Source organism: Nostoc sp., assembly GCF_036917235.1.
Taxonomy (GTDB): domain Bacteria; phylum Cyanobacteriota; class Cyanobacteriia; order Cyanobacteriales; family Nostocaceae; genus Nostoc.
Genome location: NZ_JBALDU010000027.1, coordinates 1 through 57,671, shown reverse-complemented (window position 1 = coordinate 57,671; position 57,671 = coordinate 1). Strand labels below are relative to the sequence as shown.

Here is a 57,671-nt window from a genome sequence, read left to right as displayed (position 1 = left end):
TAATTCTCTATTAAGGCTGTTTTCTTGTTCTACCTGTGTCAGCTAATACCTTGCTATTGGGTTGCAGCCTCGCATTTTATGGCAATTTATTACTGAGAACAAGAGAAATAATTATACCAAACTATTTTAGTCAATTGTATTAGGTTGTATTAAGTAGATAACTCTTCTAGCCCAATCCATTCGGTAATAGATTGCCATTGGCCTACGTAAACAGTAGTACTGCTACGTTTTTCTTTTGGAGTTTTTCTAGGTAGTTTACCCATTACAACATCGCTGAATGAACTGGATTGGTTCCAATCGTAAACAGGCATTTCCTGCCAGCAGTGGCGACAAAACCAGTAAGTCTCTGCACCACGTATATGTTCTAAAAGTAAGCTTGAGCAGCAAGGACAGTAATTCATATTTTTCTCAAATCCTGTTCATAAAAGTGTTATTGCAATTCAGGGCAGCTACTTGAGAAGCCCGTAAATATTTAAAACAAACTGTCTATATTTTGACTATAGTCTTCAAATATAAGGAACTTGTGAGGATAGTTAAAATACTTAATTATTTAGCAAAACTTATATATATTTCTTAAGTAATACTTTCAGGCTGATTTAGCGGTTTTTTCACAAAATCCTCAAATTATATTCAGATAAATTCCAGGAAGAACGCTATGATTGACAAATTAACCATAAGATTCAACGAGCAACTGCTTAAATTAGCTAGCTTAAATCATGTTATTAATTATTCTCTACAATCGATTAGCCCTGATAGTTTTTTAGTCGAAGCTATTGTCTTGATCGGTCAGAAAATATTCAGCCAATTGAAATAGAGCAAGTCCGCAGCCAAAGTTAAACAAAATAACTTAAAATTATCGGTTGAGGCACAATCGGCTCAAATGATGCAAGTTAATCAGGAACTTCAGCAAGCCCTCGAAGAACTCCAGGTTGTGAAAGAAAAACTGCACCAAGCTTACGAGGAGTTAGAACAACGAGTGACGGAAAGGACAGCAGAACTTGTGATGTCTAACGTCCTGTTGCAACAAGAAATTATTGAACGCCAAAGTGCAGAAGCTGCATTACGGCAGAGCGAAAACCTCTATCGCCAGCTTGTGGAAAGCCAAACTGATGTAATTATTCGCATTGATTTGCAGGGGCAGATTACCTTTGCCAATGTAGCAGCTTGTCAAACCTTCGGCTGGAAACAAGATGAGTTTTGTGGTCAGTCATATTTCCAGTTTCTTCATCCAGATGACTTGCCTCAAGTGATGGAAAGTATCACAGCTTTAGGATCTTCATCCCATCCCTTGACTAATTATGAGCGATGTGCATTGACAGTCAACGGTATTCGCTGGTTTCAATGGAATGCGATCGCAATTCATAATGACAAAGGAGAGGTTGTTGAAATACAACTGGTAGGCAGAGATATTACCGAACAGCGAGCCGCGCTACACGAGCGCCAACTTGCCGAAGCAGCACTACGTCAAAGTGAGGAGAAATTTCGCACTTTTTCCGAAAATACCCACGCCACGATCTGGATTCGTAGCGCAGATTCATTCTACCCTTTGTACATTAGTCCTGCTTATGAGAAGATTTGGGGTCGATCTTCCCAAGGTCTATTTGAGCAGCCAACATCTTGGGTAGACACAGTTCATTCAGACGATCGCGATCGCGCCACCCAATCAATCGAGCAACTGCTTAGTGGAAGTCAATCCATTTCAGCAGAATATCGGATTTTGCGACCTGACGGATCGATCCGCTGGATTTGGAATCGGGGTTTTGCTGTCTATAATGACCAAGGACAAGTTAACTACTATGGTGGCATTGCTGAAGATATCACCGAGCGCAAGCTGGCTGAAGAGTCACTGCGGGAAAGTGAAGCGCGATTGAGTTTAGCGACCGAAGCCGTCCAAATAGGCATATGGGATCGGAACCCGATCACCAATACTTGTGTTTGGTCTGCCAATATGGGGCTACTTTATGGTCTGCCGAGCAATACCTTGTGTCCAACTGTTGAAGACTATTTCAATTTAATCCATCCAGCAGACCGCGAATCTGTAGCTGCGACTTTAGCTCGGATGATTGAGGAAGGAAAAGGATCTATAGAGTATCGAATTATCTGGCCCGACGGCAGCCTACACTGGTTAAACTGCAAAGGTCAGGTCTACTATAACGAAATCGGTCAGCCGATCCGGATCATCGGTACAAATAGGGATATCACCGAGCGCAAGCTGGCGGAACAAAAAATCTCCGAACAAGCCGCTTTACTTGATATCGCTACCGACGCCATATTAGTTCGAGATTTCCAGTCTCAAATCTTATTCTGGAATAAAGGTGCAGAGCGGATGTATGGTTGGCTTTCTACAGAGGTTATTGGCAAAGACCTCCACGATATTTTATACCCAGCCGGAATTCAGCAGCAATTGAAAGAACCCATAAAAAGCGTAATTGAGTGTGGCTCGTGGCAAGGTGAGTTACATAAAGTTACAAAATCTGGTCAGAAAATTATTGTGGAAAGCCGTTGGACACTGATGCGCGATCCTGCGGGAGAACCCAAATCTATTCTGACTGTTGACACTGACATCACCCAAAAGAAACAACTCGAAGAGCAGTTTTTTCGCACCCAGCGATTGGAAAGCCTTGGTACTCTTGCAGGTGGTATTGCCCACGACTTGAACAATATATTGACACCAATTTTGGCATCGGCTCAATTATTACAGGGAAAATTTTTCCAAGACGAAGAGCGTTCTGGGCAATTGCTGGCACTGGTAGAAAGCAACGCCAAACGCGGAGCAGCTTTAGTGAAGCAAGTCTTATCCTTTGCACGGGGATATAAAGGAGAGCCGACAATTATTCAAGTCCAGTATCTGATTTCAGAAATTATCCAAATTGCTAAACAGACATTTCCCAAATCTATTGAATTTTCCATCATTATTCCAGAAGAAATTTGCGCGATCGCTGGGGATACTACACAACTACATCAAGTGTTAATGAATCTGTTAGTAAATGCCCGCGATGCTTTGCCAGATGGTGGCAATATCAATATTTTTGTGGAAAATAAGTTTATTGATGAAGCTTATACCAGAATGAATCTTGATGCCAAGGTTGGGCATTATATTGTGATTACCGTTGCTGATAACGGAATTGGGATACCGCCAAAAATATTAGATAGAATTTTTGAGCCATTTTTCACCACAAAAGAGGTCAACACAGGTACGGGACTAGGACTTTCAACAGCGTTAGGTATCATTAGAAGCCATGACGGTTTTATGAAAGTGTCTAGCAATGTCGGTAGAGGCAGCAAGTTTGACCTGTTTTTACCAGCTGTGGAAGCAACCCCAGTATTCAAGATAGAAGACCTGGATTTGCTTCCAGGAGAGGGAGAATTTATTTTAGTTGTAGATGATGAAGCCCAAATTCGGGAGATTGCCACAATCATCCTAGAAAATCACAACTATCAGATACTTACTGCTAGTAATGGCATAGAGGCGATCGCACTTTATGCCCAACACAAGCATCAAATCAATGCTGTGTTGATGGATCTAATGATGCCAGAAATGGATGGAATTACCGCTATTCGCACCTTACGAAAAATGAACAAGCAGCTTCAAATCATTGCCTGTAGCGGGCTTAACTCAATGGAAGTGTTTGCTCAAGCTGCTGATGTTAATGTGCAAGCAGTTTTATCAAAACCCTATACAGCCAGAGAATTATTGAACAGTTTACACCACTTATTGAGAGGCTAGTACCGCACTCCTCTTCTCTGCGAGACGCTACGCGAACGTCTGAAAATGTCTTTAATTTTGAATTTTGAATTGTTAATCATGGGGTGATGTTCTAGTAGCGATCGCTCCAATTTTACTTTACAAAAAAAGGTGGATGTAGGGTTGCAGATTCTCATCCCATAGCTAGACGCAAAGATTTTTATAGTAATTTAGCATCATGGGGGAAATGTACCTCACGAAATCGAAAACTGGAAAGAGAAATGAGGTTATTACCTAGCTAAATTTCTGGAATTCGTCATCATGTATGAACTAATTCAAGCTCTGTCCAACGGTGATGAAAAAACTGCTCTACATCAGTTGATTTATGCGTTGAGTATTTCAGGTAAGCATTACTTCCTAAGAAATGAGATTTTGCAAGCTTTTGCTGATTACTGTCATCAATCCCAAAAGCCAGCTTATTTTTACTACTCTTCTTCTGTTGGCAAACTAATACAATACACCCACGAAATAATTATTGAAGAGGAAAGTACTTGGTTTGTGATTCGACCGAGGATTGCTAATCAACAAGTTTGGCAACTGACAGCTGACTTTAGCAGGTTCGAGCAGATGACACCTCAAGCGCTGTTAGATGTGAGAGATCGTCTAGTCAACCGCTACCAACCCCATATTCTGGAAATCGACCTCCACCCCTTCTATGAGAATTCTCCAAGAATTGACGATGCGAGAAATATTGGTCAAGGTTTAGCCTTTCTCAACCGTTACCTGTGCAATAAATTGTTGACTGACTCTGAATATTGGGTAGAAATGTTATTTAAAGCATTACATAGGTTGCAATGCAATGATATTCGCCTATTGTTGAGCGATCGCATTTCTTCTGGTATTGAGTTAGCCAAACAAATTAAGCCAGCGCTGAAATTGCTGAGTGAGCGATCGCCTGATGAACCTTATGAAAAATTTAGCTTCGACCTCCAAGAACTCGGCTTTGAGCCGGGTTGGGGTAACACTGCGGCGCGAGTCTCTGAAACTTTAGAACTTCTCGACCGACTCATTTACTCCCCAGAACCCGGCATTTTAGAAACATTTGTAGCCCGCGTCCCCGCCGTCTTTCGCGTCGTCCTCGTTTCCGTCCACGGCTGGGTGGGACAGGAAGATGTTTTGGGAAGAGATGAAACACTCGGTCAAGTTATCTACGTCCTCGAACAAGCTCGCAGCTTAGAAAAAGAACTGCGCGAACAAATCAAACTTGCTGGACTCGACCAGCTAGGCATTAAACCCCATGTAATTATTCTGACTCGATTAATTCCTAACTGTGAAGGCACATTTTGTAACCTGCCCTTAGAAAAAGTCCAAGATACCGAAAATGCTTGGATATTGCGCGTTCCTTTTGGTGAATTCAATCCAGAAATTACCAACAATTGGATTTCTAAATTTGATATTTGGCCCTATTTAGAGCAATTTGCTGTAGATGCAGAAAGAGAATTACTAGCTCATTTCCAAGGCAAGCCTAATCTAGTTGTTGGCAATTACAGCGACGGGAACTTAGTGGCCTTTCTGCTATCTCGCCGCATGAAAGTCACCCAGTGTAACATTGCTCATTCTTTGGAAAAGCCTAAATATCTATTTAGTAATTTATATTGGCAAGATTTAGAAGATAAATATCATTTCTCGGCACAATTCACCGCCGATTTGATTAGCATGAATGCAGCTGACTTTATCATCACATCGTCCTATCAAGAAATTGTCGGCACGCCTGATACGATAGGTCAATACGAGTCTTATAAGTGGTTTACGATGCCACAACTGTATCATGTAGTTGATGGCATTGATTTGTTTAGTCCTAAATTTAACTTAGTGCCGCCAGGAGTAAATGAAAGTCTTTTCTTTCCCTACAGCCAAAAAGAAAACCGAGATTCTAAACTTTGCACAGAAGTCCACGACTTACTCTTTACCCGCGAAGATCCACAAATTCTTGGTCATTTAGAACGCCCCAATAATCGACCAATCTTTGCTCTTGATACCATCAATTCAATCAAAAATTTCACTGGTTTAGCTGAATGTTTTGGTAAAAGTCAGGCGTTGCAAGAGCGTTGTAACCTGATTTTATTAACGACTAAACTGCATCTACATGAAGCTAGCAACCCAGAAGAAGCAGAAGAAATTCAAAAACTCCACGACATTATCGACCAATATAATCTTGATGACAAGATTCGCTGGGTGGGAATGCGTGTCCCTAGCAGCGACATCGGCGAAGCCTACCGAGTAGTTGCCGATTCTCAGGGAATTTATGTCCATTTTGCCCTTTTTGAATCCTTCGGTCGGAGTATTTTGGAAGCGATGATTTCTGGCTTACCAACTTTTGCGACTCAATTTGGCGGTTCTTTAGAAATTATCGAGAACAAAGAAAACCAATTTAATGTTAATCCTACAGACTTAGAAGGAACAGCAACGAAAATTTTAGACTTCCTTGAGCAATGCGATACTCATGCTGAATACTGGTACGAAGTTTCAGAAGGGATGAGTCAACGAATTCATCACAAATATAATTGGCATTTACATAGCAATCAATTACTACTGCTTGCGAAAATGTTTAGTTTTTGGAACTTTGTTGCTCCCGAAAATAACGAAGCTAGAGATCGCTACATGGAAACCTTATTTCATCTCATTTATAAACCCAGAGTTGAAAAGATTTTGGAAAAGCATAAGGGAGGGAGTAGGGGAGTAGGGGAGTAGGGGAGTAGGGGAGTAGGGGAGCAGGGGAGCAGGGGAGCAGGGGAGAGTTAGAACTAACTGGATTCATCCACCTCAGAACTCCGTTCATCCACCTCAGAACTCCGTTCATCCACCTCAGAACTCCGTTCATCCACCTCGGAACTCCGTTCATCCACCTCGGAACTCCGTTCATCCACCTCGGAACTCCGTTCATCCACCTCAGAACTCCGTTCATCCACCTCAGAACTCCGTTCATCCACCTCAGAACTCCGTTCATCCACCTCAGAACTCCGTTCATCCACCTCAGAACTCCGTTCATCCACCTCGGAACTCCGTTCATCTAGCTCAAAGACTCAAAATCCCCACTCCCAACTTATGCAAACAAAAGGTCGTTCTCGCCATTTTATCTACACAGACTGGATATTAATCGAAACCCAGTTTGACCCTGAGCAATTGCACTCCAAAGAAACCGTCTTTACAATCGGCAATGGATACCTGGGAACAAGAGGCAGTTTTGAGGAAGGTTATCCTCATACATTGCCAGCTACTTTTATCCACGGTGTCTACGATGACGTACCTGTGGTATACACTGAACTGGTAAATTGCCCTGACTGGCTACCCTTGATAGTGATTGTAAATGGCGATCGCTTCCGTCTCGATCGAGGTGAGATATTAAGCTACGATCGCCAGCTTGATTTACGCCAAGGACTACTGATTCGGGCCTTGCGTTGGCGCTCTCCCAATGGAAACACCATAGATATCAGCTTTGAACGCTTTGCTAGTCTTGCAGATCCGCACGTGTTGGCGCTACGCTGCCATGTAACACCAATAGATTTTGATGGGTTAATCGAAGTTCAAGCTAGCATTAATGGCTATCCCGAAAATCAGGGTTTCAATCACTGGGAAGAATTAGATCAGGGCAAGACTAACCAAGGAATCTGGTTGCAACGCCGCACGCGCAACTCTCGAATTGAACTCGGTATGGCAGCTAAGGTGACAATATTAGGCACTGAAGCATCTTTGCAAGTCAATACCGCACCTGGTTATCCTACTTTGAGTACGACCTTCTTGGCTAAAGCGCAGCAGACTGTGACGGTGGAAAAACTTGTGACAGTTTTTACCTCACGGGAAATTGAAGCACCAGTTCCAGCAGCTCAAGAAAAACTCGCACAACTGCCAGACTACGCAACATTACTAAAAGCCAATGAGCAAGCATGGGATGAGGTTTGGCAGCAAAGTGACATCCTGATTGAGGGGGATAGCACAGCTACTTTTGCTGTTCGCTACAATCTGTTTCAACTGCTAATTGCTGCCCCACGGGATGATGACAGGGTGAGCATTCCTGCTAAAACCCTTTCGGGGTTTGGCTATCGCGGTCATGTTTTTTGGGATACAGAAATTTTTATGCAACCCCTATTTCTGTTTACTCAACCAGCGATCGCCCGCAATTTACTCAGTTACCGTTGGCACACTTTACCCGGAGCTAGACGCAAAGCAGTCCATTACGGCTATAGAGGGGCAATGTTTGCCTGGGAAAGTGCTGATACTGGAGATGAAGTAACACCACGTTGGGCTATCGGTAGTGATTTTTATGGTGAAGACGTGCGGATTTGGTGTCGCGATCGCGAAATTCACATCAATGCAGATATCCCCTACGCAATTTGGAACTACTGGCAAGCGACTGGTGATGATGACTGGATGCAAAAGTGCGGTGCAGAGGTGATTTTGGATGCCGCCATTTTTTGGGGTAGCCGGGTTGAATTCAATTCTGAGCGCGAACAGTATGAAATTCGAGGAGTAATCGGAGCGGATGAATACCATGAATTAGTCCATAACAACGCCTTTACAAACCGGATGGCGCAGTGGCATTTAGAAAAAGCGATCGCCGTCTATGATTGGCTGGCTCATAAATTCCCGGAACGAGCCACCGAACTAGAACAGAAACTAAAGCTGACCCCAGAGGAGCGATCGCACTGGCAAGAGATCGTCGCCAAAATATTGTTTTTCTATGAGCCATCAACAGAACTAATCGAGCAGTTCGAGGGATTTTTCCAATTGGAAGATATCAACTTAGCAGATTATGAACTACGCGATCGCTCCATGCAACCGATCTTGGGTATTGATAAAACCAACAAATCTCAAATACTAAAGCAGCCAGACGTATTAATGCTCCTATATTTAATGCGGGAATCAGCAGATTTTCCCTATAACGAAAAAGCATTACAGACAAACTGGGACTACTACGCACCCCGCACCGATATTACTTATGGTTCGTCCCTTGGCCCAGCAGTTCAAGCCATTTTAGCTTCCGATTTGGGCAAATCAACCGTAGCTTACGAACAATTTATGCGGGCGTTAATGGTGGATCTAGAAGATAACCGAGGTAACACCAACGATGGAATTCACGGTGCTAGTGCTGGTGGGATTTGGCAAGCTGTAATTTTTGGATTCGGCGGCATCCAACTAACTGAAAATGGCCCCGTAGCTAATCCCCACCTACCCCCTGGCTGGACGCGCCTGAAGTTTAAACTGCACTGGCGCGGGAAATGGCATGACTTTGATTTGAAGGGATTGGGGACAAATGAGCAGGGGAGCGGGGGAGAGGGAGAAGTTGCAGTAAGTTTTTCTCCTCTGCTCCTTTCCTCCTCGGTCACTGAGCGTAGCCGTTCGCGCAGCGTCTCGCAGAAAAGTGCTGCCCCTCTTCCTCTTGTGCCCGATGCCCCATCTCCCATACCCAACATCCAAGGATTCATCTTCGATTTAGATGGTGTGCTAACAGATACAGCAAAACTTCACTATCTAGCTTGGCAGAAGCTAGCTGATGAAGAGGGTATACCATTTAATCGGGAAGCTAACGAAGCTTTGCGCGGTGTATCCCGTCGTGCTTCCCTGATGCTGATTATTGGGGATAGACCGTATTCGGAAGCACAAATCGAGGAGATGATGGAGCGTAAGAATCGCTATTATGTCGAATTGATCCAAAACATGACACCCCAGGATTTGTTGCCAGGTGCGATCGCCTTGTTGAATGAATTGCGGCAAGCTGATATTAAGATCGGTATTGGTTCAGCGAGTAAAAATGCCCGCCCAGTGTTAGAGCGATTGGGCATTGTGGACAAAGTAGATGCGATCGCAGACGGTTACAGCGTACAAGAACCCAAGCCAGCGCCAGACTTATTTCTCTATGCAGCCAAGCAGCTAGGAATCGAACCAGGGCAATCTGTGGTTGTAGAAGATGCCGCAGCCGGTGTTGAAGCCGCTCTAGCTGCTGGGATGTGGGCAGTAGGACTCGGCCCTGTTGAACGAGTTGGAGCTGCTCATATTGTTTTACCCAGCCTAGAAGGTATTAAATGGGCAGACCTTCGAGAGCAATTGAGTAACATTTCCAGACAAAAACAGTGAACAAACGAGAACTGCTTGATTACTTACAGCAGATTTCAAGGAAGGTGAAATACGCAAAGATTCGTCTTCAAGCAAGGATTTCACGCTAGTAGGTTGGGTTTCGTTCCTCAACCCAACCCAACATTTTATCCTTGTTCGCGTTGGGTTTCACAGCCATTCAACCAAACTTATATTGATAGATTTTATTACAATTAATCACCCGAACTTGATATAACTTCTGTTCGTCGTACTTTTATGCAGAAGCAAGCTAGCATGAGCGATTTCATAACAGAAGATATTGGTGTTAGCAAAACTTCTTTTGGAGAAGCAATTAGTCAAATCCGCTACTCCGAGTTTTCTAAATTCTGCTGTAATTGTCGTTTTAAGCTGCAACTTTTTCCTCAAATGGTTTAAAGGTTTTTTTTCTAGCACCGCAAATCGGACATTCCCAGTCTTCAGGAATTTCTTCAAAAGGTGTACCAGGTGCAATTCCCGAATCAGGATCGCCAGCAACAGGATCGTAAATCATGCTGCATTGTCTACAAATCCATTTCTGAGTTTTAGGATCTTCACCAGCAACTCTGGTTGCTGTTTGTCCACCGTTTAATACTTCTAAGGCTTCAGTGTAGCGATCGGCGTGATAATTTTCGATGAATTTTAACAAGCCAAAACGGTGGGCAGCTTCTCGAAATGTGTTGGCATGATCGGTAGATTCTTGAACTTGTTTGAGAAATTCTTCAGCTGCCGGATTATCGCGTTGGCTCTGCCCGCCGTAGGCATCGCGTTGTGCATCTGCGGCAAACTTTGGATACATTGTGGTATATTCGTAAGTCTCGCCTTCAATTGCCAAAGATAAACAGCGAGATACAATTTCCCGCTTTTGTTCATCAGTTAAAGCAACTGCATCTTCTACCACAAGTTCTGGATGTAGTAACTTAAAATGTGCAAAAGCGTGTTCAGTTTCTTGATCTGCTGTTTCTTTAAAAAGTTTCGCCAAGTCTGTAAACCCAAGTTGACGCGCCACCTCAGCGAAAAACAGATACTTACGATTTGCCATCGATTCACCACCGAAGGCAGCTTCTAAGTTTTGAAGTGTAGTAAAGTTGGACAAATCCATAATTTTTTAATGCCTGATAAGTGATATTTAGTGCAAAAGCACAGACTCTACAACCGGATAATCAGCCGTTATTTGTATAAGTTATAAATGCTTTATACAAACTTTGTCATCCCATATTTAGCAATCCGTTTTAATCGGAAGCTAGCACGGCTGTGTTCTCCTATTTGGACAATTATAAAACCGAAAAATTGTGCGACTGACAAATTATATTTTTGATTTAGAGATGACTGTGATTGCTTTAATTTGTCTGAAGTTCTAAAAATGGATAGTCGATGTATCCTGTAGCGTCAGGGGCATAAAATGTTTTTGGATCTGGAGCATGGCTTAAATTTCTATTACGGCGTTGCACATTACTGACTGAGGTTTGAAAACGGGGATCTTTAGAAGAGCTTTTCCTCACGCGATTCCACCGTTGACACGGATGTTTTGGCCAGTGATCCACCTAGCTTCGTCGCTAGCGAGAAACGCCACTACATCGGCGATTTCTTGCACGTCTCCCAGTTTGCCAAAAGCAGCCATTTGGGCTAAACGATCTATCTGTTCTTGTGTTTTGCCTTCTCGGAATAGTTCTGTATCGGTGGGGCCAGGAGAAATAACATTAACTGCGATCGCTTTTGCACCCAATTCTTTAGCTAGTACCCGCGTGATTTGTTCAACAGCACCCTTAGTTCCTACATAGGCACTATAAGTTGGCAGCATCATCACTGTAGTTGATGAGGAAAAGTTAATAATCCGTCCCCCTTCTGCCATGTGTTGCGCCGCTTGCTGGCAAGTAAAATAAGTGCCTTTGACGTTAATGGCAAAAATCGCGTCGAAATCTTCTTCTGTCACCTGAGTAATTGGTTTATAGAAGGCGATTCCGGCATTATTGACCAAAATATCGAGTTTGCCAAAGCGTTCAAGTGTTTGCTCAAATAACCGTTGGATGTCGGGTACTTTGCTAATATCAGCTTGGATAGCGATCGCTTCTACTCCCAACTTTTCAATTTCTGCAACAACTTCTTGTGCTTTGCCTGCATTCCCCGCATAGTTAACGACAATAGATGCACCGTTACCAGCTAACTTGAGTGCGATCGCTCGTCCAATTCCCCGCGATGCACCAGTGATAATTGCAACCTTCCCTGTCAAAGATGCCATAGATTAAATCGAGTTTAATTTTGCTTAACTAAAGTGATTATCTACTGTTAAAGGTACTGTACCAAGGTTAAATTTAGCGATCGCTGCTAAAACTGCCGACTTAATTCCAGCCAAAATCCCGCCAGCGAATTCAAGTAACTCTCTGGCGGGAGAAATGAAAATACTGCGTTGCTGAATTAAGGGATGATTCTTGTGGGGTGGGCATCCTGCCCGCCCGGAAATACAAGGGACGCTCATGTTGCCCATCCCACAAAAATAGTAAAATCATCCCGCAAATATGCAACCCCGAAAATACTTTGCAAAAGGTGAGGATACGTGCCCAACATCTTTTATAAATTGTCTGTCTTCGTTAACCAAAAGCTCATCTGGTTTATCATATCTGCGTAGATTAAATTATTTGAAGAAGGGATTTTCTGAACCTATCTCGGATTCATTCTCAATTGGACATATTGGCTCAGATAAGAGTGTTCCATTAAATGTATAAGTAGTGCCGTTGGAATTGATAGCATTACCACTTATCCTCCGATCTGGAACCAAGTCTTTTTTTACTTGACCGCTAAGTGCGATACTTTCTTCTGAATTTGGATTTGTTACTGCTTGCCAATTTCTCTGATCGCGACCTAGATTTGTACGGCTATAAGTAGCATCTATTCGACCAAAGCGAAGGCTTCTACCATTGGCGTTAAATTCCAAACAAGCAGTAAAATTATCTCCCTGACTCGACTGAAAATTGACATCGTAGCTTTTGTCCTCCACTCCAGCTTGTACTGGCGCAGCCAACAACATTATCTGTCCAAGTAAACAAGTTAAAACTAAACCGCACTTAGATTGGATGATTTTCACTGACATAATTGTTTACCTCTGTTACGTAATCAAGTAATTGCTTACTTTTACTCATTGGTGACAGGTTAAGGTTATTAACCTGTCACCAATGAGTAGTAGTGATTAAATTTAGTCAAAATTGAGGTTACAAACGTAAATTTCCAGCCTGTGATGCCTTTGCATAGCGTTTCATATACGAGACTAGCTACGCCTACGCATATTTAAAAGCATCCTTCATCCTTCGCGATAAAATTTAGTATAAAGCTTAATGAGATACTTGTAGCAGAGATAATTTACAGCGTAATCACTATTGACAAAACGAGTTATATCTTAAAATGTCACCAATGCTTTCTTTTGAGGAGAAAAAAATGGAAGTGAGTTCAGAGTGTATTGCATAGATAGACACCTAGAGACTACTTTACAAGTTCTCCAACAAAGAGCGATCGCTATAGTTTACACTCTTGGGTGAAGATTGGTAGGAGACAAGATTGAGACTTATCCCCTGCTCCTCGATCGCTGAGCGAAGTCGTTGGCGCAGCCTCTCGTAGAGAAGTGCTACTCCCCTTAATTAAAATTCTGGAGCTATCGCAACACCATCCCTGAGATTAAGCAACCCTGAAATAATAACTTTATCTTCTGGCTGTAATCCTTCAATAACTTGGTAATTGTTACCTTTAATCTCGCCTAGCTTCACTCGCCTTTGCCGAGCTACTTGTTGGGATACACCTTGGGGAGATGTCTTTTCAACTACATAAACAAAAGTGTCTCCGCCTACACGAGTCATTGCTGTTGTGGGAATTAAAACTCCGGGGCGTTGATTCCAGAACACTCTAGCTCTGACTAATTGATCTGCACGTAGCTGACTGTTAGTGTTGTCAAAAAGTGCTTTAATCAGTATCGTTTGTGTTTCATTGCTGGCATTGGGTGCAATAAAAAATATCCTACTTCTACCAAGCTTTTGACCTTGTGTGTTCATCACCTCTACTGGCATACCCTTACGCAATTGAGGTCCTTGCTGTAGTGGTACAGAGATATTCACTTCTAAAGGTCGATTTTGCGTGATATTAACTAATGGTGTAGAAGTATTAACTAAATCACCGACTTTCACAGGGATATTGCCAACTGTGCCACTAAAAGGAGCGGTAATTTTGTCAGACTGGGGCTGTTGTGTTTGAGTATTTACATTAGATTGCTGCAAAGATTTTTCAGCCTGTAAGATGGTGGCCCGTTGTGCTTGAATCCTGGAATCAATTGCATCCAGGCTAGTCTTAGCATTGGCCAGCCGATTAGCAAATTGATTGCTAGTCTGTCGAGACACGGCTCCTTGTTCAGCTAGGCTGACAAACTTTTCGTAGTTCTGCTGGTACAATTGCAGATTCGCAACGTAGGATGGTCGTTCTGCTTCTAAAGATTTGAGTGTAGCGCGGGCATTTGCCAGTTGCATTAAAAATGCTTGAGGCACAGTATTGCTTCCACTGATACCTGCTGGTCGTGTAGGATCTACTTGGAGAATTGCAGCTCCTTCGACAATTGGATCTCCTGATTTGACAAGTATCTGGGTAACTTGACCCTGAATCCTCGGCTGGAGCGTGACTGAGCGCAGGGATTTTAGACTAGCAATAAAATCTGAACTTTCCTCAATTATGCCGCTTTGTACTGTTGATATTTTGACTCTTACCCCTTGAGGTTGAGCGTTAGTATTTGAAGGTGCTGAATTTTGTGGAGTGAGTAAACGCCAGACTAGAGTTGCTCCGCCCCCTAACAATAGGAGTGCGGCTAAACTCAACCAAAGCCACCGCCGTTTTCCAGAAGGTGGCTCAAATGACGTTTGTGGAGCTTTTTCTCCAAAATCAGTTTGAGGCTCAGGGGATGTCATGGCTTTTGAGGAACTTAAGGAACAAATTAACTAGAATTCAATCAAAATTTCATCTGTCGATCTTGAAATTACTGATTTAGCATGAGGTTTTGCGGCAAATTATGTGTTATCTCATCCAAATATACAGTTTTGATGATTCTGTCTAAATCTACCAAAAGGTGAATCCGTTCCTTAAATTTCTTACTTCAGCTATATCCTTCAAAAAGTCAGGATCTTTTTATTCGTAACTCCTGCACAAATTGCTATGGATGCATTGCAATATTTTCATCATAATCACTGTTGTTTAAGTATAAATAGAGACTAATAGTCTGATTGTTTGAGATATTTAAATTCAAACTAGCTACCACAGTCACATCGCTGCGTTGAACTCATATTTTATTAAGTAGTAAGAATAACTGTTAAATATTGATGCAAAATCGGGTAATTTCTTGAATTTGCTTCGGAAAGTTTCAGATTATGTTTTCAACCATTAATAAATTTCAGGAGCAAATCTAGGTGTTGACTTCAACCTTACTCGCTGCTGCAACCACACCTCTGCAATGGAGTCCTACAGTTGGACTGATTATGATTATTGCTAATATCGTTGCCATTGCCTTTGGCAAATCTAGCATCAAGTATCCCAATGCAGAACCAAAACTACCCTCAGCCAATTTATTTGGTAATTTTGGTTTACCAGCCCTTTTAGCAACTACCGCCTTTGGTCATATCTTGGGAGTAGGTACTATTTTAGGGCTGCATAACCTGGGAAGAATTTAGGTTCTTACCCAAGTTAGCCTTTATCGAAGAAAGGCAGAGGGCAGGAGGCAGATCGCTTTTAGCGTCTCCCCTTGAGAGAAGGCAGAAGGCAATTCTGACTCCTAACCAAAGCCCGTGACCGAATGTTCGTTTAAAACCCCGATCAAATTTTTAATTTGGTCGCTCTTATTAAGGAGGGGTCTGAATCCCTTCTTAATAAAACCTTCTGCCTCCTGCCTCCTTCAATTGATGATTCTTTTGTCTCCAGCTTTGAGCCAGAGAGTTACTTCTCTGGCTTTTTTTTATGAGACACTAAGTAATATCAGTATCTCAATAGCATGACAGATATAACAGATTTATCAAAAAGAATTGCCAGCAAAGGCGATAATCCGCTAATTTTGTCACCTGCTAACTTGCAGTCACCAGAAGACTTAGAACTTGAGCGAAAACTGCGAGAACTCAAGTTGAAACAAGAACTAAGAAAAGATTGGATTTTATTTATTGTCAGGGATGTAGTAATTTTTCCTGCCGCCATCCTTTTTATTTTTGCTGTCAGTGGTTATTCCCTATTTATGCATATTCATGGGTGACATATCTGTCTACAATTTTTAATCAACCGCAGAGGCGTAGACTACACAGAAAAAAGAGAGATGATAATTAGCTAAGTAAGTAGATATAATTAAATACAATAAAATAAACTCTTAGTTTCTAGTGAGCGATAAATCGCTCAGAGCAAGGATTATCAGGGCTAAAGTCCTTACTACAAACTTTAATTTATTTATGCCTAGTACCGCAAGGCGGAAGTCAAAAGTTAACACTGAGCGAAGTCGAAGTGTCAAAAGTCAAAAGTATTATGGAATAAGCTCTTTAGGGATTTTAAATGGTTGCTCTATTTACGCCGTGGCGTACTAGATACTTGTAGCTTACAAATAGTTTGGAATTGTTATAAATTATTTCTCTTGTCTCTGTATTTCTTTCCCTCTAAGCCTCAGCGGTTATTTAAAAAATCCCACATCAGTAAACTTGCGTAACTAATTTTACAGACGACGAAGCCAACTTGCGACAAGTAGACTCATCTTTATATCCACACAAATTCTGCTGGATATGAGGATTACCGTAATTGGTAAATTTGCAAAAAAGTAAGTATCTGATGGAAATAATCTAAAAATATGGGGCTTTTAATATTTGCTGTTGCTTTAGTCGCCATTGTTGCTGTAATTATCATTAATGCCTACAACGATTTAGTTAAGTATCGGAATCGTTACAAAAATGCTTATTCTCAAATCGATGTTCAATTACAGCGCCGCTATGATTTAATTCCCAACTTGGTGGAAACAGCCAAAGAGTACATGAAACATGAGCGAGAAACCTTAGAAGCAGTTATTGCCGCCCGAAATTCTGCAATTAATGCTAGCAGTCGTGCCGCGCAAAATCCCGGCGATCCGCAAGCAATGCAACAGTTGGGCAATGCTGAAGGGGCGCTGACGGGTGCGTTAAGTCGGTTGATGGTACTTTCAGAATCTTATCCAGAATTGAAAGCCGATCGCGCCATGACTCAAGTAATGGAAGAATTATCTTCCACTGAAAACCGGATTGCTTTTGCGCGTCAGGCTTTTAATGACGCGGTGACACTTTACAACACCAAGAGCGAATCTTTCCCCAGCAATCTTGTGGCAAATACATTTAACTTTACTGTTGCAGAATTGCTCCCCGAAGCTACTCCAGAAATCAGAAATGCCCCACGCGTGTCTTTTTAGGTGTCTATGAATTTCTTTGAACATCAGGATCGGGCACGCCAAAATACGCAACAATTAATTGGGTTATTTTCCCTGTCGATCGCAGTTATGATTATGGCAATTTATATTGCCACTTTATTTCTGTTTCGCATGGCTCCTCGTGTTTGGTGGCATCCAGGGATATTTCTCTACGTAGCTGGGATTACAATAATTGCGATCGCAGTAGGAAGCTTATATAAAATTGCTTGTCTCCGGGAGGGCGGAAGCGTAATTGCCCAGGAGTTGGGGGGAAGACTTTTACTCCCAGATATGGCAGATGAACAAGGGCGACAATTATTAAATATTGTAGAGGAAATGGCGATCGCTTCTGGTATTTCTGTCCCACAAGTTTATCTCCTCGACAGAGAAACCGGCATTAATGCCTTTGCTGCCGGATTTACGCCCAATGATGCTGTAATTGGAGTTACCCGTGGAACTTTGGAACACCTGAGTCGAGATGAACTACAAGGAGTCATTGGCCACGAATTCAGTCATATTCTCAATGGAGATATGCGGCTAAATTTGCGTTTAGTGGGACTACTGCATGGGATTTTATTCATTTATTTAACTGGGGAATTGCTGTTGCGCCTTCGCGGTAGCTTCCGCTTAGGAAAGGAAGACAAGGGTTTACCTATCTGGGCGTTTGGTTTGGCACTAATGGCAATTGGCGGTATCGGATTACTTTGTGGACGTTTGATTAAAGCCGCCGTCTCTCGCCAACGCGAATTTCTCGCTGATGCTTCAGCGGTACAGTTCACTCGCAACCCCAACGGACTTACTGGAGTCTTTCAAAAACTCCAACAGATGGATTCACGGTTAATATCGCCGGGTGCAGAAGCCTCTAGCCACATGTTTTTTGGCAATGCCCTCAACCCCTCTTTCTGGGAAAATATGTTTTCTACCCACCCACCCTTAGCAGAACGTATCCGCCGCGTTGGGGGTTTGAACGTCAGCAATTTAGCAGCAATGCCATCTCGCAATCAGATGCGTTCCCCTTCCCAGGAATCCTTAACAATGGGCTTTGCTGGTGGTTCTGGTGCCACGCCAGAACAGGTTGTAAACCAAGTTGGAAGCGTTACACCAGAGCATTTTGCCCATGCTCAAGCACTGTTATCGCAGTTACCAGAATCTTTGCGTTTGGGTGCGCGGGAGCAGCAAAGTGCAATGGCGATCGCTTTAGCGCTAGCGTTAGATACGGAAAATCTCCAAATTCAAGAACGTCAGATTGCTTGGTTACGTGAGGTGAAACCCGCTGATTTGGTAGAGAAAACCTTGGAACTAAGTAGCGAAATTAGTCAGTTAGATCCCAGAATTCGCTTGCCACTTGTGGATTTGGCAGTGCCTATATTGCGCCAAAACTCTGCCAAAGAATGCCAAAAGCTATGCAAATGCATCCACGGTTTAGTTGTAGCCACCGGAAGTTTATCGCTGTGGCATTTTGTGTTGCAGTTAATACTGTGGCATCGTCTTCAACCTAGTATAAATCCTGTATCGACTACAACGGTAGAATTCACCTCCATCAAACAGATTTGGCCAGATAGTCTATTAATATTGTCCGTAATTGCCCGTGTCGGACACTCCCAACCCGATGCGTCCACTGAAGACATCGCCTACGCTTTTCGTTCTGGAGTTTTTCGACTCCCCAAAGCTGGGGAGCAAGAAAAACCAGAAAAACCACTAAACTGTAATTTTACTGAACTCAAAAAAAGTATTGAGCGTCTGCGTCTTGCCACTCCTAAACTCAAACAGGCTATTGTTGATGCTTGCGCCCACACGGTACTATTAGATAACAAAGTTACTCCTTCAGAAGCAGATTTACTCAGAGCGATCGCCATGACGCTAGACTGCCCTATCCCACCATTTTTAAACCCTCAGCCTAGTGTTTCAAAACAGAAACAACCTTCTCCAAAGCGAAGTTAATGTAGCGACTGAGACACGATTATTTATAACTCAACAAATAAAGTCCGCAAAAACGGACTTTTCGATTATTAAATGACCGTTTTCCAGAACAAGAACCTGTTGCCTTGCGATTCTATTTACAGGCAATTAATTTGTTTTTTATCCTGACTATTACATAGCAATCCGATTTATTTTGTGAAAATTGCAACCCGCAGATACCCGATTTATTAAATAAGTTGAGAATCTTATTTCTCACGAATGATTTAGAATTGCTATAGTAGACAGCAGCTTTCAAGTTAGCGAGGTACACAACCTAAGTCTGGTACCCAGGTATAAAGAGTGTTTTACTCCTGTTATCGCAGCCGGGCGTAGCTCATTCTATATTCTGCTGTAAATAGTTATCTTGGCAAAATAGTATCCTATTGTACAAAAATCTTGACATTGCTTATAAGTATTAACTTGCACGAAAAAGTTTAGACAAAATGCCAGCATTCTATAAATTTGATTGCTATATTAGATTAAATAACTATTCTGGCAAGGGTTTAAAAGCTGTGCGGGATGATTTACAGGGCTTGGAAATTAGTCAGAACGATCTGCAAAAGCTGACTAATTTACCTGTCAATGGGGAACTTTTAATCATTACAAATCCTCTGAAGAGATTAGCCAATATATATATACAAAAAATTAAAAGCTCTGAAGGAGCAACTGTAGTTTTTATTGGCTTTTCTACATTTATTTTTGTCTATATTTTATTTGATATAATTATTAAAATATTTGTCACGTGGATAACAATTCCATCTTGGATATTATTAATTGTCTTAAGTCTGTGGGTTGGTGGTTTGACGCAAAGCATATTATATTTTATCTGGAAAACTAGAAGTAAGCTTGTTAAAGCTAATATGACAAAATCTCTGCAAATCCTGTTAAATGAGGTTAATAGATATAATACTGTTATTAGAGTTATAGATATCAATGACCAAATAGAAGAAGCTGGTAATCCAGAAGTGATTATAAAGGAAAGAGAGGATGTAATTGAAGCACTTAAACTCACCAAAGCTGATTTAGTTCGCGCTTTAAAGACAGAAAGGATTTTGAGAGAGAATAAGAATTTTATCCTGAGTAATACAGAACTATTTGTCAACAATTTAGCAACTTTAACAGCTATGCAAGTAACAGAGGAGGCTACTGAGCATGGAAGGTTACTCAATGAAGCATTACAAATTGCATTAGATGTGCAATATGAAATGAAAAGATTACAGACTCAACGTTAAGATAATTCGTAATTAAGTTTTGTAATGGGAATGTAGAAAGCACTCGTAAATCCACTCGGTACTCAGCAAGAGTTAGAGAAAGCGTAGATGCTGCTGATAAATCCATAGAGGTTGCTGGGTAAGTTGGCTTCCAATCTACTACTAAGATATTCTCAATGGCTTTTTTCCATAATCTTTCCCACGGTTGCAATCCCCGGTCTAACATAAAGAATAATCGTAAAGCCGCTTATCCGCATGGACTGGAAAGAAATTAGAGGGAACTGGGTAATCATTCCCCGAAATCCCATAGGTATCGTTCATTTTTTAGGAGGTGCATTTGTCGCCACTGCACCGCACATCACTTATCGCTGGTTACTCGAACAACTAGCAAGTAAAGGCTATGTTGTAATTGCTACGCCTTTCGTCAATACACTGGATCATACTGCGATCGCAAAATCTGTGCTGTTAAACTTTGACCGCACCCTCGAACGATTGCATGATTCTGGGGCATTACGCAAGCTTTACTTTCCCATCTACGGCGTTGGACACAGTATGGGCTGTAAACTCCACTTGCTGATTGGTAGCCTTTTTAAAGTAGAACGTGCAGGCAATATTTTAATATCCTTCAACAACTACGCCGCGAAAGAAGCTATTCCTCTAGTAGAACAATTCAATTCTACTTTGAAAATCGAGTTTACCCCCTCGCCGTTGGAAACTAACAAACTTGTCCAAGAAAGTTACAATATCCGACGCAATTTATTAATAAAATTTAGTAATGACACCATCGATCAATCGGCAGCTTTAACCAAAATATTACAAGAACGTTTTGATGAGATGGTGACAGCGCAAACTTTACCAGGAAATCATACAACACCTTTAGGTCAAGATATTAAATGGCAAACGGGAACATCTTTTACCCCCTTTGATGCTTTAGGACAATGGTTCAAGCAAGAAGCATACCGCGACTTAAACCAGTTAAAAAGCAACATTCTTTTATGGCTAAATCCTTTAGGAGCGCCATAATATTTTATGACTGTTAAACAGTCGTAAATTCCATGAGTAAATAGAAATGAGTTATGGTGCTTCTCATTTGAGTCTAATAAAGACCAAACCCTCAACTCCTTACGCCTGTTGCTACAACGTAGGGTACTCTCTCTTAAAAAGAGAGAGTAGTCAAAGTCTATTGCATACATAGACACGTAGCGGCTACTTTACGAGTTCTCTGTTCGCTCTAGCGTCTCCCCTTCTCCCAAAGGGAGAGGCTAACGCCAAGGGATAAGGAGTACCCGCAGAGTACGATAAGCGCTATAGCACCATTTCTGTATTGATACTACTAGCTTATTAGCTCATATCATATTTTTGTTTTCTATTTTGACAAAAAATTATTAATGAGTGTTTTCAAAAAATTTATATGTTTCAAATACTAATAATTGATGATGACCATTCAATAAAAATACTCCTGAAAAGGATGTTGGAAAAACAGGGTTATGAGGTCGTTACTGCCAGTAGCGGCGAGGAAGGAATAGAAAAGGCACTAGTTTATCGTCCAGCACTAATTATTTGTGATTGGATCATGCCGGGGTTGACTGGACTAGAAGTTTGCCACCGCATTAAGACAGACCCCAAATTTTTCACCACATTCTTTATTTTATTAACATCCTTAGATTCCGTTGCCGATTGTGTCAAAGGTTTAGATGCTGGTGCTGATGATTTTATCTCTAAACCTATTGAGCATAATGAATTACAAGCACGCGTAAGAGCGGGATTACGCCTGCATCAGTTGAGTAGAGATTTGCAGGCTCAAAAGTTGCTTTTAGAATCAGAAATGTCAGAAGCAGCAGAATATGTGCGATCGCTGCTACCTTTTTCCATGACTGAACCCTTCAATATAAATTTCCGATTCATTCCCTCGCGACAACTCGGTGGAGACTGTTTCGATTACTATTGGCTCGATGATGACTATCTGGCAATTTACTTACTCGATACCGCCGGACATGGACTCAAAGCTACTCTTCCCTCTGTTTCAGTACTGAATCTACTGCGTTCTCGTGCGCTCAAAGGTCTTGATTACTATCAACCTAGTGATGTATTGAAGGCTTTAAATGACACTTTTCAGATGAATTATCAAAATGACAAATACTTTACGATTTGGTACGGAGTTTACAATCGAATCAACCGCCAACTAATTTATGCTAGCGCAGGTCATCCACCAGCAGTTTTAGTAACCGGCACATCTCCACGAAAATCTGAAGTTCAACTATTGAAAACCCCTGGTATGCCAGTTGGCATGTTTCCAGAGGCAAAATATCTTGATGGGTTTTGCAATATTGAAAAATTCAGTACCCTTTATATTTTTAGTGATGGCGCTTATGAAATAACTAAATCAGACGGCACACTTTGGAGTTTAGATGCTTTTATTCAGCTACTGGTTAGCTTACAAGATCCTGTTGATAGTCAACTCGATCGTGTACTCAGTTATTTAATCGCTCTGAACTCCAAAGATGCTTTTGATGATGATTTATCTATTTTGCAAATGAAGTTTGATTAATTACGTATTAGAGACTAAAACCTGATTAAATGCATCTTGACTAGGAAAGATTTCAAATACTTTATCCATATTAGTCAGTTCAAATAATATCCTGACTTGCTCATTAATTGAGCAGAGAACAAGCTTAGTATCCGCCGCACGCAAGGTTTTAAAAGCTAAGACTAAAGCTCCCAAACCCGAACTATCCATAAACGTTACATCTTTAAAATCAACTAACACAATTTTCGCACCACCTTCTAGAATATCTGCGATATTTTGTCGAAAGTCTTGTGAAGTTGTGGCGTTTAAATTACCACTAAGCTTAATAACTTTTACTTGTTCTCTCATCATTATGTCACTCTGATTTGTGTAAATAATTCTCTGATTTCGCCATTATAGAACATTTAAAAATGCTTGTAAAATAAAATTTAAGATTATCTATTAAGTAATCATTAATAATTAATCAGGATAGATAAAGATTAATTATAAAATTATGAATTTATTTTTTTGTAATCAAAACAAATCATTACCTTAATTCAGTATAGTTTTCTTACTATAAATATACCAATTATAAATAAAAAAGCTAAGTCAGTTGGCATGAGAAACAACTGGTATATTTAGTTTTGTAAAAAGGTTGTAATGACGAATTTATAAGCCGTTCGTTGATTTGATGTTTTGTCATGTATGTTAATTTTTAACGCCGACTTACTTGTATCTCATGGATTTAGATATATACTTACATACAAGCTGAAGTTACTGCTTTTCAGATTATTTACCAAAAATTTTTGCAAAACTGAGATTCTCTAATAAATCTCATGATAATAACTATCATTAAACAATTCAGAATTCAACTAGTTGCAGCAATGCTTACGGCGGGCTACGCCTACACATAGCTAAACCGAGTCTAGCAGTAGCTTTTCCTCCCTGAGTACTTATGATGGTAACTAGGCTCTATATTTATTTATGTCCAATTACTTACATAATTGAAATAATTTACCTCTGGACTACCGCTCTAGAGCCAAAAATTTAGGTTTCAACAGCGCCAAACAAGCTAGAACCGACACTAAGGCTTTAAAAGAAGTTTTCTGAAGGCGATCGCCTCTGCTATTTTAGTATTCCCAATATCTGTCATTTCTCGACAGACAATATAAAAAGTAAAGAGTTGTGAATTTGTTACTCCTAACTCCTGACGCCCTCAAACAGGACTCACTTTGGCTCTGTGAAGCAGCTTCTCACCTTGAAGGTAGCCAGTGTAGCGGACTTTGACTGTTTCTCCAGGTTGTGCAGTTCCCTTTATCAATTGGTGCAGTTGGGGATCGTAAGGTAATTCTGCTCCCACAGGGGCGATCGCTTCAACTCCCCACGCCTGTAAAAGCTTTTCTAGGGGTTTCTGCACTAAGGGTACTATTTTGATTGCTGCTAGCTGGGGATTTTCCTGCGCTGTGTCTGCTGCTGTTGGCCATTGCAATAATAAAGACTCCAGCAGTTGCAAAGTCGACTGCTGGAGTTCTTGTAGTAATATTTCTCGCTGTTGCTCTAATTGAAGCTGAGAGCGATCGTACTCTTTTCTTAAATTTGTAATTTCTTGTAACAATTCCTGAGTTGGCGCTGTTTTCTCTTGTAATAACTCTACCGTTGAAAAAGTTGCGATCAATTCATTCAATGGCATCAGTAGCACTGCCGAAAGCTTAAGCAGCACATCTACCCGCATCTGCTCTAACTTTCCTTGGCGTAACCGCAAAATTTGACGCTCTGAGACGCCAGCAGCGCGACTCAGCCCTTTAAAACTAGAAATACCTACTTGCTGCATTAAATCTTGCAACTTTTGGGTGAAATTAATATTGGGCATTTGGCAAAACAGTTCCGTTAGAGGATAGCTAAGGTTTAGCCCGTTCCGAGTTCCGTTAGCGGAAGCGGGGCGTTTAGCCCGTCCTGAGTAAAGAAGTGAGATTCCCAACTCAGCACTCAGTACTCCTGAAGGGAATTGGGCATTAGCGATTAAGTTTTTCTTTATCCCCTATTCCCTATGCCCTATTCCCTATTCCCTATTCTTCCAGTAAACTTCTCAACATCCAAGCTGTCTTTTCGTGTACTTGCATCCGCTGAGTCAATAAATCGGCGGTAGGTTCGTCGTTAACTTCCTCTATCACCGGAAAAATAGATCGTGCAGTTCTGACTACGGCTTCTTGTCCTTCCACTAACAAGCGGATCATTTCCACAGCTTTAGGAACTCCAGGAGTTTCTGGAATCGAACTCAGTTTGGCATATTCGCTGTAGGTTCCTGGTGCGGGATAGCCAAGCGCTCTAATTCTCTCGGCTATTAAATCAACTGCTAACGCTAATTCTGTATACTGGGTTTCAAACATCAAATGCAATGTTTGAAACATCGGCCCCGTTACATTCCAATGGAAGTTATGAGTTTTCAGATACAGTGTATAAGTGTCAGCCAACAGGTGAGATAAACCATCGGCAATTTTAGCCCTACTCGCCTCGTCAATGCCGATATTTACATTTTTTACTGTTACTTTCGATGACATAATTTTCTCCTAATTAGGTTATATGTAATTTGGGCATTGGGAATGGGGCATTGGGGATTGGCAAGAAAATTAAGCCCTTGATTCCTGTCCCCAGTCCCTAGTCCCTAGTCCTAGTCCCCAATCCCCAATCCCCATTGTCTATGCTAAGTGCATCTTTAAAACGCTACGGGGTGCTTTACGGACTCTGGCTAAAACGGTTTCTTTGCCTAAACGCTGGCAAGCTTCATACCGATGGCAACCAGAAAAGCCATAATATTGTCCATCTACTTCTAGGACATCAATAGGTTCTTGCTGCCCAATCTCCGCAATCGATTCCATTAAGGCTTGTACTTTATTTGGATCGTTTGTACGGGGCAATGGCCGTTTTATCTGATTTAATGGAATTTCTTGGACTCTAACCATAAAGAGTTTATCCAACTAGTTCTGTTTTTTCTCTCTAAATAAATCATAGTCATTATGACTTCGTTTTGCAACTAGTATTTAGGGCAAAATTGGTAATGGTATCATTGGAGCATTCATGCGACAAAAAAACCGCGCTACAAAGCAATTAGAAAATCAGCTCCAACGACGCATTAAGGGGCATAAGACGCTTGAGTACTCGCTATCGCTTCCCTATCAGGTAGCCATGAAATTTTCGTTTTGGCGTTTTTCCCACACTGTGCTGACAACATTTTGTCTATTGGGACTGACTGCTGCATCAGGCCCTGAGAGCAACATCCAGGATATAGAACTGAAAATTGGGATTGTGCAGCGATTTGGCGCCGAAGCCACAGCCAAGCTGCAACTGGAACCTATAAAAGGCGATCGCTTAAGGTTAAAATTTCAAGTGGGCAATAAGCAGCAAATCCTGTTTACTAAGAATCCTGTAAAGCTAGAAACAGTCATGCAAGCTTTACCCCAGCCAGCAGTCGAAGAAGTAGTAGTTTTGGGCACATACCGCACTTTTGAAACTGCGGAAGATAGTGCTAATAAATGGCGTTCTCAGGGAATGGAAGTGGAAATAGCCCAGCCAGAACGCTGGCAGGTTTGGGCTAAACGAGATGTTTACAGCACTCCTTTACTGCGACGCTTGTTATTACAAAACATCCAAGCTTCTACCCAAGAAAAAGTATATCTTGATACTAAGGTTTTGAAGCAAGTGCCGCGAGTGAGTTGGGTGGTGGATGGTAATCGCTATAGCCCGAATGATTTAGAAATTAGCACTGATAAAAACTTGATTCGGGTAAATAAAAGCGAAAAACCCGAGAATGCTCGTCTTTATGCCGGCCAACTGAATTTGCAGCCAAATGCTTATGGCACATACACTCTAGTTAACCAAGTACCTTTAGAAACTTATTTGCGTGGGGTTGTGCCTTACGAAATCGGCACAGATGCACCAAAAGCGGCGCTAGAAGCTCAGGCAATTCTCGCTCGGACTTATGCCTTGAGAAATTTACGTAGGTTTGCCGCAGATAACTATCAGTTGTGTGCTGATACTCATTGCCAAGTTTATTATGGGCTGAAGGGAGCAGCTGCCAAAACAGACCAAGCGATCGCCTCAACTAGGGGTAAAGTACTAACTTATAAAAATGAACTCGTAGACGCCCTGTATTCTTCTACCACTGGTGGCGTCACTGCTTCCTTTAGCGATGTCTGGAATGGCGACGATCGCCCCTACCTGCGCCCTGTACTGGATGCTCCGACTAATTTTTGGGACTTGTCTAAGCAGAGTTTAGCAGATGAAAAGAATTTCCAGAAATTTATTAATACGCAACAAGGATTTAATGAAAGCAAGTGGGATATGTTTCGTTGGCATAAGGAAACCCCTTTAAAAGATATTATCAAGGACTTGCAAAAATTTTTACAGGTGAAAAATAGTCCCCATGCCAAATTTAAGACAATTCAAGCTATGGCAGTAGTAGAGCGAAGCCAGAGTGGACGTATCCTTGAACTTGCAGTTAAAACCGATCGCAGCACCTTTATTTTGCACAAAGACGAAGTTCGCAGTGCTTTTGCAGCCCCTACAAGTACGCTTTTTTACATCGAACCCCTGAACAAAGGCAAATCGGAACTCTGGGGATACGCTTTTATTGGTGGTGGATTAGGACATGGAGTCGGCTTGAGTCAAACTGGCGCTCAAAATTTAGCAAAACTAGGTTGGTCAAGTCCAAAAATTCTCCAGTTTTACTATCCTGGTACTCAGATTCAAATTCTCAACAAAGAGATTAAGCTTTGAGCTATTGGCATTCAAGTTGTATCTGTGAGCTAGGAGTCGAGAGTTAAGAAAAGGGCAAAATCATAGATAGGAAACTCCATACTTAAAAAATTAAGCAGGAACACAAGATTTACTGTGTTCCTGCTCAACATAAAATTAGACTTTTTGTCAAAGTCGCTTTCAGAGGTAGACACGGAATTGCATTGCAAGGGTGTTAACTCTAGATATTTTGCTTCTATTTTGTCGACATTAGTAACTCTTGCAAGAGGTTCAAGTTTGAGTCGCTTAACTCTTAGTAAAGGTCTTCTTCTTTGTGAGTTTCGATTGTTACGTCAGAGGTTGGGTAAGCAACACAAGTCAGTACATATCCCTTTTCTATTTGTTCATCATCTAAGAATGACTGATCGCCCTGATCGACAGTACCCTTGGTGATTTTACCTGCACAGGTCGAGCAAGCACCAGCGCGGCAAGAGTAGGGCAAGTCAAGACCAGCTTCTTCGGCAGCATCTAGAATATAGACATCATCATCAACGTCAAGTGTTTGGTTCAGACCTTCGGCTTCGTTGAGTAGTGTCACTTTATAAGTTGGCATTGAGTAATCCTCTCTTTTGTAAACGGCAGTATAAGTTATCTTAAGGCAAAGATCGCGGCTGTTCTGTGGAATTAGCCGCTGGTTTAAATTTGCTTCATTTCTGATACTACGAGAAAAATTAAACGATGTAACTGGAAATTGAACCCGATTAGTAATGAAATTTAGTTACTTAATCCCGATAAGTTTTCTTTATATTATTTTCTACCCTACTCAGGTTGTGATTAGAAAAAATTATATGACCAAAAAATAAACATGAGTAAGGTTAATGTTACCGATATTTTGTAGGACTTACGTAGAAGAGATTCCCCAACTGCTTTAAAAAATAGGGCTGTTTCATTTTCTAATCTGATTTAAATGCGCCCGTTATAAATGAAATAAACATAACAGCACAGTAGAGATGTAATTTTTATTTTGCCATTTTTTTAGTTTATTGTATTGACAAAATTCTAACATTATGGGTAAAAAAGGGTCTTTTCTTTTGAAGTCTTCTTTTTTGAAGTCTTCTTTTTTGAGTACACGTAATTCTATTTAGCTGCAAATAAAGTCTTATTTGCCCTTGAGGGGGTAGGACGAATGTTGTAGAGTCTAGACTGGTGAACCCCATGAAGAGAGAATCTCACCACTAGAAGCGTGGGAAGAGCGAGAACAGAACTAATGAGGATCATGTATAATTTAGAAGCAGCTTCGGAAAAAGCAAAAGTGCGTGTAGGTTTGGTAGGTACTGGGTATGCGGCAAAGTTTCGGGCTGAGGCATTGCTCCATGATGAGCGATCGCACATAGTCGCAGTTGTTGGTCATACAAGAGAAAAAACCGAAACCTTTGCTAGAGAGTACCAAATTGAAGTCTTGAATACTTGGCAAGAGCTAGTAGAGCGTGAAGATATAGACCTAGTAGCGATCTCAACTATTAATCGAGATCATGGTGCGATCGCTCATGCAGCACTTACCAACGGCAAAAATGTGATTGTAGAGTATCCTCTTTCGTTGGATGTATTTGAAGCTGAGGAACTGATTGCCTTAGCCAAAGCACAACAAAAACTCCTACACGTCGAACATCTGGAACTTTTGGGTGGTTTGCATCAAGCTTTGAAGCAAAACTTAGACAAAGTTGGTGAAGTGTTTTATGTTCGCTACAACACCATCAATCCCCAGAATCCTGCACCCCGCAAATGGACTTATAACCACGAGTTTTTTGGCTTTCCCTTAATTGGTGCCCTGTCTCGCCTACATCGCCTCATCGATTTATTTGGTACAGTATTTACTGTTAACTGTCACCAGCGATATTGGGAAATAGAACCGGAATACTACCAAACTTGTTTCTGCACTAGTGAACTGTGCTTTAACAGTGGACTTTTAGCCCAAGTAGTCTATGGCAAAGGCGAAAGTATTTGGCAATCAGAACGCAAGTTTGAAGTTCACGGTGAAAAAGGTGGTTTAATTTTTGATGGCGACACCGGAATATTCGTCCAGCCAGGGGAAACAACACCTATAGAGGTTGGGCCTCGCCGGGGTTTGTTCGCCAAAGATACGAGTATGGTGTTAGACCATCTTTTTGACGGGACTCCTTTGTACGTTACCCCAGAGGAGAGCTTGTATACCCTCAAGGTTGCTGATACTGCACAAAGAGCTGCACAGACAGGGTTAACTATGTTTATGAAAGATACTTTAGATAAAAGTTAATGAAAACTGACCTAATTGTTATTTTATCCCAACGAGAAATAGAGAAAATGCGTCAAGCTGGGCGTTTAGCAGCTAAACTCCTTCGGCATCTAGAACCATTTGTGAAACCAGGGGTTAGCACTCTCGAACTAAATGATGAAGCCGAAAGTTGGACGCAAGCGCATGGGGCAAAAAGCGCACCCCTTGGCTATAAAGGTTATCCCAAATCGATTTGCACTAGTGTAAATGAGGTAATTTGTCACGGCATTCCCAATGCCAAACAAATCCTTAAGGAAGGTGACATCATTAATATTGATGTAACGCCGATTGTTGAGGGTTATCACGGCGATACATCCAAGACATTTTTTGTTGGTACACCTTCCCCAAAAACAAGGAAGTTGGTAGAGGTGACAGAAGAGTGTCTCCGTCTGGGTATTGCTGAAGTTAAAGCTGGGGCACGCATTGGCGATATTGGTGCAGCCATTCAAGAGTATGCTGAAGGACAAGGCTTTTCTGTAGTACGAGATTTTGTTGGCCACGGCATCAGTAATATTTTCCATACTGCGCCAGATGTTCCCCACTATGGCACACGCGGCAAGGGCAAGCGCCTCAGATCGGGGATGGTTTTTACTATTGAGCCAATGATTAACGAAGGTACTTACGAAGTCGAAGTTCTCAGCGATAAATGGACTGCGGTAACGCGCGATCGCAAACTATCCGCTCAATGTGAGCATACCTTAGCTGTAACTGAAGACGGCGTTGAAATTCTTACTCTACCTGAAGGTGTGAATTACTGGAACCTAGATAAAACAGCTAGTTAGAATAATTAAGAGCAGCAATACCTGCTCTAGTTCTGAACCTGGAAGGACAAATCTTGATGGTTTCAGCCACTATTAATATAAGCAATCTTAGCTCTGAGGCATTCATTGCTGGCTATCTGGATGATGTACGCTACGAGTTAACCGACGGAGAACTAATCGACTTGGAACCCACTGGACTTCATGAACAGGTAGCTGGGTTAATTAATCGTAAGCTCAACGTTGCAATTGATCTGCTCAACTTGCCTTGGTTTATTCCCATGAAATGTCTGATTAAACCATTAGGTCAAAATTCGGCTTTTAGACCCGATGTTGTGATTCTCGATCGGACGGCTTTGGCGAATGAGCCATTATGGAAAACTGAGCCAGTGATTACACTAGGCAAATCTGTAAAATTGGTCGTGGAGGTTGTTAGTACCAATTGGCAGAATGACTATGCCCGGAAAGTGGAAGACTACGAAGCTTTAGGGATTGGGGAGTATTGGATTGCGGATTATCTAGGGTTAGGAGGAAAACGCTACATTGGCTTATCTAAACAACCTGTAATCACGATTTATCAGTTAGTCGATGGAATTTATCAAGGACAACAATTTAGGGGAACAGAACGCCTCATCTCCCAAACATTTCCAGACCTGAATTTGACCGCAGAAGAGATATTTATTGCAGGTCGCTAGAGTTAGAGATTGGGGAACAGGTGGCGCTCTCTGGGGAGAAGTATTTAAATTGCTTAATAATTATTTAATGGCAGGGTGGTTTCATACGAAAAAAGAAAAATACATAAGTTTTGATTTCTCATTTTGTAGCATGCTTTTTTACCCCTCTCCAAACCTCTCACCCACGGGGGGAGGGCTTTGAAACTTTTTATCTGGTTGTATGAAAACACCCTGCTTAATAATTATTTAATGGGGGTTATGTTAGAAAAGTGCAAAAACGATATTAACATGACCTTGGCACTGTTTTGATGTCAACAATTATCCATATAGCGCTTCTCACTTAAGTGCAATACAGACCTAACCCCAACCCCTTCCCTATGAGCGAAGAGGAGTACACATTCAAAGCCTCTCTCCTAAAAGGAGAGAGGCTTTGAATGTGTTGCATCCAAGTAAGAACCGCTGTAAATCCAGTGCTTGTTAAATCTTCAGAGTTAATAGCAAAGACCTGCTCCAATGGGGTGTGGTTGTGTTATCTCTTGCCACTCGTTATTTTTCCATCTTATTTTCTCGGCGTTGCTGAATGAAAGTGTGAAACTCCATGTTTAAAACTGTTTTCTTTGCGCCTTTGGAGGAAACCAAATTCATACGTTTAATTAGCAACGTCGTTTTCTGATGGGCAAGTGATGAGGTAATTTTTTACCCTCTAAGTTAAGGAGAAACTTATCAATGGCATCTTATACTATTAACGGTACGAATGGCCCTGACAGTTTGACTGACTACAATCACTATTCTGGCTATGGTTACTTTAGTCTAGTTACCATCAACGGATTTGGCGGTGACGACATTATCACTGGGCAAGATATTTTTACTTCCTATATTATCTATGGGGGTGCTGGCAACGATGTCATCTTTGGCGGTGCTTACGAAGATATCCTCGTAGGCGATGATTTCTCTGGCGGCGTTGGTGGTAACGATTACCTCGCTGGGTTTTATGGCAACGATGCTCTTTTTGGACTTGGTGGCAACGATACTCTCGATGGAGGTGCTGGCCTTGATAAACTCGTTGGGGATGTTGGCACTGATAGCCTCATTGGGGGTGCTGGCAACGATGTTTTCCTGTTTTTTTCAGTTTCAGATAGTCAACCTGGTTTGTCACGAGATATTATCAAAGACTTTGTTGGAAACGGTAACTTACCCGGTGACATAATCGATATATCTAACATAGATGCTAACTCCACCATAAAAGGCGACCAAGCTTTCACTTACATAGGAAGTCGCGCATTCACCGCACCCGGTCAGATCCGTTATTCTGGAGGTATTCTCCAAGGTAATACTGATACTAATCTAGCGGCTAATTTCGAGATTAAGCTTGAAGGATCACCACTATTAGTGGCAAGCGATATTATCGTTTAATAGACTTCTTCCAAAAGTCTTTAATACCCCACCCCCAACCCCTCCCCTTAGCAAGGGGAGGGGAGACAAAGCCTAGCTTTGGCGGGGTGGGGTTTTATTTTTGATTTATGCAAGAGGTCTATTGAATTCGGAGAGTCGTTTATTGAATTCGGGCAACCCCCATGAATTTACATAAAGCCATTTAATATATTTGTAATCCTAATCAACATTTATTGCATGATAAAGTAAAACATATATGGAGGTAAGATTATGACCCAAGCGTTGCCAAAATTACTAACCTTTAATGAATTTATCGAATGGTATCCCAACGATGAAAAACGCTATGAGTTGCACAAAGGAGTAATTATTGAAATGCCGCCCCCAACTGGTTCGCATGAAAAAGTTATTGCATTTTTGTCGCGGAAATTAACTGTGGAGTTCGATCGTCTCAATTTACCCTACGGAATTCCCAAAACCGCATTGATCCAAACTCCTTCTGCTGAATCCGCTTATTCGCCTGATGTGTTGCTGCTAAATCTTGATAATCTCGACAATGAACCGCTTTTTCAAAAACAGTCAACAGTAAGCCAAGCAGCATCGGTTCCAATAGTTATTGAAGTTGTTTCAACCAACTGGCGAGATGATTACTACAATAAGCTTAGGGATTATGAAGAGATGGGCATTCCCGAATATTGGATTGCTGATTATGCTGCATTGGGTGCAAGAAAGTTCATCGGCAATCCCAAACAACCCACTATTTTTGTATGCGAATTAGTTGATGGTGAATATCAAATGACAGTGTTTCAAGGTAACACCACGATTTCATCACCTACCTTTCCTCAATTAAATTTAACTGCACAACAGATTTTTAATGCGGCTAACTAATTTTTTATCTAGTCTTTAGGACTTACGCAAGAACTCTCTGAAACCCTCTTTTCTTTGCGTTCTTCTCTAACGAGACGCTGCGCGAATGCGGTTCGTTTTTTCATAATTTTGCGTAAGTCCTGGTCTTATAACTATCTTCCCAACTTATTAGGAATACCTTCACAACCACCAGGGATAGTAGCTCTAGTTTTTTCACCACCCCAAGTGCAACAGTAGCAACGCGCAGACTCAGACATCCGTTGTACATTCGTAAAATCGGCATTTTCCACTACAGCGCCAGTGTGTTCGCCGGTTTCATAATCTGGTCGTTCAGTGCGACTGCGGGGTGATGCTTTTTCCAGTACACCGTAGAATAGGCGAATCCCGTTCAGGTCAGCACTACTGAGATTAGCATTATATAAAATTGTGCGCGAGAGATTGGCTTTTACTAAGTCACAACCGACCAGATTAGCGCGGACAAGATTAGCTTCGCTCAAATCAGTCCAACGCAAATCAGTGCCAGAAAGGTCTGCGGCGGCTAGCATTACGCCTAAATCGATGACGCGTACACCTTCAAGGCGGTCTTCTGCATATCCGCCACTCCCGTCAAGAATGGCTCGACCTAAGCGGCCATCGCGTTGTAGAGGTGAGAGCAACTTGGAACGTGACAAAAAACGGAGAATTTTCGCTTTCCCACTACCATCGACACTACTTAAAATTGCCGCAGTGCGTCCTTCCGCGATCGCTCTTTCTTGGGGCCAATCTTCTAATAATCCTTCTTCATCTAATACTAAGTCGGAAACGCCTTGGAAATAGGAATCAATGGTCTGTTGCTGGGTGATAATATTTTGCTGAACTGTTAGCAGGTTTTGCTGAATTGTCAAGTCTTTAGAAATGACATATTGTCGCCACGCTACGTAAACAGCGATGATGGCGATGAGAATTTGCCCCAAAGCGCCAAACCAATCTGCTAGGGTTCCAGCAATGTCCCAGTTAATTTTGCGTCCCAAAACAAGCAAGCGATCGCCTACACCTGTGAATCTGATCGTGCCGATAATAGCTACTAATAATCCCAAAAAGGCCACAAATAGCGTGCGTTCTTGGGGTGAAAACCACTCGTCTAAAACTTCTTGTAACCAAGGCAATAATATCGCTAGGGATAATAGCAAGGTTATCAGTGTTCCGATAATACCAACGATCCAGTTATTGAGGATAATTCCAATAAAGGTGATGGCGATCGCGATTAGAGTAATCAGCAATGCCCTCGGCTTAACGGTGAATTGGTTGGTAATAGGTTGCTTGACTTCAGAACGAGCTTGTTGTAGGGCATTTGTATATTGGGGAGATTTTAAAGACGCGATCGCTGCTAGTGCTTGTTGTGTCGCTAGTACTCCTGAATTCAGGTTCTTCTCAGTTGCACTACCGTCAAAGTCATTTGGTTGCGAATCGTTTTCGGGGCCTGGTTCTGGGGTTGGTAGATTAGAGGAATTGGATTCAATCGTCATGTTTTCTATTTTGCCCCAGCAGATTCAGTTCAACATCTGTTTTATCAGAAATTGCACTAAACCAAAAACCTATATTCCATAAGACTGAGAACGCAAAGCTTTACTAAGTTAAGAATATAGCTCTTGCCCTAACTGGTTTCCAAAAGGCTGCCGTCTCCACTCAGTTTCAGTCGGGGTTTAAATCCCCTTATGTAATGTCTTCAATGCAAGAATTTTGTTAGCGCAACGCTAGCGAGTCCGCGTAATACTAGGGAGAAGCAAGCTACGCACAGCGTCTCGTACAGAGTGTCATTTTGAATTTTGAATTGTTAAGTTTAGTCTAAAGTTTGAATTGTCAGCATTTGCGGCGGCGTAGCATCAGGCGGGTAGAGAAAATCCACTTCTATCAGTCGGCGCTGTCCAGGAGATATTTTTAATTGAGCAAGCGGTTCTCCCATCTGTCCCCGTTGTTGAACTAAATGCCAATATTGGGTTCTGGGTAAGCCATTATCGTCATTGTAGCGAATACGAACTGTGCCTCGGAAAAAGACAGATGGTGCGGGTGGTGAAAAAAAGCGCAGCCCTGGTTTACTTAACTCATCTTCTTTGATAGGCGTTTGAAAAAGTACATTTATAGTTTGCAGCTTATCCGTATTATTGAATAATGGTAGAGAGATATTGTATTCAATGCCGTAGTTGCCATGAGCTTCGTAAGCAGTACCAGGATAACGCGCTACAAGTTTAGCAGTTTGGTTTTGTCCAGTACCCATTTTGCCTGCTAAAAGCGTACTTAAACCGTAGGAAAAAGCCTGTCCTGATTTGGGAATTGTCAGGTATGAACTATTAGAATCGGTAACTTGTGCTTGCCAACGAGAGCCAACAGCTACCCCCGCTACCCGTCCGTAAATTTCTGTTGCCCCTGCAAGTTTATCTGGAGGACTGGGTGCAGGTTCACGGGGCCCTGCAAAATCACCATTTTCTAACAAATTCTCCCATTCCTCTAAAGTTGGCGCTCGTTCACTACCATCGGGATTGGGTTTGGCAAACATGGCCAGGTTGGCCATATAAACTGGACGATCGCTATACAAACGTAATAAAGTAGAACGTCCATTCAATGGCGGCGTTAAAGTCCGCACTGGAATGGGATGATTCATTAACATCCGGCTTTGTTTTGGTGGAATTACCAACTGGGCTGGCCATCCTTGTCGTCTGACTCGTAGCACATCATTCATCACGCGATCGCCAGGCCCAGCATAAATATTTCCCGAATTATTTTCCAGCATAGGAGGAAGCTTGACAAAAGGTGCATCAGGTTGACTCACATAACTAGCTGCTTGCAATATATTGACAGTTGCAGGGCGATCGCTAGGATTGTAAACAATTACCCCCAAGTAAAGAGTCCGCAAATCATTTGGAATCTCAATCGCTCTAGCAATATGGTGAGAAAATAAATCAAACCTTCCCTGAAATGGAAAGTTCAGATGTGCGCTGGGCACTCTTTTGCCTTGAGGAGGAAATGTAGACAGCAGAATTCCTTCACTCTTAATTACTTCTGGGTTATTACTGTTAAATACCGGTACTTCGTCAAGATGTCCTGTTAAAGGTCTTGTCTGTTGGGGAACGAAGATTTCTTCCGGTGCAGGAGAAGGTGATGCTTGAGCCAAAAACAAATAGGAAATAAAATTAAGCATTTATTCAAAAAGCAATTTATCGCTGAAGTTTAGAATACAGCATACCTAACCTCTACCCAAGGGTGAAAAGTTAGAGGAGGTTTGCCAAAACTCCGACTAAAGAGATTCTTGAGCAAGGGTATTTATGCAGCGTTCCTACCGTAGTAAATTCTTAAAAAACAGGCTAAAGATTATTTTGCTTGTGCTTGTGGCAACAACCACAATTGCTCTGACAGCGATTGCCAGACCTGTTGCTCACCTGACTTTAACAGCCTGGAGCGATCGCGATGACCGTCAACCTCTGCCTCCCGGCACAGTTGATGATGCCAGTCACCTGAATCAGACACAGGTGACAATTAAGCAGGTTAATAGTCAGCCTGGAGTTACTGAGATGATACTACAGTCTGTACTTAGAGATGCCTTACGTCAAGGTAAGAAGGTAGCGATCGCAGGTTCACGCCATACTATGGGTGGTCACACGCTGTATGCTAAAGGCATCTCGCTGGGGATGCTTAACTTCAACCGGATGCAATTCAATCCGGCAACTAAAATTCTCACGGTGCAATCAGGGGCTAAATGGTCTGATGTTATTCCCTACCTAAACGAACGTGGCTATTCTGTTGCCGTCATGCAGTCCAATAACGATTTTTCTGTCGGCGGTACGATGAGTGCCAATGCTCATGGTTGGCAACATAATAGTCCCCCTTTTGCTAGCACGGTTGAAGGTTTTCGGTTAATGCTGGCAAGTGGCAAGATTGTACAGTGTTCTAGACAGGAAAACCAAGAGTTATTTTCTCTCGTTTTAGGCGGTTACGGACTATTCGGAATCATTCTTGACGTGGACTTGAGAGTAGTACCCAATGAGACATATACAGCTGAACGGTTCGTAATTAAGAGCGAAAAGTATATTGATACCTATCGGCAACGGGTAGATGGTGCAGCCAATATTGGTATGGCATACGGTAGACTTTCTGTTGCACCAGAAAGCTTTTTACAAGAAGCTATTCTCACCACCTACCGCCAAATTCCTCAAGGAACTCAGGCTATTGTCTCTTTAGAAAAACAGCCAGATTCTGGATTAACTCGGACGGTTTTTCGTGGCAGCATCGGCAGTAATTATGGCAAAAGCTTGCGCTGGCAATTAGAAAAAATCGTTGGGGGAGAAGCCGGAAACCGAGTTTTGAGAAACCAGATTCTCAACCGTCCCTCCACCTTATTTGAAAATCGTCATCAGGCAGAGACTGACATCCTGCACGAGTACTTTATTCCCCCTAAATCTCTGGAAGCCTTTTTAGAGAAGTGTCGCGTCATTATTCCCCAGTCCGAAGGGGATTTGCTCAATGTCACAGTGCGAAATGTTCGCCAAGATAACGACAGTTTTCTCAGATATGCCGATGAGGAAGTTTTTGGATTAGTGATGCTGTTTCATCAGCAACGCACTCAAGAAGGGGAGGCAAAGATGCAAGCAATGACTCAGAAACTGATTGAGGCAGCCCTAGCAGTGGGTGGTAGGTACTATCTACCCTATCGTCTTCATGCCACACCTGAACAATTTCGTCGAGCTTATCCACAAGCTGCTAAATTTTTCGCTCTCAAACGCAAGTATGACCCGGATGGGGTTTTTCAGAATTATTTTTACCAAAAATACAGCAGATAAATTTAGGGTTAGGGTGGGGAGCCAGTGCGCCCCTGCGGTTTCCCTACTTCCATCGCGCAGCGTGTCCCCTTCTCACAAAGTGAGAGGCTAGTGCCAAGGGAGAAGCAAGTGGCGTTTGAGGAACGAAACCCAACACCAAGAATCCTTGATTTTTATTGGGTTTCATTACAATCCTAACGGTGCAATAGAAAGTAATTTAATTGGAGCGATCGCTTTATTATGCTTACTCCTTCGTCGAGGTAAATGAATATTCGTTTTAGGGGCAATACCCCAATAAATACGGTTTAGTTAAGGATAATTGTAGGTCATTTAAACAGCAATTAGTTTCTCTCGATTAAGGCTTTGGAGAATACCAATCTGACCAATACGCTGAAATTCTTTACTACTTTTATCTGCCAAATGCAGAACCCAAGGCAACCTGGAAGAACTAAAGGCACTAGCAGGATGTAATTGAGTTAAATGATATGTCTGCAAGGCTAATAACTCCAGAGTGGTATCACCATACTCATGAACAACCCGTATAGGTCTGGCACTGCCAATAATTTGTTTTGTCTTTGTCTGGATTGGTTTGCTTGTTACTAAAATAAAAGAACGCTCTTGAGGCGTAAACACAACACTACCAATTTGAGCATCACGATATACTTTTTCTGACACATGAGAAACTTCACACCCCATTCTTCCTGCACCACTCTTGCGAACACCAACAAGGTCAACAGCAATACCTTTCTGCTGTAGTGCTTTTATGGATTGTTGAAATTCTCCTTCTTGAACTAATCCATCTCTCATCAACAGCACCCGTTTAGGATAGCGATTGTATATCCTATGAAACTTGAGAATGAGCTTAGAGACTGTTTGCCAAACTGCTTGTCCTGAAAAACGCTCTCCTCTCTGCACATCAGGTAGTTCCCATCCTAAGCTTTGCCCATCAGCCAGTACCGCGAAAGCTGATGTGCCATAATAAAGCTCACGGTTCGTTCCCGTATCAAAACCAATAATCAAGTCTGCGGCTTGAGGATGCTCCAGTGGCTCTAAGCGTACAGTTTGCCATCCTGCTTTGCATAGCAATCCCAAAACTACATTTATAGCCTTATATGCATTAGCCTTCGGCAAAGGCAACATGAATTGGGTAGCAATGCCATGTTGTAATGCCTCAATTCTTATTTGCTTCTTACGAGCATTAGGCAACCAAGGAGCAACAACCAAAATTGTTTGTATACCAGTTTGTGCCCATTCTTGCCAAAACATTTGTCGATCTAGATCGTCTTGCGGCAGTTGTTCTAATGTTTTATAAGATTCATATTCAATTGCGGCACCACTATTTTTAGCTACTTCTTTTAGACACTTTTCAACCTCGTCGGGATATTTTGGCCGATCATTATAGAGATTAAGACAGCCAAACTTACTTTCTCCAACTTTTACACAACCTTTATAGCGAACCTGACCAGCTTTATCCACTTCTCCATTTTTACCAAAGAGTTTTCCTTGAGGTAGGATGTATCCAGTTACAACTGACGCTTGAGAAATTGTAGAAATTTGATAAACTTGATTAATAATTCGGTTTGCGGTTTTCTCTGATTCTTTCAGGCGAACATCTAAAGACTTTCTAATATAATCAAATACTCCTTGTACATTTTGCTTCTCTTCAAGGTCAGATATTTCCGCAACTCTAGCTAACATCTCCATCGTCAAACAAGGCGAAAGCCGACGAGATAAGTGAGCAGTTAATTGTGTCTTCCAATCATTAGCTCGTTTTACATAGACAACGCGAGAGTTTTGAGTTTCTTCTTCAGTAGCTCCTATTTGCCGATGATAATCCGCAAGCGTTATTCCTAAACCTTCTAGAATAAATTTATCTGGTTGTTGGTCGGAAACATCTTCATATTGCCAATTGATGTATTGTTGATTTTTGTCCTTGTAGGTGTTGCGTACATAATTAATCGGTGCGTCAGGGTATTCATCTTGCCATTTATGGAGTGTCCAAGGAGTATAAAAGTGATGATGTATGTCTACTTCTAAGTAAAGTGTAGAATCTATGCCAATACTGACATCTATTCTTCTTCCCTTGTGTATTTCCCAGCCTTGACCACATTTTTCTGTTCCTGCTTCTCCCGTAACCCACCAAATTAATCCACCTTCAGGAGCCTTTTCAATTGAAGTTTTGTTCCATTTTTTTAGTCCATTCTCTAGTATTTTTCTTTCTAACTGCTCAATTCCCTTCCGTTCAGCAGGATTGGTACAATCCAAAATTCTTTCGGCAATTAACTCTACTTTCCAACCATCTCCCTGCAAGTAATCTGAATGGATGGGGGTTTTGGTAATAATTTTATTACCTAATCGAATCGCAGGAGTCCCAAGTCTGTAGCAAATTCTAGCAATCGCTTTCTGTTCTTCTCCATGTTCGGGGTTTTGATTGAAGCTGCAATTATATTCATGAACTGTAAGATCGGACTTGGTAAGTTGCTTAACGAAAAAACGATTCAATACGATAGAAACTTCTTTAAAATTAAGTGGAATTATCATAAGGAGATTGAGGAGGTAAATGAACAATCGTACAGATAGTTAGGCTAAGGCTGTAACCGTCACTGGATAGGTATTCTGTATAAAATACTGTTATTGAAAGTAACAAGATATATCAAAAAGCTTATCAAATGATAAAAATATATTTTGTGGGGTGGGCATCTTGCCCTGATTAATCAGCGTGCAAGATATCCACCCCACAAAATTGAGTCATGTATTTGTTGTAATTCCCAGTCCTTTGCACGCAATTAAGGTGCAAGGGCATTACCCCGAATTAGGCTACCAATCGTTTTGGCAGTAATTTTCAATTGGGTGATGGGATTAGCTGGGACAACCGTCTTATACAAATAGCTATCAAATGTTAGCCGTTGCACATCGAGGTCATCACACATTTCCACAAACGCCTCGCGGGTAGCGTTGGAACGATAGAACACAGTTTGCAGAATGTCCAGCACCTTGTAAGTGAGTCCGTATCTCTTATCCCAACGCTTCAGGTAAACCTTGAGATCGCCTTCTGTAGGAATCCGGCTACCACCATTAGATGTTTCCACAATGGTTTCAGCACACATCCGCCCAGACTTAGCGGCAAAATAAATACCTTCACCAGAAGACTTGGTAACATAACCAGCAGCATCTCCCACCAAGGCGATGCGACCAACAACACGACGGGGACGGGGATGTTCGGGAATTGGGTGGGCTTCAACTTTGATGATTTTACCGCCTGCTAGCTTCTCGGAAGCACGGGCGCGGATACCAGCTTGTAACTGTTTGATGCTGGCTTTATTAATATGCATCGTGCCAGTACCGACAGCTACGTGGTCATATTTGGGGAAAACCCAAGCGTAGAAATCGGTCGAAACGTCATCACCGACATACATTTCGGCGAGGTCGTTATAGTAGGCCATTTTGTCTTCGGGTAAGCGAATTCGCTCTTGGAAAGCGATCGCATAATTGTAATCCCCAGCGTCCATTTCTTTGGCAACGCGAGAATTAGCCCCATCTGCCCCAATAATTAGATCCACCTTTAGGGTTTTGGCAATACCCTGTGATATACCATCTGTGTGGTCAATGTAATGAATCGTATAGGGATCGGTATTGTTTCCTGGTATATCGAGTTTATGAACAGTTGCATTAATTAAATTTGCGCCGACTTTTGCCGCGCGATCGCGCAAAAAGCCATCTAACACTTCTCGGCGGCACATTCCTATATATTCATCTTCATTTACCAGATTGATATCAACCTCGCGATTGGAAGGCGAAATCATTTTCATCTTCCGTACCCGGCGATCGATAATCTCTGGTGGTAAGTCAAATTCACTCACCATACACAGGGGAATTGCACCCCCACAAGGCTTTGCATTGTCTAGCTTCCGCTCAAACAGGTAGGTTTCAATCCCAGAGGCTGCCAGTGTTTCAGCGGCAGATGAACCAGCAGGGCCTGACCCAATAACAGCAACCCGTAGTGTCAAAGGTCTTTCTCCCAATCTTCACATTTACCGAGAGCATACTACCACGGTCTTTCTAGTGATTTGGCGCTTTTCCTCCAGGTTTCTGCACAAATGCAATATTCCTTAATGTTTCGATACGAATTGGATGAGGGACTGGGGATTGGGTATTGGGAAGAATGAAGAATATTGCCTACCTAGTCCCCAGTCATCAATATGCAGATTTCCTTATTCGATTCTTTTACTAGACAAGTTAGTACTGCTGCAATTACTGGCTATCAAAAACATATTTCTCCACACAAAGGTTTTGCTTGTGCCCACAGAATATTATATGGCGGCGAATCTTGCTCTCAATACATTAAGCGGGTAGTTGCCAAAGAAGGGTTAAAAGTAGCTTTTGTTAATTCCCGCGAACGATTTCAAGCTTGCAAGCAAGCCAACCAAATTTTGCGAATGCAGAGCGAGAACTCAGAAGAATCCACAGAGGAGGAAGCAGACACGCAGCAACGACAACCATCTGGTAAAGTTACTCAAAAATCCTCGTTTATTAGTAGCGACAATACCAACTGTTTTGATTGTGCCGATTTGGGCTGCAATTGTGCTGAAATGGCTACCGTGATTCCTGATTGTGGTTCCCTAGATTGTGGTGCTGCTGATTGCGGTTCCCTAGATTGCAGTGGGGCTGATTGTAGCTTCCTCGATTGCGGCAGTTGCGGTAGCTAAATCTTGTTCATCCATAAATAACGATATATGCTATATGTAGGACACAGTAATCCTACCAAGGATCTGTAGATTTAGTTGCAGAGGTTATAGTAGCAGTGGGTATAGTAGTTGAGAACGTCTCCAAACAATTCGGGAGTTTCAAGGCAGTTGATGAGGTCAGCCTAGAAATTAAGAGTGGTTCGCTAGTTGCATTACTCGGACCATCGGGATCGGGTAAATCTACGCTACTACGGTTAATTTCAGGTTTAGAAATGCCAGATAGCGGCAAAATCCTGCTTACCGGTAAGGACGCTACATACCAGAGTGTGCAACAACGAAATATTGGCTTTGTATTTCAGCACTATGCCCTATTCAAGCATCTGACTGTTAAGCAAAATATTGCCTTTGGCTTAGAAATTCGTAAAGCACAGCCAAAGAAAATTAAGGGAAAGGTAGAACAATTACTAGAACTGGTGCAGTTGACTGGACTAGGCGATCGCTATCCATCACAACTTTCTGGTGGTCAAAGACAACGGGTAGCTTTAGCCAGGGCACTGGCAGTAGAACCGGAAGTTTTATTGCTAGATGAACCCTTTGGCGCACTTGATGCTAAAGTTCGCAAAGACTTACGGGCATGGTTACGCCGCCTCCATGATGAGGTTCATGTTACCACAGTTTTCGTCACCCACGACCAAGAGGAAGCAATGGAAGTTTCCGATGAGGTTGTGGTGATGAATAAAGGACGTGTAGAACAGGTGGGGACACCAGCAGAAATTTACGATAATCCTGCCACCGCATTTGTAATGAGCTTCATTGGCCCGGTGAATGTGTTACCCAGCACCTCGAAAATTTTTCAAAGTAGCGGGTTTGATGCGCCACACCCACAAGTATTTTTGCGTCCGCAAGATGTGATTTTGGAAAAGGTTGCTAACGGTACGACTACGGCTGCGACAGTAAGCCGATTGATACATTTGGGTTGGGAAATTCAGGTGGAATTAACTTTCGATGACGGGCAAGTAGTGATGGCGCATTTAACACGCGATCGCTTTAATGACTTAGAGTTAGAACCCCTACAACGAGTGTATGTGAAGCCAAAGGATGCTAAGTCCTTCCCAGTGTCTTATTCAATTTGAAGGAGGCAGTGTTTCGACTACGCTCAACAACCAGGCAGAAGGTAGGAAGTACGAGGTGATATTAGCCATCCTACTAAATCATTCGTAAACAATGAAATCCCCAACTTCTTAAAGAAGTCGGGGATTTTGTTATTGCGCTTTTTAGCAATCAGATAGGATTGTTATTTATCTGAAATAATTAGCTACCCTTGGTTACGCTATCTCCAGGGCCGGCGGTGACAATCACCAGATTTTCTGGCTTAATTAAATCCTCAATTGCCTGTTGCATATTAGCCATAGTAACTGCTTGAATCCTCTGGGGAAACTCTCGGATTTCTGACCGTGAAAGCCCAAAGACTGCATTATGCAAAATGATGCTTGATACATCACTAGGATTAGCTAAATCCACAGGGTAGCTATTGGTAATTGAGCGTTTTGCTGTATTGAATTCAGCTTCAGTTACTCCTTGTTCGCGTAACTGTTTTAGTAAAGCGAGAGTACTGGCGATCGCTTTTTGGGCATCAAGAGGAGCAGTCTGCATTTCAATCGAGAAGGGGCCAGGATTGATTCCGGCGGTAAAAGCACTATATATACCATAGGTTAAACCTTGGCGATCGCGCACTTCTGTACCCAGGCGGCTGGCTAAGGTATCACCACCCAAAATTTGATTTAGCACTAGTGCCGCATAATAACGTGGATCTTTCCGAGAGATGCCGTTGTAGCCGATGTATGTGACAGCCTCAGCTTTACCGGGAATTACTTTGTTTAGTTGTGTCAAAGTTTTCGGAAATGGTACGGTTGGTATTTTGAGAACAGGTAGCTTACCTGTAGCTTGCCATTTACCAAATACTTCATTTAGCAAAGCTTTTACCTTAACTGAATCAAAGTCTCCAACTATTGCGATCGTCGTGGCATCCGGTCGGTAGTATGTCTGGTAGAAACCAAGCAAATCATCACGACTAATAGTCTTTAAACTCTCGGCTGTGGGAAAGCTATGGAATGGATGATTTTCAGGGTAAATTGCCTGTTGGAATACTTGCCTTCCCAAACTTCTAGGGTCATCTAGCTGGACTTTTAGACTTGTCAATGCCCTTTGGCGACTTAGTTCTAACTGATCGGCGGGGAAAGTGGCGTTTTCTAACACATCTGCCAGAGTTTGAATCAATATTGGCAGATTTACTGAAAGTCCCTCACCGCTGACGTTAACTCCCTCACGGCTAGCACTGAAGCTCAAATCGGCTCCCAGGTCTTCTAAGGTTTTTGCTAGGGTCAGAGCATTTTTAGTCTGCGTCCCATTCATTAAGTTGCTTGCAGTTAGATTCGCTAATCCAGCTTTTTGATTGCCATCAAATTCAGTACCAGCGTCAACTTGTCCACTCAAGTTAATAGTGGGAAGGTTGCGATCGCTCAACAGCAGAACCTTCAAACCATTCTTTAAGGTAAACTCTTCTGGTAGTGATTGTTTAGCTGAATCTGTTTCTGATGTAGCAGGTGGCAAATATTTTGCCAGTTCTGCTGGATCTACAGGCTTACCAGGGCTGAAATTTTCCACTGTGCGACTAGAACCAGCGCTAGAAGTTCCTGGTTTACCATCTGGTTGAGTTGGCTCAAAAAAGCCTATGGTTTGTTGAGCCGAATTGAGGTAAGTTTTTGCTGCTTTCTGGACTTGAGCAGGAGTCACTTTTGCGATCGCAGCCAGATACCTTTCAATAAAATGATAATCCCCTGCGATCGTTTGGTTATATCCCAGTTGATTAGCCTGACTAGTAATATCTTGATTACCCAAAATATACGAGGCTTGCAATTGCGTCTTCGCCCGCTTCAACTCTTCTGAGGTGACAGGCTGCTCTTGCAATTTTACTAAAGATTCCTGGAGTACTTGGGCAATTTTCCCCAACTCTTGACCAGGAGCCGCTGTAGCATCAATTTCATACCAACCCGGTTCGATAAGTTCAGCAGCACCACCACTCACTGAACTGGCAAGTCCAGATTCCACCAAAGCCTGATAAAGCCGAGAACTACGTCCACCTGTGAGAATGGCATCCATCAAATCAATTGCCGGAACATCAGGATGTTTAATATCTGGCAAAGGATAGACCGCTTGCAATAGTGCTGCACTTCCAGGTTGCTTGAGGACAATCGGTGCTTTTTTAGCAACAGGGGTAGATGGGGAAGCGTCAGCAATGGAAGAAGATGCCGAGGAATTATCAATTGCTCTCCTGGAATTAGGAAGTGCCGTATTCTTTTGTGCTCGTTGCGATAACTTCCCAAAAGTTTCTTGGACAACTTTGAGTGCAGGTTTTGTGGCAAAATCTCCGGTAATCACCAACGTGGCATTTTCTGGGCTGTAGTAGGTTTGATAATAATTCCGTACCTGCTCCACCGTGAATTTCTCTACATCGGCTTTTGTGCCTCCCACCGATAAGCCATAGGCTCGATTAGGGAAAGCAGCTCGCATCACTGCCCGACTCAGACGATAGCCTGGTGAATTTTCGTATCCCTGTAACTCGGAGATCACCACCCGCTTTTCACTGGTGAGTTGTTCAGTCCCAATTAAGGAGTTTTCCATGCGATCGGCTTCTAGTGTAAGCAGTGCTTCTAATTTGTCTCGCTGCACTGTGCCAAAGTAAGCTGTTTCGTCATAACTAGTAAAAGCATTGAACTGGCTACCCAAAGCACTAAACAACCGTCCAAACTGTACTGGACGGTCATTTGTGCCTTTGAACATCAAATGTTCTAGCTGGTGAGAAATACCATTCTCTCCCTTAACCTCGTTGCGTGAGCCAACTTTATACCAAACTTGCACACTCACCACAGGAGCAGTATGAACTTCTTTGGTTAGTACCGTTAAACCGTTGTCTAATACAGTTTTTTGCACTCCTTGGGTGAATGAGAGAGCTGAGACAGGTGTGACTGCTGTTGGTGTTGCAGCATTAGTGAAATTGCCAAGCATTGGCACGATAGTTAAAATAAGGCTGAGGAAAAATCCTAAAAGCATCATGTACGATCGCCGTTTCATAAGCAATACAAAATTTCCAATTTTAAAATAAAACCCCAAAGGGTATTTCAAAATTTAAATCTAACTCAAGTTGCTAGTTATTGAGGGAATAAGACAAAAATAAAATCAAAATTCGCTTAAAAGAAATGTGACAGAGGAAGATGATATATAAACTTATTGCTGTAGTACTTTTTTGCCCATAGCATATCTGGGTGCATTTGTTAAAACTACCCAAGGGTTATCAGGTTTGCAGACCAAATTTTTACAGAATATTAGAAATTATTGCAAATAGATTAACAAGCATTGCAATGTGTTTCATTTTACACGATTGTAGTAATGTCTACTTTTAAAATTGATTTGATACCTATTGTCATCCCATTCGGGTAAGTATCTCGGTCAAACTAGCAAAAACTTTTTTAGATATGCAAACAAGAAACTTAATTGGATCGTTCACATTAGGTATGCTGTTAACAGCAATACCTGTATTATCAGCTAATGCCTCAGAAGTAGTACCAAATTTATACCAGTTTCAAGGTAAGAATGTCAGCATTAGTTACTCAACGACAAGCTTTATTGGCAAGCCCCTTTTTACCTATAAAGATAAGCAACAGACATTAAACTTTCAAGGTACTGAGCAGATCCGTAGTGTAGAAACAGAAATTGGTACACTAGTAACTGTAACTATCCGTAAGACAGTAGATACTGGCAATACCGTATTTACTTTGATCTTACCCCGTGTAAACCTTGGAAAAAACAACTCAGCCGCAGTAGAAACTAAGGGAATCACAACAACAAACCTCTTTTCTGTGATTCCTAAATTCAACCAGGGGCAAAGACAAACTTATACGACAATCCATTTGACTGGTACAGCCCAAGCTGTCGCGTTTTAACTATACAAGCGATTTGCGAGAAAAAATAGTAAATGCGTATGAAAGAGGTGATACTTCGGTCAGAAAAGTAGCCGTTCAATTTAGTGTAGCGAAAAGCTATGTACAAAAGCTCCTCCAGCTCTTGTTAGTAAAACTTATATGACACGAGTAGAAGGTGAAAATAGTGGTTTTAGACCGGAGGCGGAGCATCTCCGCTTCCGCATTATTTGGCTAGATTACATCGGAAAAGTTTTTGTTACTCAAAGTCAGAGGAAATGCTTAAACTCTCTATTCGATTGGTAATACATTATCTCAAGTATGGTTCCGTGGCGCTACGGAACCATACTTGAGGCGATCGCATGATTCATAGTTGGATTCAGCAACGCCTATTTTTTTGATAAAGCAATTATATCTATTTTCATCAATTCTCTAATAAAATTTGATACTATTATGCTAGATTCCTCAAAGTCAAAGTTGAAATCTTGAGATAAATTTTTACAAATTTCCCCTAAAGTAAAACCCTGAACGATTAAGTGCCAAATAAAGCTAGCTGTGGCTTGAAGCCGAAAGTATTTATCATTATTATAATCGACTAAAATTACTTGGTCGTCAATTTCTATTCTCTTGCATCCAGCAGTAATTCTAAAGGTACTATGAGAGTCAAATTCAGATACAATAGGTTTTAATCCTGTTGTATTTCTTTTTCCAGAATTCTGCTCTGAGTTAATCTCAATTTGTATATTGGCATTCTGTAGTTTTTCTGGAAATTTTGCTTTTTTTTCTGCCTGTTCTACCAACTGACTTTTTATTTTAATATTCAATTGGTTTCTCTGTCTAATTTCAAGCTGATAAACCTCTTGTTTAAGCAGATAAAATAGTTCTCTACCTTTTGAAGTAAAAAAATTATTTTTCTCAAAATCAGGTATAGCTCTAATTAAACCTTCTAAAATTTGAGATGTTCTTTTAACACCTCTGTTTCGTTCTTTTTCTAAGCTAACTTCAATGCGGCGTTCAAAATATAAAGCCAAAAGGGTGTAGATATAGAATGCATGAAAATAGCCATAAAAATCTCTTTCTGCACCAGACCAAGGCAATTTGAATTTCTTGTTGCTTTTATCATCAATAAGAGGATTGAGTTCCATTACATTGTAAAGAATCTGGTGACCATATTCATGAATTAGGGATTCTTCAATATCAAATAAGGAACGATCATCAGATGAAATAAAAATAACACCAGCGAAACGATTGGCTGAACAACTTCTAAAATCAGCATCAGTTACATGAACAATTATCTTAACAAACTTGCCAAAATCTTTATAAGCTGCTGGCCAAGCACATTTTATATTTTCTAAGGCTACAGTCAACACATTTAAAAAGAAAGAGACAGGGTAAGTTGTTATTTTCTCAAGTTCATACTGTTTTTCCTTGTCAGGAAATTGGTAACTAGGAGGAGCAACTTCTGCAAGCAGGGGATCAACATCAAAACGCTTTATTTGGATTAAGTTGTTTTCTATTTTTAGTAAATGAGGACTTTTGAAGTTTTCGTAGAATCTAGCTATCACCGTTGTCAATTCAGCAAGTTTATTTTTGAAATTATTTCTTCCTGGATTAACTTGGTATGTAGAGCAAAATGACATTGCAACACTTTGCCTAAGCCATATACGGAAAGGCGGATATTCAGTAATTTGCTTTCTTAATAAAGGAGATAGCTTTAAAAAAGAACTTATACCATTAGATAATCCACTTGAATCATAGATTTCTGGGTCTTTTTCGGAAAGTTTTAACCCCAAAGATAGCAAAGTAAATTGGCGAATTTTCCACACTTCTTCCAAAAGCATTTCAACTTTTGCGGGTTGCTCATGAGGTAGAAAAGTAGCCTCATTTAATAAGCTAAGATAATTTGCTTGTGGTAAGTCTTTTTTAGAAGTTTTAATTTCTTTTTGAATTTGAACGTTGAAATTCATTTTTCCTCTCCAAATAATTAGTTTTGTCTGAATAAAAATGTGTACTTGTTTTTAGGCAAATGTTTTCAAAAATCCTACTATTAGAGATAGGCATACAGAAATTATCTGCCAACTATTAAATTTGGCTTCGCAAGAGTATATAGAATCCCAAAAAATACTGTGAAAGTAGTTTAGCCCCGTTAAACTTTACTGGCTTGAAAGCTGTATTTTTGAGTTGGCAGACATTAAGTATTATGGCAATCCTATTTGAGTTATAAACGTAGCCCAGATGTTTCGCGATTTGTAAACAAGATGTCTGCGCTATAAGTTTAGAAATTACGTAAGGATTGCTACATTTTAAACTAGTACAAAATGGTTCTTCCGGCTTTATGGGGCAAAAGTAGTTTATCTACAACATCTCAGCTATAAAATGCCTAAAAGCCTTGAAGCTCAGGTTGTATGAGTTTACTTTTAGCTAATTCACCGGAAAGAGTGGAGGATTGCGTGAGTTCCTCTGATAATTGATTTACCGCTAATTTTTCTTTAAGCTCAAATGGTAAACCAAAATCGTCCAGGGCAGAGTCTTTTTGATGCTGCTGAACATTTTGTTGAAATTCATCCGTAAGAGCCAAATTAGCCAAACCACCAGGTTGATCCGTAAGAGCCAAATTAGCCAAACCACCACAACAATTGGCGGCTATTGTATTTGATAGTTCCTCTATCAAAGGAATGTCTGTTATTTTTAGAGAAGTTGTTTCTACAGTAATGTCATCTTTTCGCATCACACTTGACTCCTTTTAGATGTTATATCCTAGCTATACAGTTTTCGTTTGTGGTTACCATATCTGAGCTAAACGTCTGCATCTAGTTCACAAATCAAATCGGTAAAAAGTGGTAAGTCTTTCATAGTTTTCTCCTTCAATTGGGTTACTAATTGCAAAGTAATTCCTAAGCTTGGTTGACGGCTCACCAGCCAAACAAATCACATTTACAAAACTGGGATGCTCCTCACAATCACTCTTTACGGTGGGTTTTTACCTTTATGCACTTAGAGAAGAAAAGGTTTCAAAAAAATATTTATAGAGTACCAAGTTTGAGAGAGCGGATTTTCACTGTCCATCAGGTACAGCACTCCGTTTTGGCTCATCTGCCCTCCCAGTATTTCCATGCCAATAGGGGTTCAGCCGGAATACCTGTAAAACGAGACACGTTGTAAAGTTATGTAACGCAAATTAAGCAGAACCCTTGATATACGGTTGTTTCAATCCCAAGCTTTACTTTAACGTGAGTTCGACGGATAGGAAAGTGCAAAAAGCTTGCTGTATATGAATTTGCACAACAGGGCAACTTCTAAAAAATTTTAGAAGTTTAGTTTTCAAAAAGGTTATGCAACCTAGATTAATTGACCCCTTACCGCACTAATAAGGGGTCAATTACTTATCCGAAAGTCGATTCTCGTCCTTCTTGTGGACGATGCTAATGGTGTAGCATGGGCGGACGATTTCGTTTAATGGATGTCAAATCGTTGTAGGCTGTGGATCGCAGAGTCAACAGTCTACTGATGAAAATCAACCGTCACGGACGCGCCAAAGTTCTCAGCCAACATAGAATATTGCACGATTAGGATTCAAGATGGGGTTAAACGGTGGATTGCAGCAAGAGGACAAGCTTACTTTGATGCTGCCAACAATCCCCAACGCTTTATCGGCACTGTACTCAATATCACTGAGCAAAAACGCATTGAGGCAGAACGAGAACAACTCCTTGCCAGTGAGCAAGCCGCAAGAGAAGCAGCCGATCGCGCCAACAGAATCAAAAATGAGTTTTTGGCGGTGCTGTCCCATGAATTACGATCGCCTCTCAACCCGATCTTGGGCTGGACGCAATTATTACAAAATGGGAAACTGAGCGAAGCCCGTAGAGCTGAGGCCTTGAAAATTATCGAGCGCAATGCCAATTTACAGACGCAACTAATCGAAGACTTGCTCGACATCTCCCGGATCATGCAGGGCAAACTCAGTTTAACAGTGGCTCCAGTCAGTTTGACCTTTGTGATTTCTGCCGCCGTTGAAACGGTGCGTTTGGCAGCAGAAGCAAAAAATCTTGCGATCGCTCTCGATCTTGACTCTGAGATCGCTCAGATTTCTGGCGATGCAGCCCGCTTGCAGCAAGTAGTGTGGAATTTGCTTACCAATGCGGTTAAGTTCACACCCCACAGTGGACAAGTAACCGTTGAACTGCGGCAACTCGACGGGCTAGCTCAAATTCGGGTAATCGATACTGGCAGAGGCATCAATCCCCAGTTTTTACCCCAGGAGGAATTCGGGCGATCGCACTAACCGCTTATGCCGCAGAAATTGACCAACAAAAAGCACTTCAGGTCGGATTTCAAACTCACATTACAAAACCTGTAGAGCCAGAGAAGTTAGTGAGGGCGATAGTTAGTTTAGTCTTGTAGGGTAGGCAAATGCCCACCCGATATTGCTAAAATTTCACATCTAAAGCACGTACTAAAAAAGCCCATTTGTCTGCGGCTTCTTCGATAATTTTAGCTGTGGGTTTACCCGCACCATGTCCGGCTTTAGTCTCAATTCTAATTAAGGTTGGCGCATCACCAGCGTGAGCCTCTTGCAAAGCAGCGGCAAATTTGAAACTATGAGCAGGGACAACGCGATCGTCATGATCGGCTGTGGTAATTAAGGTTGCTGGGTAAGCTGTATTTGGTTTGATGTTATGTAATGGCGAATAAGCATATAGCGCCGGAAACTCTTCTGGATTATCCGCAGAACCATATTCGGAAGTCCAAGCCCAACCGATGGTAAATTTGTGGAATCGCAACATATCCATGACGCCGACTGCTGGTAACGCTGCACCGAACAAATCGGGACGTTGAGTTATACAAGCACCGACTAATAAACCGCCGTTACTACCACCTGCGATCGCTAGCTTCTCAGTCTTAGTATACTTGTTAGCAATCAACCACTCAGCAGCGCCAATAAAGTCATCAAAAACATTCTGCTTTTTATCCTTTATTCCTGCTTGATGCCATTCTTCGCCGTATTCTCCACCGCCGCGTATATTGGGCATCGCATAGACACCACCCATCTCCATCCATACCAACAAACTCACAGAAAACCCAGGTGTCATTGAAGCATTAAAACCACCATAAGCATAGAGATAAGTAGGGTTATTTCCATCTAATTTAATACCCTTTTTGTGCGTAATAAACATTGGTACTCTAGTACCATCTTTGCTGTGATAAAAGACTTGTTTTGTCTCGTAATCATCAGGATTAAAATCTACCTGCGGCTGGCGGAAAAGCTCACTTTTCCCTGTCACCATGTTGTAGCGATAAATAGTCCCTGGTATGGTAAAGCTGGTAAAGCTATAAAAAGTTTCAGTATCATAACGCTTACCCCCAAAGCCACCTGCTGAACCGAGTCCGGGTAATTCTATCTCTTGAATAAATGTACCTTTGAGGTCAAAAATTTGGATTTGACTGTGAGCATCTTTGAGGTAATCAGCAACGAACTGATTATTAAGTATACCGACACTTTCCAAAGTTTCCGCAGATTGGGGAATGATTTCTTGCCAATTTTCTGGTGCGGGGTTTTTGGTATCAATTGCAATCACTCTTCCCCGTGGTGCATTTAAATCTGTGCGAAAATAAAAGAGGCTATCATCATTGTCGATAAAGCTATAATCTGCCTCAAATTGGTTAATTAGTTCTACGACTTCCGCATTAGGGTTAGTTAAATCTTTGGAAAAAACCAAATTTTTAGAGTCAGTCCCTAGCCAAATGGAAATTATTAGATAGCGTCCATCTTCAGTAACGCCACCACTAAAACCCCATTCCTTTTGGTCAGGACGATGATAAATTAAAATATCTTCTGATTGGGATTTCCCTAGTTGATGATAGTAGAGCTTTTGATAATAGTTAACATCTTCTAATCGAGTTTTTTCATTTGGTTCATCGTAGCGACTGTAGAAAAAACCTTGACTATCGTGTGTCCAAGATGCACCAGAGAATTTAATCCACTTCAGGTGGTCTTGGAGGTCTTCACCAGTTTCAACATTGCGTATTTTCCACTCTTGCCAATCAGAACCAGAGGAGGATAGACCATAAGCTAAAAGCTTACCATCCTCGCTAATCGACAATCCCGAAAGAGCAACAGTGCCATCTTCAGAGAGTTTATTAGAATCGAGTAAAACTTGGGGTTGGTCGTCGAGGGTTTTCAAGGTGTAAAGGACACTTTGATTTTGCAGTCCGTCATTTTTGAAATAAAAGTAACGTTCGCCTTCTTTAAAAGGAATACCGTATTTTTCATAATCCCAAAGTTTAGTGAGGCGCTGTTTAATTTTTTCCCTAGCAGGAATTTCACTCAGGTAGCCAAAAGTAACTTGATTTTGTGCCTCAATCCAAGTTCTTGTTTCTTCAGAGTCAGGATCTTCTAACCAACGATAAGGATCTGCGACTAAAGTACCGTGGTAATTATCAGCTTGATTGCTCTTATGGCTGGTTGGATAAGTGAGAGATTTTTCAGAAGAAGGCATAGTCTTAGGTCAAAGTGCTTCTTTACATACTACAAAGATAGACCCAAGACTTGGGGTATACACTCTAATTGTTCTCAAAAAGAAAACCCCGGCTTTTGACGGGGCAAATACGTGCTATTTTCATTTATAGAACAATTGTACTATAAAACTTTTACGGAGATAGAAGCGTGTAGAGTTTTCCCTAAAATCGAAGTCTTTTGGTTGATTTAGTTAACGAGTTTCTCTCCTTTCAACATCCGCGCTGCGGCTTCAAGTAGAGCTTCTTCGAGATAGGGCTTGGTAAAGTAGCCACTAGCACCGAGTTGAGCGGCAATTTGTCTGTGCTTGTCTGCACCGCGCGAGGTGAGCATTGCGATCGGTAAGTGGTTGAGATTAGAGTCTTTCTGGATGCGAGAGAGCAATTCCAGACCATCGCAACGGGGCATTTCGATATCGCAAAAGACGATATCGCAAGGCAGACCGGAGCGGAGTTTATCCCAAGCTTCCTGACCGTCACGTGCCTGTTCTACGCGATAACCTGCTTTGTTAAATGTCAGGGATAGTAATTCTCGGACTGTGATTGAGTCATCGACAATCAACACTGTCGGGTCAATCTTCGCGGGAGAGGTATCTGGAGGAGTAAGTTTTTGTTGCCAAGAATTGCCACCAGCTTGTGTAGAAATCCGTCCCTGGAAGATGTCAATTATTTCTAGCACGTCAGCAATGGGCATAATCCGACCATCACCCAGAACTGTAGCACCAGCTACACCAATGGGTTTAGGTGCTGGCCCTTCAAATTGCTTAATTACAATTTCTTGTTCGCTTAACACCAGGTCAATCTGTAGAGCAATCAAGGTATTTGCCGATCGCACCACAACCACAGAAACCATATCATCATCTCTGGTGCCGCCATAGACATTACCACGACTGATTTGGCGATTGAAGGTTAAAAGTTCCTTCAGAGGTCGGAATGGTAGCACCGTATCGCGCCAGGAAATAAATGATTGCCCATTGGCATCATGCTGAATATTTTTGACTGGGATATCTAGCGTATCTTCTACACCGTCCATTGGGAAGGCGATCCTGGAGCGATCGGAGACGCAGCAGAGAGCTTTACAAATACTCAGAGTCAGTGGTAAACGAATAGTAAAGGTAGTTCCCTTACCGATCGCAGAATCGGTGTTAACTGTTCCCCGAATTTCGCTAATCTCGGAGCGCACTACGTCCATACCCACACCACGACCAGAAATTTCATCGGCTTGGTCTTTAATCGTAAAACCAGACTGAAATAGCAGATCGTAGACTTCCAGACGAGACATGGCTTTTGCCTGCGCTTCTGTAATCATGCCAATCTTCACTGCCTTAGCCTTAACTCTTGCAGAATCGATACCTGCGCCATCATCGCCTACAGATATGATCGTTTGGTTGCCTTGGTGGAAGGCACGGATAGTAATGATTCCTACAGGTGGTTTACCAGCAGTTTGCCTCTCTTCTGGTGTTTCAATACCGTGAGCGATCGCATTATTCAACATATGAGTCAGCGGATCGGTAAGATGATCCAAAATCATTTTGTCAATTAAGGTATCGCCACCTTCGATCACCAACTCTACTTGTTTGCCACACTTAATGGCGTTGTCACGCACTCCTCGCCGCCAGCGATCGATAGTTTGAGCAAAAGGTACCATTCGCGCTCTAGTTAATCCCTCTTGTAGCTGGGTAGTTACTTGGCGGAACTGCCTTGCAACTCGTTCGGTTTCTTCGGTAACAAAATCAATGTCACTAGCCGACTCACGCACTCGTACAATACGTTCAATCATCTGCTGTGAGAGTGTGTGGAAGGGAGTAAAACGATCCATTTCTAGTTCGCTAAAACCCCGATCGGCATTGGAATCAGGGGCTTGGAAGCCGTCGGGGTCTTTCTTTTTGCGTCCAGCTAACAGAGACGCTTCCAGTAGCGATCGCTCATACAACTCCTGCATCCTTGCACCCACATCCGAGAGTTGTTGTACCTGAATCAGCAAGTTATCTAATGACTGTCGCAGTCGTTCATGATCCTGCTCTAAGGTATTGCGATTTACCACCAACTCCCCAACTAAATTACTCATATCGTCCAGTTGCTTAACTGGAACCTTCATCGTTTCTTCAAATCTCGCAGCCCGACGAGTAGAGGGACGGTTAGCTTGGCTGGTGTTCGATTTTACTACAGTAGAATGGGATATTGTTTGATTCGCTTCTGCCAGCAACTTTTCTAAGTCACCAAATTCATCTTTTATAACTGGTGATGGAATAGCATTTTTAGCTGAGACTGGTTGAGTGTTGAAAGGCTGGCGTTGGCGTAGCCCGTCATAGACATCGCTGTTGTTATCTGTACTTAGTAAGTCTTCCAGGGCAGCAAAATCTACTTCTGGTATCTTCTTAGCTTTGGGGATGGGTGCTACTTCCTCTCCTAATAATGCTGCCAAGTCTGCAAATTCATCTTCTTGAGAACCTATTTCAGTGGTTTCTGTAAACAATAAATTATTTTCAACAACTGTGTTTTCTGTTAATTCAAAGGTAGTTTCTAAATTATTATTTTCCTCTGCCTCTAAAACTTCTGGGCTTGTCTGGACTAAATCTGAAGTTTCTCCAAAACTGATAGTTTCTGATAGTTCATCCACAGTATTCTCTGTGGTTTCCATCTGAATATAGGTCAACTCATTTGTTGCGACATCTTCAAACAGCAGTTGTGGATCTTCATCGAAAGAGCCGAACAAATCACCTAGCTGTGCTTCGGATGATGCTGAATTGGAATTTTCCTCAAAACTGATAGTTTCTGATAGTTCATCCACAGTATTCTCTGTGGTTTCCATCTGAATATAGGTCAATTCATTTGTCGCGACATCCTCAGATTCGAACAGATCGCCTAGCTGTGCTTGGGATGATTTTGAATCTGAATTTTCTCCAAAACTGACGGTTTCTGATAGTTCATTCACAGTATTCTCTGTGGTTTCTATCTGAATATAGGTCAATTCATTTGTAGCAACATCTTCAAACAGTAGTTGTGGATTTTCATCGAAAGAGCCGAATAAATCACTTGGTTGTACTTCGGCTGATGCTGA

General features: G+C 41.8%; 45 protein-coding genes and 1 pseudogene. 23 read left to right on the top strand and 23 right to left on the bottom strand.

The features are described from left to right. Nucleotides 1-149: 149 nt before the first annotated feature. The gene (locus V7K44_RS08445; RefSeq protein ID WP_334930458.1) at nt 150-401 is read right to left on the bottom strand and encodes a hypothetical protein; all 252 of its coding nucleotides are present in this window, start codon (nt 399-401) and stop codon (nt 150-152) included. Between the two features lie 479 nt (nt 402-880). Here V7K44_RS08445 and V7K44_RS08440 point away from each other — a divergent pair, with 479 nt between their 5' ends. Beyond that, nucleotides 881-3,727: a PAS domain S-box protein gene (locus V7K44_RS08440; protein ID WP_334930456.1), complete on the top strand. Its 2,847-nt coding sequence runs from the start codon at nt 881-883 to the stop codon at nt 3,725-3,727. A gap of 279 nt (nt 3,728-4,006) precedes the next feature. Continuing rightward, nucleotides 4,007-6,436, top strand: a complete 2,430-nt coding sequence (locus tag V7K44_RS08435) for a sucrose synthase (protein WP_334930454.1) — start codon at nt 4,007-4,009, stop codon at nt 6,434-6,436. Nucleotides 6,437-6,489: 53 nt separating this feature from the next. Here the strand turns inward: V7K44_RS08435 and V7K44_RS08430 are convergent, their stop codons facing one another. Continuing rightward, nucleotides 6,490-6,738 carry a hypothetical protein gene (locus tag V7K44_RS08430; RefSeq protein WP_334930452.1) on the bottom strand — a complete coding sequence of 83 codons (249 nt, stop codon included), beginning with the start codon at nt 6,736-6,738 and terminating at the stop codon, nt 6,490-6,492. 52 nt (nt 6,739-6,790) lie between these two features. On the opposite strand from V7K44_RS08430, the gene pgmB reads away from it, so the two are divergent. After that, nucleotides 6,791-9,817 (top strand): beta-phosphoglucomutase, encoded by a 3,027-nt coding sequence (gene pgmB / locus V7K44_RS08425; RefSeq protein WP_334930450.1) that lies wholly within the window; start codon nt 6,791-6,793, stop codon nt 9,815-9,817. Nucleotides 9,818-10,178: 361 nt separating this feature from the next. Here the strand turns inward: pgmB and V7K44_RS08420 are convergent, their stop codons facing one another. The 6 genes from V7K44_RS08420 to V7K44_RS08395 form a co-directional block, all read right to left on the bottom strand. Continuing rightward, on the bottom strand, nt 10,179-10,913 hold the full coding sequence (locus V7K44_RS08420; RefSeq protein WP_334930448.1) for a rubrerythrin family protein: 735 nt from the start codon (nt 10,911-10,913) through the stop codon (nt 10,179-10,181). 238 nt (nt 10,914-11,151) lie between these two features. Beyond that, on the bottom strand, nt 11,152-11,313 hold the full coding sequence (locus tag V7K44_RS08415) for a hypothetical protein (RefSeq protein WP_334930446.1): 162 nt from the start codon (nt 11,311-11,313) through the stop codon (nt 11,152-11,154). Beyond that, complete coding sequence (locus tag V7K44_RS08410; RefSeq protein ID WP_099101707.1) at nt 11,310-12,050, bottom strand: SDR family oxidoreductase; 741 nt, start codon at nt 12,048-12,050, stop codon at nt 11,310-11,312. Before V7K44_RS08410 ends, V7K44_RS08415 begins: the two co-directional genes overlap by 4 nt. A gap of 24 nt (nt 12,051-12,074) precedes the next feature. Continuing rightward, nucleotides 12,075-12,287: a hypothetical protein gene (locus tag V7K44_RS08405; RefSeq protein WP_334930444.1), complete on the bottom strand. Its 213-nt coding sequence runs from the start codon at nt 12,285-12,287 to the stop codon at nt 12,075-12,077. Nucleotides 12,288-12,443: 156 nt separating this feature from the next. Beyond that, entirely contained in the window at nt 12,444-12,899 is a 456-nt protein-coding gene (locus V7K44_RS08400; RefSeq protein WP_334930442.1) for a hypothetical protein, read from the bottom strand. Between the two features lie 541 nt (nt 12,900-13,440). Then, the gene (locus V7K44_RS08395) at nt 13,441-14,748 is read right to left on the bottom strand and encodes an efflux RND transporter periplasmic adaptor subunit (protein WP_334930440.1); all 1,308 of its coding nucleotides are present in this window, start codon (nt 14,746-14,748) and stop codon (nt 13,441-13,443) included. 495 nt (nt 14,749-15,243) lie between these two features. Between V7K44_RS08395 and psaK the strand changes: the two genes are divergently transcribed. The 7 genes from psaK to V7K44_RS08360 all read left to right on the top strand — a co-directional run bounded on the left by psaK (nt 15,244) and on the right by V7K44_RS08360 (nt 22,955). Continuing rightward, a complete protein-coding gene (gene psaK, locus V7K44_RS08390) occupies nt 15,244-15,504 on the top strand; it encodes a photosystem I reaction center subunit PsaK (RefSeq protein WP_334930438.1) in 261 nt (86 codons plus the stop codon). A 317-nt stretch (nt 15,505-15,821) separates the two neighbouring features. Further along, nucleotides 15,822-16,073, top strand: coding sequence for a hypothetical protein (locus V7K44_RS08385; RefSeq protein WP_334930436.1), 252 nt, complete (start codon nt 15,822-15,824; stop codon nt 16,071-16,073). A 579-nt stretch (nt 16,074-16,652) separates the two neighbouring features. Beyond that, entirely contained in the window at nt 16,653-17,240 is a 588-nt protein-coding gene (locus tag V7K44_RS08380; RefSeq protein WP_334930434.1) for a LemA family protein, read from the top strand. A gap of 6 nt (nt 17,241-17,246) precedes the next feature. Next, entirely contained in the window at nt 17,247-19,178 is a 1,932-nt protein-coding gene (locus V7K44_RS08375; protein WP_334930432.1) for a M48 family metallopeptidase, read from the top strand. A gap of 530 nt (nt 19,179-19,708) precedes the next feature. Further along, nucleotides 19,709-20,428 (top strand): hypothetical protein, encoded by a 720-nt coding sequence (locus V7K44_RS08370; protein ID WP_334930483.1) that lies wholly within the window; start codon nt 19,709-19,711, stop codon nt 20,426-20,428. A gap of 234 nt (nt 20,429-20,662) precedes the next feature. Beyond that, nucleotides 20,663-21,430, top strand: a complete 768-nt coding sequence (locus V7K44_RS08365; protein ID WP_334875412.1) for a DUF1350 family protein — start codon at nt 20,663-20,665, stop codon at nt 21,428-21,430. A 388-nt stretch (nt 21,431-21,818) separates the two neighbouring features. Continuing rightward, entirely contained in the window at nt 21,819-22,955 is a 1,137-nt protein-coding gene (locus V7K44_RS08360; RefSeq protein WP_334930430.1) for a PP2C family protein-serine/threonine phosphatase, read from the top strand. On the opposite strand, the gene V7K44_RS08355 is transcribed toward V7K44_RS08360, so the two are convergent. From V7K44_RS08355 to V7K44_RS08340, 4 genes are all read right to left on the bottom strand, one after another. Next, on the bottom strand, nt 22,956-23,282 hold the full coding sequence (locus tag V7K44_RS08355; RefSeq protein ID WP_334930481.1) for an STAS domain-containing protein: 327 nt from the start codon (nt 23,280-23,282) through the stop codon (nt 22,956-22,958). Nucleotides 23,283-24,129: 847 nt separating this feature from the next. After that, on the bottom strand, nt 24,130-24,783 hold the full coding sequence (gene grpE / locus V7K44_RS08350; protein ID WP_334930478.1) for a nucleotide exchange factor GrpE: 654 nt from the start codon (nt 24,781-24,783) through the stop codon (nt 24,130-24,132). Between the two features lie 196 nt (nt 24,784-24,979). Beyond that, nucleotides 24,980-25,471 (bottom strand): Dps family protein, encoded by a 492-nt coding sequence (locus V7K44_RS08345; RefSeq protein WP_292739190.1) that lies wholly within the window; start codon nt 25,469-25,471, stop codon nt 24,980-24,982. A 138-nt stretch (nt 25,472-25,609) separates the two neighbouring features. Then, complete coding sequence (locus V7K44_RS08340; protein WP_194043156.1) at nt 25,610-25,873, bottom strand: ParB N-terminal domain-containing protein; 264 nt, start codon at nt 25,871-25,873, stop codon at nt 25,610-25,612. 115 nt (nt 25,874-25,988) lie between these two features. Between V7K44_RS08340 and V7K44_RS08335 the strand changes: the two genes are divergently transcribed. Continuing rightward, nucleotides 25,989-27,686, top strand: a complete 1,698-nt coding sequence (locus V7K44_RS08335) for a SpoIID/LytB domain-containing protein (RefSeq protein WP_334930428.1) — start codon at nt 25,989-25,991, stop codon at nt 27,684-27,686. A 271-nt stretch (nt 27,687-27,957) separates the two neighbouring features. On the opposite strand, the gene V7K44_RS08330 is transcribed toward V7K44_RS08335, so the two are convergent. Further along, a complete protein-coding gene (locus V7K44_RS08330; RefSeq protein ID WP_094352333.1) occupies nt 27,958-28,257 on the bottom strand; it encodes a ferredoxin in 300 nt (99 codons plus the stop codon). 663 nt (nt 28,258-28,920) lie between these two features. On the opposite strand from V7K44_RS08330, the gene V7K44_RS08325 reads away from it, so the two are divergent. The 5 genes from V7K44_RS08325 to V7K44_RS08305 all read left to right on the top strand — a co-directional run bounded on the left by V7K44_RS08325 (nt 28,921) and on the right by V7K44_RS08305 (nt 33,664). Then, nucleotides 28,921-29,937 carry a Gfo/Idh/MocA family protein gene (locus V7K44_RS08325; protein WP_334930476.1) on the top strand — a complete coding sequence of 339 codons (1,017 nt, stop codon included), beginning with the start codon at nt 28,921-28,923 and terminating at the stop codon, nt 29,935-29,937. After that, the gene (gene map / locus V7K44_RS08320) at nt 29,937-30,737 is read left to right on the top strand and encodes a type I methionyl aminopeptidase (RefSeq protein ID WP_334930426.1); all 801 of its coding nucleotides are present in this window, start codon (nt 29,937-29,939) and stop codon (nt 30,735-30,737) included. The genes V7K44_RS08325 and map overlap by 1 nt, the downstream gene beginning before the upstream one ends. Before the next feature lie 56 nt (nt 30,738-30,793). Further along, the gene (locus V7K44_RS08315) at nt 30,794-31,408 is read left to right on the top strand and encodes a Uma2 family endonuclease (protein ID WP_334930424.1); all 615 of its coding nucleotides are present in this window, start codon (nt 30,794-30,796) and stop codon (nt 31,406-31,408) included. 705 nt (nt 31,409-32,113) lie between these two features. Then, entirely contained in the window at nt 32,114-32,800 is a 687-nt protein-coding gene (locus tag V7K44_RS08310) for a calcium-binding protein (RefSeq protein WP_334930422.1), read from the top strand. 249 nt (nt 32,801-33,049) lie between these two features. Further along, on the top strand, nt 33,050-33,664 hold the full coding sequence (locus V7K44_RS08305; protein WP_334930420.1) for a Uma2 family endonuclease: 615 nt from the start codon (nt 33,050-33,052) through the stop codon (nt 33,662-33,664). Between the two features lie 131 nt (nt 33,665-33,795). On the opposite strand, the gene V7K44_RS08300 is transcribed toward V7K44_RS08305, so the two are convergent. Together V7K44_RS08300 and V7K44_RS08295 are read right to left on the bottom strand one after the other, a co-directional pair. Continuing rightward, nucleotides 33,796-35,148 carry a pentapeptide repeat-containing protein gene (locus V7K44_RS08300; protein ID WP_334930418.1) on the bottom strand — a complete coding sequence of 451 codons (1,353 nt, stop codon included), beginning with the start codon at nt 35,146-35,148 and terminating at the stop codon, nt 33,796-33,798. 314 nt (nt 35,149-35,462) lie between these two features. Further along, complete coding sequence (locus V7K44_RS08295; RefSeq protein ID WP_334930416.1) at nt 35,463-36,818, bottom strand: DUF3370 domain-containing protein; 1,356 nt, start codon at nt 36,816-36,818, stop codon at nt 35,463-35,465. Nucleotides 36,819-36,942: 124 nt separating this feature from the next. Here V7K44_RS08295 and V7K44_RS08290 point away from each other — a divergent pair, with 124 nt between their 5' ends. Both V7K44_RS08290 and V7K44_RS08285 read left to right on the top strand, forming a co-directional pair. After that, a complete protein-coding gene (locus V7K44_RS08290; RefSeq protein ID WP_334930414.1) occupies nt 36,943-38,454 on the top strand; it encodes an FAD-binding oxidoreductase in 1,512 nt (503 codons plus the stop codon). A 115-nt stretch (nt 38,455-38,569) separates the two neighbouring features. Next, entirely contained in the window at nt 38,570-38,701 is a 132-nt protein-coding gene (locus V7K44_RS08285; RefSeq protein WP_334930412.1) for a hypothetical protein, read from the top strand. Between the two features lie 62 nt (nt 38,702-38,763). Here the strand turns inward: V7K44_RS08285 and V7K44_RS08280 are convergent, their stop codons facing one another. Further along, nucleotides 38,764-40,974, bottom strand: coding sequence for an argonaute PAZ domain-containing protein (locus V7K44_RS08280; protein WP_334930409.1), 2,211 nt, complete (start codon nt 40,972-40,974; stop codon nt 38,764-38,766). Between the two features lie 245 nt (nt 40,975-41,219). Next, nucleotides 41,220-42,440 carry a geranylgeranyl reductase gene (chlP, locus tag V7K44_RS08275; RefSeq protein WP_334930407.1) on the bottom strand — a complete coding sequence of 407 codons (1,221 nt, stop codon included), beginning with the start codon at nt 42,438-42,440 and terminating at the stop codon, nt 41,220-41,222. A gap of 192 nt (nt 42,441-42,632) precedes the next feature. Between chlP and yidD the strand changes: the two genes are divergently transcribed. Continuing rightward, complete coding sequence (yidD, locus tag V7K44_RS08270) at nt 42,633-43,139, top strand: membrane protein insertion efficiency factor YidD (protein ID WP_334930404.1); 507 nt, start codon at nt 42,633-42,635, stop codon at nt 43,137-43,139. Nucleotides 43,140-43,234: 95 nt separating this feature from the next. Further along, nucleotides 43,235-44,251 (top strand): sulfate/molybdate ABC transporter ATP-binding protein, encoded by a 1,017-nt coding sequence (locus V7K44_RS08265; RefSeq protein WP_334930402.1) that lies wholly within the window; start codon nt 43,235-43,237, stop codon nt 44,249-44,251. Between the two features lie 178 nt (nt 44,252-44,429). Here the strand turns inward: V7K44_RS08265 and V7K44_RS08260 are convergent, their stop codons facing one another. Beyond that, nucleotides 44,430-47,249: a M16 family metallopeptidase gene (locus tag V7K44_RS08260; protein WP_334930400.1), complete on the bottom strand. Its 2,820-nt coding sequence runs from the start codon at nt 47,247-47,249 to the stop codon at nt 44,430-44,432. Between the two features lie 401 nt (nt 47,250-47,650). Here V7K44_RS08260 and V7K44_RS08255 point away from each other — a divergent pair, with 401 nt between their 5' ends. After that, nucleotides 47,651-48,118: a hypothetical protein gene (locus tag V7K44_RS08255; RefSeq protein ID WP_334930397.1), complete on the top strand. Its 468-nt coding sequence runs from the start codon at nt 47,651-47,653 to the stop codon at nt 48,116-48,118. 120 nt (nt 48,119-48,238) lie between these two features. After that, a pseudogene (locus tag V7K44_RS08250) lies at nt 48,239-48,447 on the top strand (hypothetical protein); the annotation flags it as partial. A 36-nt stretch (nt 48,448-48,483) separates the two neighbouring features. Here the strand turns inward: V7K44_RS08250 and V7K44_RS08245 are convergent. The 3 genes from V7K44_RS08245 to V7K44_RS33140 all read right to left on the bottom strand — a co-directional run bounded on the left by V7K44_RS08245 (nt 48,484) and on the right by V7K44_RS33140 (nt 51,884). Further along, entirely contained in the window at nt 48,484-50,061 is a 1,578-nt protein-coding gene (locus V7K44_RS08245; RefSeq protein ID WP_334930395.1) for a PqqD family peptide modification chaperone, read from the bottom strand. Nucleotides 50,062-50,474: 413 nt separating this feature from the next. Next, a complete protein-coding gene (locus tag V7K44_RS08240) occupies nt 50,475-50,822 on the bottom strand; it encodes a hypothetical protein (protein WP_334930393.1) in 348 nt (115 codons plus the stop codon). Nucleotides 50,823-51,635: 813 nt separating this feature from the next. After that, a complete protein-coding gene (locus tag V7K44_RS33140) occupies nt 51,636-51,884 on the bottom strand; it encodes a hypothetical protein (protein WP_442940672.1) in 249 nt (82 codons plus the stop codon). On the opposite strand from V7K44_RS33140, the gene V7K44_RS33135 reads away from it, so the two are divergent. After that, entirely contained in the window at nt 51,873-52,379 is a 507-nt protein-coding gene (locus V7K44_RS33135) for a sensor histidine kinase (RefSeq protein WP_442940671.1), read from the top strand. The two genes, V7K44_RS33140 and V7K44_RS33135, sit on opposite strands and share 12 nt — an antisense overlap. 145 nt (nt 52,380-52,524) lie before the next feature. Here V7K44_RS33135 and V7K44_RS08230 read toward each other — a convergent pair whose 3' ends face one another. Together V7K44_RS08230 and V7K44_RS08225 are read right to left on the bottom strand one after the other, a co-directional pair. Beyond that, nucleotides 52,525-54,594 (bottom strand): prolyl oligopeptidase family serine peptidase, encoded by a 2,070-nt coding sequence (locus tag V7K44_RS08230; protein WP_334930391.1) that lies wholly within the window; start codon nt 54,592-54,594, stop codon nt 52,525-52,527. 206 nt (nt 54,595-54,800) lie between these two features. Continuing rightward, nucleotides 54,801-57,671: hybrid sensor histidine kinase/response regulator (locus V7K44_RS08225; RefSeq protein WP_334930389.1), on the bottom strand; the 2,871-nt coding region annotated here is incomplete at its 5' end.

Coding starts and splice junctions, on each gene's coding strand:
- V7K44_RS08445 (WP_334930458.1), bottom strand. CDS start 401: ATGAATTACTGTCCTTGCTGCTCAAGCTTACTTTTAGAACATATACGT.
- V7K44_RS08440 (WP_334930456.1), top strand. CDS start 881: ATGATGCAAGTTAATCAGGAACTTCAGCAAGCCCTCGAAGAACTCCAG.
- V7K44_RS08435 (WP_334930454.1), top strand. CDS start 4,007: ATGTATGAACTAATTCAAGCTCTGTCCAACGGTGATGAAAAAACTGCT.
- pgmB (WP_334930450.1), top strand. CDS start 6,791: ATGCAAACAAAAGGTCGTTCTCGCCATTTTATCTACACAGACTGGATA.
- V7K44_RS08420 (WP_334930448.1), bottom strand. CDS start 10,913: ATGGATTTGTCCAACTTTACTACACTTCAAAACTTAGAAGCTGCCTTC.
- V7K44_RS08410 (WP_099101707.1), bottom strand. CDS start 12,050: ATGGCATCTTTGACAGGGAAGGTTGCAATTATCACTGGTGCATCGCGG.
- V7K44_RS08405 (WP_334930444.1), bottom strand. CDS start 12,287: ATGAGCGTCCCTTGTATTTCCGGGCGGGCAGGATGCCCACCCCACAAG.
- V7K44_RS08400 (WP_334930442.1), bottom strand. CDS start 12,899: ATGTCAGTGAAAATCATCCAATCTAAGTGCGGTTTAGTTTTAACTTGT.
- V7K44_RS08395 (WP_334930440.1), bottom strand. CDS start 14,748: ATGACATCCCCTGAGCCTCAAACTGATTTTGGAGAAAAAGCTCCACAA.
- V7K44_RS08385 (WP_334930436.1), top strand. CDS start 15,822: ATGACAGATATAACAGATTTATCAAAAAGAATTGCCAGCAAAGGCGAT.
- V7K44_RS08380 (WP_334930434.1), top strand. CDS start 16,653: ATGGGGCTTTTAATATTTGCTGTTGCTTTAGTCGCCATTGTTGCTGTA.
- V7K44_RS08375 (WP_334930432.1), top strand. CDS start 17,247: ATGAATTTCTTTGAACATCAGGATCGGGCACGCCAAAATACGCAACAA.
- V7K44_RS08365 (WP_334875412.1), top strand. CDS start 20,663: ATGGACTGGAAAGAAATTAGAGGGAACTGGGTAATCATTCCCCGAAAT.
- V7K44_RS08360 (WP_334930430.1), top strand. CDS start 21,819: ATGTTTCAAATACTAATAATTGATGATGACCATTCAATAAAAATACTC.
- V7K44_RS08355 (WP_334930481.1), bottom strand. CDS start 23,282: ATGAGAGAACAAGTAAAAGTTATTAAGCTTAGTGGTAATTTAAACGCC.
- grpE (WP_334930478.1), bottom strand. CDS start 24,783: ATGCCCAATATTAATTTCACCCAAAAGTTGCAAGATTTAATGCAGCAA.
- V7K44_RS08345 (WP_292739190.1), bottom strand. CDS start 25,471: ATGTCATCGAAAGTAACAGTAAAAAATGTAAATATCGGCATTGACGAG.
- V7K44_RS08340 (WP_194043156.1), bottom strand. CDS start 25,873: ATGGTTAGAGTCCAAGAAATTCCATTAAATCAGATAAAACGGCCATTG.
- V7K44_RS08335 (WP_334930428.1), top strand. CDS start 25,989: ATGCGACAAAAAAACCGCGCTACAAAGCAATTAGAAAATCAGCTCCAA.
- V7K44_RS08330 (WP_094352333.1), bottom strand. CDS start 28,257: ATGCCAACTTATAAAGTGACACTACTCAACGAAGCCGAAGGTCTGAAC.
- V7K44_RS08325 (WP_334930476.1), top strand. CDS start 28,921: ATGTATAATTTAGAAGCAGCTTCGGAAAAAGCAAAAGTGCGTGTAGGT.
- map (WP_334930426.1), top strand. CDS start 29,937: ATGAAAACTGACCTAATTGTTATTTTATCCCAACGAGAAATAGAGAAA.
- V7K44_RS08315 (WP_334930424.1), top strand. CDS start 30,794: ATGGTTTCAGCCACTATTAATATAAGCAATCTTAGCTCTGAGGCATTC.
- V7K44_RS08310 (WP_334930422.1), top strand. CDS start 32,114: ATGGCATCTTATACTATTAACGGTACGAATGGCCCTGACAGTTTGACT.
- V7K44_RS08305 (WP_334930420.1), top strand. CDS start 33,050: ATGACCCAAGCGTTGCCAAAATTACTAACCTTTAATGAATTTATCGAA.
- V7K44_RS08300 (WP_334930418.1), bottom strand. CDS start 35,148: ATGACGATTGAATCCAATTCCTCTAATCTACCAACCCCAGAACCAGGC.
- V7K44_RS08295 (WP_334930416.1), bottom strand. CDS start 36,818: ATGCTTAATTTTATTTCCTATTTGTTTTTGGCTCAAGCATCACCTTCT.
- V7K44_RS08290 (WP_334930414.1), top strand. CDS start 36,943: ATGCAGCGTTCCTACCGTAGTAAATTCTTAAAAAACAGGCTAAAGATT.
- V7K44_RS08280 (WP_334930409.1), bottom strand. CDS start 40,974: ATGATAATTCCACTTAATTTTAAAGAAGTTTCTATCGTATTGAATCGT.
- yidD (WP_334930404.1), top strand. CDS start 42,633: ATGCAGATTTCCTTATTCGATTCTTTTACTAGACAAGTTAGTACTGCT.
- V7K44_RS08260 (WP_334930400.1), bottom strand. CDS start 47,249: ATGAAACGGCGATCGTACATGATGCTTTTAGGATTTTTCCTCAGCCTT.
- V7K44_RS08255 (WP_334930397.1), top strand. CDS start 47,651: ATGCAAACAAGAAACTTAATTGGATCGTTCACATTAGGTATGCTGTTA.
- V7K44_RS08245 (WP_334930395.1), bottom strand. CDS start 50,061: ATGAATTTCAACGTTCAAATTCAAAAAGAAATTAAAACTTCTAAAAAA.
- V7K44_RS08240 (WP_334930393.1), bottom strand. CDS start 50,822: ATGCGAAAAGATGACATTACTGTAGAAACAACTTCTCTAAAAATAACA.
- V7K44_RS33140 (WP_442940672.1), bottom strand. CDS start 51,884: ATGGGACAGCACCGCCAAAAACTCATTTTTGATTCTGTTGGCGCGATC.
- V7K44_RS08230 (WP_334930391.1), bottom strand. CDS start 54,594: ATGCCTTCTTCTGAAAAATCTCTCACTTATCCAACCAGCCATAAGAGC.